Source organism: Alcaligenes sp. PF14 (assembly GCF_037150615.1).
GTDB lineage: Bacteria > Pseudomonadota > Gammaproteobacteria > Burkholderiales > Burkholderiaceae_B > Alcaligenes > Alcaligenes phenolicus.
On the sequence record NZ_JBAGRS010000001.1, the window covers coordinates 746,219 to 802,012 of the forward strand.

Annotated in this window: 57 protein-coding genes (1 of these 57 running past the window's edge); 46 read left to right on the plus strand and 11 right to left on the minus strand. The window is 56.8% G+C overall.

Annotation, left to right across the window (positions count from 1 at the left end; genetic code table 11):
• Positions 1 to 158 precede the first annotated feature (158 nt).
• Complete coding sequence (locus tag WFM49_RS03415) at positions 159 to 1,079, minus strand: LysR family transcriptional regulator (RefSeq protein WP_026483398.1); 921 nt, start codon at positions 1,077 to 1,079, stop codon at positions 159 to 161.
• Between the two features lie 117 nt (positions 1,080 to 1,196).
• Here WFM49_RS03415 and metE point away from each other — a divergent pair, with 117 nt between their 5' ends.
• The 22 genes from metE to WFM49_RS03525 all read left to right on the plus strand — a co-directional run bounded on the left by metE (position 1,197) and on the right by WFM49_RS03525 (position 22,518).
• Positions 1,197 to 3,491 carry a 5-methyltetrahydropteroyltriglutamate--homocysteine S-methyltransferase gene (gene metE / locus WFM49_RS03420; RefSeq protein ID WP_336971655.1) on the plus strand — a complete coding sequence of 765 codons (2,295 nt, stop codon included), beginning with the start codon at positions 1,197 to 1,199 and terminating at the stop codon, positions 3,489 to 3,491.
• A 272-nt stretch (positions 3,492 to 3,763) separates the two neighbouring features.
• The gene (locus tag WFM49_RS03425) at positions 3,764 to 4,342 is read left to right on the plus strand and encodes a DUF2889 domain-containing protein (protein ID WP_035272843.1); all 579 of its coding nucleotides are present in this window, start codon (positions 3,764 to 3,766) and stop codon (positions 4,340 to 4,342) included.
• Between the two features lie 84 nt (positions 4,343 to 4,426).
• Positions 4,427 to 5,587 (plus strand): ADP-forming succinate--CoA ligase subunit beta, encoded by a 1,161-nt coding sequence (gene sucC, locus WFM49_RS03430; protein ID WP_009461782.1) that lies wholly within the window; start codon positions 4,427 to 4,429, stop codon positions 5,585 to 5,587.
• Positions 5,588 to 5,608: 21 nt separating this feature from the next.
• Positions 5,609 to 6,490: a succinate--CoA ligase subunit alpha gene (sucD, locus tag WFM49_RS03435; RefSeq protein ID WP_009461784.1), complete on the plus strand. Its 882-nt coding sequence runs from the start codon at positions 5,609 to 5,611 to the stop codon at positions 6,488 to 6,490.
• 301 nt (positions 6,491 to 6,791) lie between these two features.
• A complete protein-coding gene (locus tag WFM49_RS03440; RefSeq protein WP_250755814.1) occupies positions 6,792 to 7,496 on the plus strand; it encodes a TerC family protein in 705 nt (234 codons plus the stop codon).
• 4 nt (positions 7,497 to 7,500) lie between these two features.
• Complete coding sequence (locus WFM49_RS03445; protein WP_003799533.1) at positions 7,501 to 7,626, plus strand: hypothetical protein; 126 nt, start codon at positions 7,501 to 7,503, stop codon at positions 7,624 to 7,626.
• Positions 7,623 to 8,585, plus strand: a complete 963-nt coding sequence (gene hemC, locus WFM49_RS03450; RefSeq protein WP_336971660.1) for a hydroxymethylbilane synthase — start codon at positions 7,623 to 7,625, stop codon at positions 8,583 to 8,585. The genes WFM49_RS03445 and hemC overlap by 4 nt, the downstream gene beginning before the upstream one ends.
• Positions 8,586 to 8,591: 6 nt before the next feature.
• Positions 8,592 to 9,392, plus strand: coding sequence for a uroporphyrinogen-III synthase (locus tag WFM49_RS03455; protein ID WP_009461792.1), 801 nt, complete (start codon positions 8,592 to 8,594; stop codon positions 9,390 to 9,392).
• A 24-nt stretch (positions 9,393 to 9,416) separates the two neighbouring features.
• On the plus strand, positions 9,417 to 10,775 hold the full coding sequence (locus tag WFM49_RS03460) for a uroporphyrinogen-III C-methyltransferase (protein ID WP_336971662.1): 1,359 nt from the start codon (positions 9,417 to 9,419) through the stop codon (positions 10,773 to 10,775).
• 3 nt (positions 10,776 to 10,778) lie between these two features.
• Entirely contained in the window at positions 10,779 to 12,284 is a 1,506-nt protein-coding gene (locus WFM49_RS03465; RefSeq protein ID WP_250755809.1) for a heme biosynthesis HemY N-terminal domain-containing protein, read from the plus strand.
• A 28-nt stretch (positions 12,285 to 12,312) separates the two neighbouring features.
• Entirely contained in the window at positions 12,313 to 12,849 is a 537-nt protein-coding gene (gene ppa, locus WFM49_RS03470; protein WP_009462201.1) for an inorganic diphosphatase, read from the plus strand.
• Positions 12,846 to 13,541, plus strand: coding sequence for a fumarylacetoacetate hydrolase family protein (locus WFM49_RS03475; protein WP_009462199.1), 696 nt, complete (start codon positions 12,846 to 12,848; stop codon positions 13,539 to 13,541). Before ppa ends, WFM49_RS03475 begins: the two co-directional genes overlap by 4 nt.
• 252 nt (positions 13,542 to 13,793) lie before the next feature.
• Complete coding sequence (locus tag WFM49_RS03480) at positions 13,794 to 14,051, plus strand: hypothetical protein (RefSeq protein ID WP_009462197.1); 258 nt, start codon at positions 13,794 to 13,796, stop codon at positions 14,049 to 14,051.
• Positions 14,048 to 15,310, plus strand: coding sequence for a hypothetical protein (locus WFM49_RS03485; protein WP_336971669.1), 1,263 nt, complete (start codon positions 14,048 to 14,050; stop codon positions 15,308 to 15,310). The genes WFM49_RS03480 and WFM49_RS03485 overlap by 4 nt, the downstream gene beginning before the upstream one ends.
• Positions 15,307 to 15,909: a pilus assembly protein TadE gene (locus WFM49_RS03490; RefSeq protein ID WP_254499141.1), complete on the plus strand. Its 603-nt coding sequence runs from the start codon at positions 15,307 to 15,309 to the stop codon at positions 15,907 to 15,909. Before WFM49_RS03485 ends, WFM49_RS03490 begins: the two co-directional genes overlap by 4 nt.
• A complete protein-coding gene (locus WFM49_RS03495) occupies positions 15,906 to 16,526 on the plus strand; it encodes a hypothetical protein (RefSeq protein WP_250755804.1) in 621 nt (206 codons plus the stop codon). The genes WFM49_RS03490 and WFM49_RS03495 overlap by 4 nt, the downstream gene beginning before the upstream one ends.
• Positions 16,523 to 17,404 (plus strand): Flp pilus assembly protein CpaB, encoded by an 882-nt coding sequence (cpaB, locus tag WFM49_RS03500; protein ID WP_009462189.1) that lies wholly within the window; start codon positions 16,523 to 16,525, stop codon positions 17,402 to 17,404. The genes WFM49_RS03495 and cpaB overlap by 4 nt, the downstream gene beginning before the upstream one ends.
• A complete protein-coding gene (locus WFM49_RS03505) occupies positions 17,401 to 18,771 on the plus strand; it encodes a type II and III secretion system protein family protein (protein WP_439108638.1) in 1,371 nt (456 codons plus the stop codon). The genes cpaB and WFM49_RS03505 overlap by 4 nt, the downstream gene beginning before the upstream one ends.
• Entirely contained in the window at positions 18,761 to 20,410 is a 1,650-nt protein-coding gene (locus WFM49_RS03510) for an ATPase, T2SS/T4P/T4SS family (protein ID WP_442893021.1), read from the plus strand. Before WFM49_RS03505 ends, WFM49_RS03510 begins: the two co-directional genes overlap by 11 nt.
• A complete protein-coding gene (locus WFM49_RS03515; RefSeq protein ID WP_254499145.1) occupies positions 20,407 to 21,252 on the plus strand; it encodes a type II secretion system F family protein in 846 nt (281 codons plus the stop codon). Before WFM49_RS03510 ends, WFM49_RS03515 begins: the two co-directional genes overlap by 4 nt.
• Before the next feature lie 2 nt (positions 21,253 to 21,254).
• Entirely contained in the window at positions 21,255 to 22,115 is an 861-nt protein-coding gene (locus WFM49_RS03520) for a type II secretion system F family protein (protein ID WP_336971678.1), read from the plus strand.
• Between the two features lie 4 nt (positions 22,116 to 22,119).
• Complete coding sequence (locus WFM49_RS03525) at positions 22,120 to 22,518, plus strand: hypothetical protein (RefSeq protein WP_250755793.1); 399 nt, start codon at positions 22,120 to 22,122, stop codon at positions 22,516 to 22,518.
• Here the strand turns inward: WFM49_RS03525 and WFM49_RS03530 are convergent.
• Complete coding sequence (locus tag WFM49_RS03530; protein ID WP_026483380.1) at positions 22,515 to 23,291, minus strand: BPSS1780 family membrane protein; 777 nt, start codon at positions 23,289 to 23,291, stop codon at positions 22,515 to 22,517. The genes WFM49_RS03525 and WFM49_RS03530 overlap by 4 nt on opposite strands.
• Before the next feature lie 14 nt (positions 23,292 to 23,305).
• Positions 23,306 to 24,277: a homoserine kinase gene (locus WFM49_RS03535; protein ID WP_021446523.1), complete on the minus strand. Its 972-nt coding sequence runs from the start codon at positions 24,275 to 24,277 to the stop codon at positions 23,306 to 23,308.
• Positions 24,278 to 24,480: 203 nt separating this feature from the next.
• Between WFM49_RS03535 and dusA the strand changes: the two genes are divergently transcribed.
• On the plus strand, positions 24,481 to 25,473 hold the full coding sequence (gene dusA, locus WFM49_RS03540) for a tRNA dihydrouridine(20/20a) synthase DusA (protein WP_250755789.1): 993 nt from the start codon (positions 24,481 to 24,483) through the stop codon (positions 25,471 to 25,473).
• Between the two features lie 20 nt (positions 25,474 to 25,493).
• Here the strand turns inward: dusA and WFM49_RS03545 are convergent, their stop codons facing one another.
• The gene (locus tag WFM49_RS03545; protein WP_009462173.1) at positions 25,494 to 25,955 is read right to left on the minus strand and encodes a CBS domain-containing protein; all 462 of its coding nucleotides are present in this window, start codon (positions 25,953 to 25,955) and stop codon (positions 25,494 to 25,496) included.
• Positions 25,939 to 27,264, minus strand: a complete 1,326-nt coding sequence (locus WFM49_RS03550; RefSeq protein ID WP_442893024.1) for a YihY family inner membrane protein — start codon at positions 27,262 to 27,264, stop codon at positions 25,939 to 25,941. Before WFM49_RS03550 ends, WFM49_RS03545 begins: the two co-directional genes overlap by 17 nt.
• A 110-nt stretch (positions 27,265 to 27,374) precedes the next feature.
• Here WFM49_RS03550 and WFM49_RS03555 point away from each other — a divergent pair, with 110 nt between their 5' ends.
• From WFM49_RS03555 to WFM49_RS03585, 7 genes are all read left to right on the plus strand, one after another.
• The gene (locus tag WFM49_RS03555; protein WP_009462169.1) at positions 27,375 to 27,785 is read left to right on the plus strand and encodes a DUF2069 domain-containing protein; all 411 of its coding nucleotides are present in this window, start codon (positions 27,375 to 27,377) and stop codon (positions 27,783 to 27,785) included.
• A gap of 10 nt (positions 27,786 to 27,795) precedes the next feature.
• Positions 27,796 to 29,262 (plus strand): protein adenylyltransferase SelO, encoded by a 1,467-nt coding sequence (locus WFM49_RS03560; RefSeq protein ID WP_336971686.1) that lies wholly within the window; start codon positions 27,796 to 27,798, stop codon positions 29,260 to 29,262.
• A 93-nt stretch (positions 29,263 to 29,355) separates the two neighbouring features.
• Complete coding sequence (aroC, locus tag WFM49_RS03565) at positions 29,356 to 30,417, plus strand: chorismate synthase (protein ID WP_021446527.1); 1,062 nt, start codon at positions 29,356 to 29,358, stop codon at positions 30,415 to 30,417.
• A 66-nt stretch (positions 30,418 to 30,483) separates the two neighbouring features.
• Positions 30,484 to 31,311, plus strand: coding sequence for a M48 family metallopeptidase (locus tag WFM49_RS03570; protein WP_009462160.1), 828 nt, complete (start codon positions 30,484 to 30,486; stop codon positions 31,309 to 31,311).
• Between the two features lie 220 nt (positions 31,312 to 31,531).
• On the plus strand, positions 31,532 to 32,998 hold the full coding sequence (locus WFM49_RS03575) for a sensor histidine kinase (RefSeq protein ID WP_254499149.1): 1,467 nt from the start codon (positions 31,532 to 31,534) through the stop codon (positions 32,996 to 32,998).
• Positions 32,995 to 33,633 carry a response regulator transcription factor gene (locus WFM49_RS03580; RefSeq protein ID WP_009462156.1) on the plus strand — a complete coding sequence of 213 codons (639 nt, stop codon included), beginning with the start codon at positions 32,995 to 32,997 and terminating at the stop codon, positions 33,631 to 33,633. The genes WFM49_RS03575 and WFM49_RS03580 overlap by 4 nt, the downstream gene beginning before the upstream one ends.
• A 94-nt stretch (positions 33,634 to 33,727) precedes the next feature.
• Positions 33,728 to 34,228: a GlcG/HbpS family heme-binding protein gene (locus WFM49_RS03585; RefSeq protein WP_031231990.1), complete on the plus strand. Its 501-nt coding sequence runs from the start codon at positions 33,728 to 33,730 to the stop codon at positions 34,226 to 34,228.
• 261 nt (positions 34,229 to 34,489) lie between these two features.
• Here the strand turns inward: WFM49_RS03585 and WFM49_RS03590 are convergent, their stop codons facing one another.
• The gene (locus WFM49_RS03590; protein ID WP_088450159.1) at positions 34,490 to 34,921 is read right to left on the minus strand and encodes a carboxymuconolactone decarboxylase family protein; all 432 of its coding nucleotides are present in this window, start codon (positions 34,919 to 34,921) and stop codon (positions 34,490 to 34,492) included.
• 181 nt (positions 34,922 to 35,102) lie between these two features.
• Between WFM49_RS03590 and pdxR the strand changes: the two genes are divergently transcribed.
• The 12 genes from pdxR to WFM49_RS03650 all read left to right on the plus strand — a co-directional run bounded on the left by pdxR (position 35,103) and on the right by WFM49_RS03650 (position 48,252).
• The gene (pdxR, locus tag WFM49_RS03595; RefSeq protein ID WP_336971689.1) at positions 35,103 to 36,530 is read left to right on the plus strand and encodes a MocR-like pyridoxine biosynthesis transcription factor PdxR; all 1,428 of its coding nucleotides are present in this window, start codon (positions 35,103 to 35,105) and stop codon (positions 36,528 to 36,530) included.
• Positions 36,531 to 36,764: 234 nt separating this feature from the next.
• Positions 36,765 to 38,168 (plus strand): 3-isopropylmalate dehydratase large subunit, encoded by a 1,404-nt coding sequence (leuC, locus tag WFM49_RS03600; RefSeq protein ID WP_009462151.1) that lies wholly within the window; start codon positions 36,765 to 36,767, stop codon positions 38,166 to 38,168.
• A gap of 13 nt (positions 38,169 to 38,181) precedes the next feature.
• Positions 38,182 to 38,826, plus strand: coding sequence for a 3-isopropylmalate dehydratase small subunit (leuD, locus tag WFM49_RS03605; RefSeq protein WP_336971691.1), 645 nt, complete (start codon positions 38,182 to 38,184; stop codon positions 38,824 to 38,826).
• A gap of 119 nt (positions 38,827 to 38,945) precedes the next feature.
• A complete protein-coding gene (gene leuB / locus WFM49_RS03610) occupies positions 38,946 to 40,022 on the plus strand; it encodes a 3-isopropylmalate dehydrogenase (RefSeq protein WP_009462147.1) in 1,077 nt (358 codons plus the stop codon).
• Between the two features lie 45 nt (positions 40,023 to 40,067).
• Positions 40,068 to 41,192, plus strand: coding sequence for an aspartate-semialdehyde dehydrogenase (gene asd / locus WFM49_RS03615; protein WP_009462145.1), 1,125 nt, complete (start codon positions 40,068 to 40,070; stop codon positions 41,190 to 41,192).
• A gap of 2 nt (positions 41,193 to 41,194) precedes the next feature.
• Complete coding sequence (locus WFM49_RS03620) at positions 41,195 to 42,601, plus strand: type IV pilus assembly protein FimV (RefSeq protein WP_254499152.1); 1,407 nt, start codon at positions 41,195 to 41,197, stop codon at positions 42,599 to 42,601.
• Between the two features lie 12 nt (positions 42,602 to 42,613).
• On the plus strand, positions 42,614 to 43,429 hold the full coding sequence (gene truA / locus WFM49_RS03625; protein WP_137430292.1) for a tRNA pseudouridine(38-40) synthase TruA: 816 nt from the start codon (positions 42,614 to 42,616) through the stop codon (positions 43,427 to 43,429).
• A gap of 184 nt (positions 43,430 to 43,613) precedes the next feature.
• Positions 43,614 to 44,231 carry a TRAP transporter small permease subunit gene (locus tag WFM49_RS03630; protein WP_009462141.1) on the plus strand — a complete coding sequence of 206 codons (618 nt, stop codon included), beginning with the start codon at positions 43,614 to 43,616 and terminating at the stop codon, positions 44,229 to 44,231.
• A 2-nt stretch (positions 44,232 to 44,233) separates the two neighbouring features.
• The gene (locus tag WFM49_RS03635) at positions 44,234 to 45,907 is read left to right on the plus strand and encodes a TRAP transporter large permease (protein ID WP_021446531.1); all 1,674 of its coding nucleotides are present in this window, start codon (positions 44,234 to 44,236) and stop codon (positions 45,905 to 45,907) included.
• A gap of 59 nt (positions 45,908 to 45,966) precedes the next feature.
• On the plus strand, positions 45,967 to 46,629 hold the full coding sequence (locus tag WFM49_RS03640) for a phosphoribosylanthranilate isomerase (RefSeq protein ID WP_009462139.1): 663 nt from the start codon (positions 45,967 to 45,969) through the stop codon (positions 46,627 to 46,629).
• A 97-nt stretch (positions 46,630 to 46,726) separates the two neighbouring features.
• On the plus strand, positions 46,727 to 47,542 hold the full coding sequence (locus WFM49_RS03645; protein WP_336971698.1) for a TlpA disulfide reductase family protein: 816 nt from the start codon (positions 46,727 to 46,729) through the stop codon (positions 47,540 to 47,542).
• Positions 47,543 to 47,769: 227 nt separating this feature from the next.
• The gene (locus WFM49_RS03650; protein WP_336971699.1) at positions 47,770 to 48,252 is read left to right on the plus strand and encodes an urea amidohydrolase; all 483 of its coding nucleotides are present in this window, start codon (positions 47,770 to 47,772) and stop codon (positions 48,250 to 48,252) included.
• 91 nt (positions 48,253 to 48,343) lie between these two features.
• Here WFM49_RS03650 and WFM49_RS03655 read toward each other — a convergent pair whose 3' ends face one another.
• A complete protein-coding gene (locus WFM49_RS03655) occupies positions 48,344 to 49,348 on the minus strand; it encodes a bile acid:sodium symporter family protein (RefSeq protein WP_336971701.1) in 1,005 nt (334 codons plus the stop codon).
• An 85-nt stretch (positions 49,349 to 49,433) separates the two neighbouring features.
• Here WFM49_RS03655 and WFM49_RS03660 point away from each other — a divergent pair, with 85 nt between their 5' ends.
• On the plus strand, positions 49,434 to 50,261 hold the full coding sequence (locus WFM49_RS03660; protein WP_115633768.1) for an AraC family transcriptional regulator: 828 nt from the start codon (positions 49,434 to 49,436) through the stop codon (positions 50,259 to 50,261).
• Here the strand turns inward: WFM49_RS03660 and WFM49_RS03665 are convergent.
• On the minus strand, positions 50,210 to 50,962 hold the full coding sequence (locus WFM49_RS03665; RefSeq protein WP_336971704.1) for a glutamine amidotransferase: 753 nt from the start codon (positions 50,960 to 50,962) through the stop codon (positions 50,210 to 50,212). The two genes, WFM49_RS03660 and WFM49_RS03665, sit on opposite strands and share 52 nt — an antisense overlap.
• On the minus strand, positions 50,959 to 51,345 hold the full coding sequence (gene crcB, locus WFM49_RS03670; RefSeq protein ID WP_009462127.1) for a fluoride efflux transporter CrcB: 387 nt from the start codon (positions 51,343 to 51,345) through the stop codon (positions 50,959 to 50,961). Before crcB ends, WFM49_RS03665 begins: the two co-directional genes overlap by 4 nt.
• Positions 51,346 to 51,544: 199 nt before the next feature.
• Here crcB and WFM49_RS03675 point away from each other — a divergent pair, with 199 nt between their 5' ends.
• From WFM49_RS03675 to WFM49_RS03685, 3 genes are all read left to right on the plus strand, one after another.
• Positions 51,545 to 53,197: an acyl-CoA synthetase gene (locus WFM49_RS03675; RefSeq protein ID WP_115633767.1), complete on the plus strand. Its 1,653-nt coding sequence runs from the start codon at positions 51,545 to 51,547 to the stop codon at positions 53,195 to 53,197.
• A gap of 74 nt (positions 53,198 to 53,271) precedes the next feature.
• On the plus strand, positions 53,272 to 53,757 hold the full coding sequence (locus tag WFM49_RS03680; RefSeq protein ID WP_026483353.1) for a YajQ family cyclic di-GMP-binding protein: 486 nt from the start codon (positions 53,272 to 53,274) through the stop codon (positions 53,755 to 53,757).
• Positions 53,758 to 53,805: 48 nt separating this feature from the next.
• Positions 53,806 to 54,324, plus strand: coding sequence for a GNAT family N-acetyltransferase (locus tag WFM49_RS03685; protein ID WP_371476764.1), 519 nt, complete (start codon positions 53,806 to 53,808; stop codon positions 54,322 to 54,324).
• Between the two features lie 91 nt (positions 54,325 to 54,415).
• Here WFM49_RS03685 and WFM49_RS03690 read toward each other — a convergent pair whose 3' ends face one another.
• Together WFM49_RS03690 and WFM49_RS03695 are read right to left on the minus strand one after the other, a co-directional pair.
• On the minus strand, positions 54,416 to 55,177 hold the full coding sequence (locus tag WFM49_RS03690) for an ABC transporter permease (protein WP_009462119.1): 762 nt from the start codon (positions 55,175 to 55,177) through the stop codon (positions 54,416 to 54,418).
• Positions 55,174 to 55,794, minus strand: partial view of an ABC transporter ATP-binding protein gene (locus WFM49_RS03695; RefSeq protein WP_009462116.1) — the 3' portion only. Its footprint extends 324 nt past the window's final position; 621 of the gene's 945 nt are visible here — the last part of the coding sequence; the start codon falls outside the window, past its right edge; it ends in the stop codon at positions 55,174 to 55,176. The genes WFM49_RS03690 and WFM49_RS03695 overlap by 4 nt, the downstream gene beginning before the upstream one ends.

A 55,794-nucleotide genomic window follows, 5' to 3' on the forward strand; every position in this document is an offset into this window, starting at 1 on the left:
CCATCTGCAATGCTTCGTTTTGCTGTGTTTCTTGCTTGTCTGCTGCCGCCATCAAAAAACGTGGCCTCGTTCAAGTTGGCATGAGCCCGCCCGCCTGTACTTTTCCTCTATTTACATAGTGCTTGCAACAGAGTTTTGCCATGCCATTGCTAAATGGCTCAAGACTGCGCCGCCACGATTCCTTGCAGGCTTTTGAAGCAGGTCTCTCGTGCCTGTGCCAAAAAGGCCTGCACATAGTCCGCTTGTAAATCCTCACTACGTACCGTGGCGTATAGCGTGCGCCAGATACCGTGCTCTCCCAAACGGCAAGTGCGAATCGAGGCCGGGTTCAGGAACTCCGTCAAGGCCCAGTTTGGCAACGCCGTCACACCACGCTGGCTGGCAACCAGTTGCACGATCATGGGCGTTAGCTCGGCCTGCCGAATCGCAGCGGGCTCCACATCGGCTGGCGTCAGGAACTGCGTAAAAATATCCAGACGATTGCGTTCTACCGGGTAGGTAATCAGAACCTGATCGGTCAATTGGAAAGGTTCTACATAGCGGTACTGCGACAAGGGGTGCTGGTTGGAGACAGCCAGCACCAGCTCGTAGCGGAACAGGGGTTCGTAATGGACAGCCGGATTGTCCTGCGGGTCCGAGGTGATCACCACATCCAGATCCCCGCGCATCAAGGCGGGCAGGGGCGCAAAGGAAAAAGCCGCGCTCAAGTCCAGCGTGACGTCAGGCCATTGCTGCCTGAATGCGTCCAGTGCTGGCATCAACCATTGAAAGCAGGAGTGGCAATCAATGGCCACATGCAGGCGTCCTGTGCGTCCGGCGGCCAGTCTTTGCAGATCGCGCTCGGTGGCGCGCACGCGCGGCAGGATGTCATCGGCCAGCGTCAGGATACGCAGAGCGGCGGTGGTCAGGCGGGCAGGGCGGGTGCGGCGGTTCAGCAATTGCACTTGAAGCCGCACTTCCAGGTCGCGAAGCTGGTGCGAGAGGGCGGACTGCGTAACATGCAGGCGCTCGGCGGCTTCTTGCAAGCTGCCGCTGTCGCGGATGGCGCTCAGGGTTTCGAGATGGCGGATTTCAAGCATGTTGAGGAAAATTCATAATTAGCATGGTGTATTTGATTTTTTTTCAAGTAATTATACAGGCACAATAGATTTCAGGCGCCTGATACGGGCCTTTTATTCCTAATTTATGGGCTTACTATGACTATTATTCATAATCTGGGTTTTCCTCGCATGGGCGCGCAGCGCGAATTGAAGCGCTCTTTGGAAGCCTATTGGGCCGGTCAGGTAAGCCAGCAAGAGCTTTTGGAAACAGGCAAAGCCTTGCGCGCCCAGCATTGGGGTTTGCAAGGCAAGGCTGGGCTGGATACGGTGCCTGTGGGCGATTTTGCCTGGTATGACCAGATTCTGGAGTGGAGCACCTTGCTGGGAGCGGTTCCTGCCCGTTTCGGCCAGGCTGAAAATGCACCCGTGTCATTGGATACCTTGTTTCGCATGGCGCGTGGCCGTGCGCCCAGCGGCACCCCTGCCGCTGCTTGTGAAATGACCAAGTGGTTCGATACAAACTACCACTACATCGTGCCCGAATTCACACCAGGTCAAAGCTTCCGGATTGCCCGTGAATGCTTGTTTGAGCAGATTGAAGAGGCCAAGGCTCTGGGGCACAAGGTCAAGCCCGTGATTCCCGGACCCTTGACCTGGTTGTGGCTGGGCAAGGGCGATGCCTATGAGGGCTCGGCAGACGCGGGCAAGCTGGCCTTGCTGGATACTTTGCTGCCTGTGTATGAACAAGTGCTGGCCCGTTTCAAAGCTCAAGGTGTGGAATGGGTACAGATTGACGAACCTGTTCTGGTTCTGGATTTGCCTCAAGCGTGGCAAGACGCCTTCCGTCGCGTCTATCAAGGTCTGAATCAATCCGGCTTGAAGCTGCTGCTGGCGACTTATTTTGATGATCTGCATGAGAACGTCGCGGTATTGAAGGATTTGCCCGTGGCGGGTGTGCATGTGGATGCGGTGCGTGCTCCAGCTGCTTTGCAGGCCGTACAAGCGGTATTGGCGCAAGACCAGGTGCTGTCTGCCGGTGTGATTTCGGGTCGGGATATTTGGCGCACCGATCTGCAAAAAACGGTTCAAACCTTGAAGCCCTTGAAAGCGGTTTTGGGCGAGCGCCTGTGGATTGCGCCATCCTGCTCGCTGCTGCATGTACCTGTGGATGTGCAAAGTGAAGCCGGCCTGGACGCTGAATTGAAGAGCTGGCTGTCCTTTGCGGTGCAAAAACTGGATGAGCTGAAACTGTTGCAAGGATTGCTGGATGGCACTTTGGACGAAGCGGGTCAGCAAGCGGTTCAAGCTCAGCAAGCTGCTTTGCAAACGCGCCGTGAGTCCAAGCGCACGCATAATCCTGCCGTACAAGCCCAGATGGCCAAGATTGACCAGCTCAAGCGTCAACGTACGCCCTTCGCGCAGCGTATCCAGGCCCAGCGCAACAAGCTGAAGTTACCTGCCTATCCCACCACCACGATCGGTTCGTTTCCTCAGACCACGGAAATTCGTACTGCTCGCCGCGACTGGCGTGGGGGAGCCCTGAGTGATGCGGCTTATGAAAAAGCCATGCAGGCAGAAATCGAGCAAGTTATTCGTTTTCAGGAGCGGATAGGTCTGGACGTGCTGGTGCATGGCGAGGCCGAGCGCAACGATATGGTGGAGTACTTTGGTGAACTGCTGGGTGGTTTTGCCTTTACACAAAACGGTTGGGTACAAAGCTACGGGTCGCGTTGCGTAAAGCCGCCTATTATCTTTGGGGATGTGCTGCGCATCACGCCAATGAGTGTGGCCTGGTCCTCCTACGCCCAATCACTGACTGATCGGCCCGTCAAAGGCATGTTGACGGGGCCAGTGACGATGTTGCAGTGGTCGTTTGTTCGAGATGACCAGCCCCGTGCCGATACGTGCCGCCAGTTGGCTTTGGCCCTGCGCGATGAGGTCTCCGATCTGGAACAGGCGGGCATCCGTGTCATTCAGCTGGATGAACCCGCTTTCCGCGAAGGCTTGCCGCTCCGTCAGGGTGATTGGCAGGCCTACCTGGATTGGGCGGTGGATTGCTTTCGCCTGTCCACCAGCGCGGTGTCCGATGAAACCCAGATTCACACGCATATGTGCTATTCGGAGTTCAACGACATCATGCAGTCCATTGCCGATATGGACGCGGATGTGATCACGATTGAAACCTCGCGTTCCAATATGCTCTTGCTGAATGCCTTCGAGAATTTTGAGTATCCCAATCATATAGGCCCAGGCGTTTATGACATTCACTCGCCCAATGTGCCTGATAAGGACTGGATAGTGCGCTTGATGGGCGAGGCGGCCAAGCGCTTGCCCGCCGACCGTTTGTGGGTGAATCCCGACTGTGGTTTGAAAACGCGGGCGTGGTCTGAAACTGAGGCTGCCTTGCTGGCCATGGTGGATGCGGCCAAAGCATTGCGGGCGGCAGCCTGATTTGGTGCAGGCTTGAAATAAGCCGCTTGAATAGATTGACAGGGCAGGGCGCTTTTCGTCCTGCCACTCGATTTCCCAGGCTGGATGAAAACGACCGCCCGTCAGGTGGTCGTTTTTTTCATGCAAATTTGGTATACCGTAGGATCGACACCGCGTAGATCCTGTGTTTGGCCCGCTTGGGATGCGCTTACAGATTATGTAAGTGGCTGATACGGAACATACGAGGTGCGTTATACTTGATCAGTTTCAATCTTGCCGCCCCGTTCATATCAATGCCTTTGCCCCCGCCGTCCGTCGCCCGTGAACCATTGCATACGCGTACCATCACGGTAGAGTCGTTTGCACGGGAAGATGGCCTCTGGGACCTGGAGGCCTCGCTGCTGGATGTGAAGTCCTACGACTTTCCCATACGCAACGGCCAAACCCATAAGGCAGGTGATCCTGTCCACCTGATGCATCTGCGTATCACTATCGATAGCAGCTTTGCCATTGTGGATGCCGTGGCGGTCTACGATGCAGCCCCTTACCAGGACAACTGTTCGTCCATTGCGGACGCCTACCAGAAGTTGGTGGGCCTGAATTTGCTCAAGCAGTTTCGTCAGGGTGTCAAAGAGCGCTTTGGGCGTTCGGCTGGCTGTACGCACATGAGCGAGCTGGCACAAGTGCTGCCAACTGCCGCCGTACAAACCATGGCCGGGCGACGTCGCAGCAGCGGGGAATCAGAGATTTATCGCACCGACAAGCAGCCTTTCCATCTGGATGGCTGCCATGCCTTGCGTTTGAGCGGTCCCGTGGTTGAGGAGTTTTATCCCGTCTGGTATCGACCTAAAGTCACAGACGGGGTGGATTAGTTTTTTGTTTTAGTCAGGTCTCGGGCTCAGGCCTGGAGTTCCTGCCTTCTTTTTTTATTGTGTTTTTAGACTGACAGGTATCACATGAAAATTCACGAATATCAGGGCAAAGCACTGCTTAAGCAGTTTGGCGTTGCCGTGCCACGCGGAATTCCTGCCTTCTCCGTCGATGAAGCGGTTGCAGCTGCGCAGGAGCTGGGTGGCTCTGTGTGGGTTGTCAAAGCCCAGATTCACGCCGGTGGCCGTGGCAAGGGCGGTGGCGTCAAGCTGGCTCGCTCGATGGACGAAGTGCGTCAACTGGCCTCGGAAATCCTGGGCATGCAGCTGATCACTCACCAAACTGGCCCTGAAGGCCAGAAAGTGGGTCGCCTGCTGATCGAGGAAGGCGCGGACATCAAGAAGGAATACTACGTCGGTATCGTTACCGACCGTGCTACCCAGCGCGTGGCCGTGATGGCTTCCAGCGAAGGCGGCATGGAAATTGAAGAAGTGGCCGAGCGCGACCCCGACGCCATCCTGAAAGAATTTGTGGACCCTGCTGTTGGCCTGACCAACGAGCAAGCCACCAAGCTGGCTCGCGGTATCGGCGTTCCTGACGCTTCTATCGAAAAAGCCGTTGCTGAATTCCAGAAGCTGTACAAGTGCTACACCGAAACCGACGCTGAACTGGCCGAGATCAACCCTCTGATCCTGACCGGCTCGGGCGACATCATCGCTCTGGACGCCAAGTTCAACTTCGACGGCAACGCTTTGTTCCGTCACCCCGATATCGTGGCTTTCCGTGACCTGGCTGAAGAAGATCCTGCTGAAGTTGAAGCCAGCAAGTACGACCTGGCCTACATCCAGCTGGACGGCAACATTGGCTGCCTGGTGAACGGTGCAGGTCTGGCCATGGCGACCATGGACACCATCAAGCTGTTTGGCGGCGAGCCTGCCAACTTCCTGGACGTGGGCGGTGGCGCTACGGCCGAAAAAGTTACTGAAGCCTTCAAGATCATGTTGGCCAACAAGGGCGTCAAAGCCATTCTGGTTAACATCTTCGGCGGCATCATGCGCTGCGACGTGATCGCTGAAGGCGTGATCGCTGCGTGCAAGGCCGTCAACCTGAACGTGCCTCTGGTGGTACGCATGAAGGGTACCAACGAAGAGCTGGGCAAGAAAATGCTGGCCGATTCCGGTCTGCCCATCATCAGTGCTGACACCATGGCCGAAGCGGCGACTGCTGTTGTCGCTGCCGCCAAGTAAGAAAAGGTTGAGGATTAGCAAATGTCGATTCTGATCAATAAAGACACCAAAGTCATCACGCAAGGGATCACCGGCAAGACCGGCCAGTTCCACACCCGCATGTGCCGTGAATACGGTAACGGCATGGAAGCCTTTGTGGCTGGCGTGAACCCCAAGCGTGCTGGTGAGGATTTCGAAGGTGTACCTATTTACGCCTCCGTGTCCGACGCCAAGGCTGAAACTGGCGCAACCGTGTCGGTTATCTACGTTCCGCCCGCAGGTGCTGCGGCTGCCATCTGGGAAGCTGTTGAAGCTGACCTGGACCTGGTTATCTGCATTACCGAAGGCATCCCTGTTCGCGACATGCTGGAAGTGCGCAACCGCATGCGCGCAGAAAACCGCAAAACCCTGTTGTTGGGCCCGAACTGTCCCGGTCTGATCACTCCTGACGAGCTGAAGATCGGTATCATGCCCGGCCACATTCACCGCAAGGGCCGCATCGGTGTGGTCAGCCGCTCCGGCACGCTGACATACGAAGCCGTTGCTCAAGTAACCGAACTGGGCCTGGGTCAATCCTCGGCTGTCGGTATCGGTGGCGACCCAATCAACGGTCTGAAGCACATCGACGTGCTCAAGATGTTCAACGACGATCCTGATACCGATGCCGTTATCATGATTGGCGAGATCGGCGGTCCAGACGAAGTCAACGCGGCTTTGTGGGCTAAAGACAATATGACCAAGCCCGTTGTTGGCTTTATCGCTGGTGTGACAGCGCCTCCCGGAAAACGCATGGGTCACGCCGGTGCCCTGATCTCCGGTGGTGCCGACACGGCCGACGCCAAGCTGGAAGTGATGGAAGCTTGCGGTATTCGTACCACTCGCAACCCGTCCGAAATGGGCAAGCTGCTCAAAGAAGTGCTGTAAATAGTAGTACCGGGGCCCGCTTTGGCGGGCTCTTTGTCTGGCTGCCCTGTGCAGCCGGGCAAAATTGGCCAGCCGGTTTCGTCAAGAAAAACACCACAACCCGGCGCATTCCTTCCCGAATCTGGCCAGCCTGATCATGCTCAAACGAATCAAGTAAGAAAAAGAAGCCCCGATGTTGCACAGGCTAGGATTAGTTTGCTGCTTTAAGGGGCGTTGTTGTCTTGGGACAGCCTGGCGACAGAAAAAGAACGTTTGTCCCGCGGCTGGGAAGAGAACTCACGTTTAGCTATACGGGAACGAAATGATTGAATTCCTCCAAACCCTGCATTGGGGTTCACTGTTTCAAATTGTACTGATTGATATTTTGCTCGGTGGCGACAATGCCGTCGTGATCGCACTTGCCTGTCGCAACTTGCCCAGGCAGCAGCGCATGCAAGGCATTTTGTGGGGGACCGCAGGCGCAATTATCCTGCGTGTAGTCCTGATTTTCTTTGCTCTGACCTTATTGGATCTGCCGTTTTTGAAAGTGGTGGGCGGTCTTTTGCTCTTGTGGATCGGGATCAAGCTGCTGATGCCGGACGACGACGCACACGGCAATATTCAAGGGGGCGGAACCATCTGGGCTGCCGTCAAAACCATCATCATTGCGGATTTCGTGATGAGCCTGGATAACGTGATTGCCATTGCCGGTGCGGCCCAAAACGCGCACCTGGATCATCAACTGGGCTACGTGATCTTTGGATTATTGCTAAGTGTCCCCATTATTGTCTGGGGTAGCACCCTGGTTTTGAAACTGATCGACCGTTTCCCTATTGTCGTCACCCTGGGCGGTGCCTTGCTGGGCTGGATTGCAGGCGGCATGCTGGTCACGGACAAGATTGTGGAAAATCAATTTGGCGTGCAGCCCCAGCCTGTTAAACTCGGGGTCGAGATTGTTTGTGCCTTATTAGTGGTGGCGCTGGGCAAATGGCTGGCGCACCGTAAAGGTTCTACCAAGGAAGCTTAGTTCTATGGCAATTTTTAAATCCTCCGACGCCAAAGGTCAGGAAAGCGGTTTGTCCCTGCTGCAAGGCTTAGGGATCCTGGCCATTATCGGTATTGTTGCTGCCGCCATCGTGCGCTATTTTGCTGCATGACCGCTGTGGCTTCTACTCCTCAGGAATTGGTTATTGCCACTCGTGCCAGTCAACTGGCCTTGTGGCAAGCCAAGCATGTTCGCGACCTTTTGCAGCAGCTGTACCCGCAGTGCAAGGTGTCCTTGCTGGAAATGACAACCCGTGGTGACCAGATTCTGGATCGTACGCTGTCCAAAGTGGGTGGCAAGGGCCTGTTTGTCAAAGAGCTGGAAACCGCCTTGCTGGATGGCCGCGCCCATCTGGCGGTGCACTCCCTGAAAGACGTGCCGGTGGTGTTGCCCGAGTCCTTTGACCTGCCCATCATCATGGAGCGGGACGACCCACGCGATGCTTTTGTTTCCAATACTTATCCCAATCTTGAGGCTTTACCTGCTGGTGCCATCGTAGGCACTTCCAGTTTGCGCCGCGAGTCTCAGATTCGAGAGCGCTACCCGCACCTGGACATCCGTCCCCTGCGTGGCAATGTCCAGACCCGTTTGTCCAAGCTGGATCGTGGCGATTACGACGCCATTATTCTGGCTTCGGCTGGTTTGCGTCGTCTGGAATTGGCCGAGCGTATTCGGGATTACATCTCGATCGAAGACAGCTTGCCTGCCGCCGGGCAGGGGGCCTTGGGCATCGAGATTCTGAAAACTCGTACCGATGTGGCCCAATGGTTGGCGCCTTTGGCGCATTCCACCAGCCACGTATGTGCCTTGGCCGAGCGTGCCGTATCGCGTGCCTTGGGTGGTTCCTGTCAGGTGCCATTGGCGGCTTATGCCTCACTGAATGGCGAGGAGCTGAGCCTGAGCGGCCTGGTTGCCGAACCTGATGGCTCCACGGTGTACCGCGCTCAGATCACGGGTGCGGCCAAAGATGCGGAAGCCTTGGGTCTGTCGCTGGCGGAAGATCTGAAGCAGCAAGGTGCTCAAGCCATTCTGGATCGCTTGCTTACGGAACAGCCCGCAGAAGGCGAGTAAAGCGGCATGAACCTGCCCTGTGTATTACTGACCCGCCCCGCGGGACGGAACGAAACCCTGTCGGCTGCCTTGGCCGCGCAGGGTTTTTCTTCCTTGCTTATGCCCGCCTTGAGCCTGGAAGCGCAAAACCTGTCCGAAGAACAATGGCAAGATCCCAAGGATTTTGACCTGGTGCTCTTTGTAAGCAGCAGTGCGGTCAATTTTTACTTTGCGGCTTTGCAAGCGCGCGGTCAACGCTGGCCTGACAAGGTATTGCTGGCTGCAGTTGGTTTTGCTACCGCCGCCTGTTTGCGCGCCCAGCCGGGCGTTTCCCCAGATGCCGTACTTCACCCTGAAAATACGGATTCCTTGCAGGACTCAGAGGCTCTGTGGGCGGTGCTGGAGCCTCGACTGGCGCAATTTGAGCGGGTTCTGATTGTGCGCGGTCATAGCGGTCGTGAATGGTTGGGACAGCAGCTGGAAAATCACGGTATTCAGGTCCAGCGCCTGGCGATTTACCAGCGTAGCCCCGCCCAGTGGAGTACAGAGCAGGGCCGTCAAATTCGTGACAGTTTGCAGGCGGGCCGTCTGGCCGTGTTGCTCAGCAGTTCTCAAAGCGCCGATGCGGTTTTCGCCAATGTACAAAGCCTGGGTTTACTGGATGTTTGGGCGCAATGTGCCTATGTGGTCATACATCCGCGTATTGAAGAACATTTACAGTCCTTATTGTTGCAGGCTGGAATCGCAGCGCCACCAATGGTAAAAAGGTGTACGCCAGACGATGATGACATTGTCGCTGCCTTGATGGCGGTGCTCTCGCGCGATTAGCCTCACACGGATTACAATCTTGCCATGAACGATAAAACAGAGAACGCATCCGCAAGCGAACCGGAGACTTCCATTTCCAGCCCAGCCAATACAGCGGCTCCTCGTCCGTATTCCGAACCCAAAGACAGCACCACTGCGCCGCAGAAGCGTAAAAGTGGCGCGGGTCCGGCTTATGCTTTGACGGCTGTTGTGGTGGTGCTGGCCGCTGCCGGTCTTTGGTACCAGAATTCATTGCTGGAAAAGCATAAGGCCGAGCTGCAAGCCCAGCTGGCAACCAATATCAACACCACAGAGCAGGCGCGCCAAACCGCGCAGCAGGCCCTGGCCCTGGCGCAGCGTCAATCTGACAAGCTTGCCCAGCTGGAAAAATCCTTTAACGATTCCACCGAACAGTTTCATGATCTGAGTCAAGCCTTCCAGACCATGACAGACAGCGGTTCGGAACTGGTTTTGCTGAACGATATTGATCATCTCGCTACGATTGCGCAGCAACAGCTGATGCTGGGTGGCAATGTGGCCAATGCCATCGTTTCTCTGGAAGCTGCTCAGGCGCAATTGGCTCGTGCCAATCGCGTCGGTCTGGCGTCCTTGCAACAAACACTGAATGGCGATCTGGAACGTCTGCGCGCCGCTGCCACGGTGGATGTGGCCTCCTTGTCGCGTCAACTGGACACCTTGTCGCGCTACGTCTCGGAAGCGCCTTTGCTGGTGCCGGATGACGTTGCCGGTGGTGCGAATACTGAAGCGCTGGACTTGCAGTCCGACGTTCAGGAACCTACGGAACTGGCCGCTGATGCCCCTTGGTGGGAGCGCAGCTGGAATACGGTGGAACAGTGGGGTAGCAGCGCCTGGCGCTCGGTCAGCCACGATCTGGGGCAGTTTGTCTCCATCCGTCGTGTCGACGATGCCGCCGCCTTGCTGATGTCGCCGGATCAGGCTGCCCGTCTGCGAGAGAACCTGCGTCTGCGCATTATGGCCGCCCAACTGGCCATGATGATGAATCAGTCCGCCGTCTGGCAGACCGAGCTGAACGCAGTCGCGACGGCGCTGGAAAAACGCTTTGATACGCAATCCGGTCAGGTTCAGCAGGCCTTGCGTCTGACCCGCCAATTGCAGGACACCCGCATCGGTGCTCGTTTGCCTACCGTGAATAACACCTTGGCGGCCATTGAGAGCCTGCGTCAGGCTCAGGCCGGCCGCAGTCAGGACAATGCCGACGACACCACGACCGAGCAGGGCGATACGGACCCTATTTTGTCCGACCCTCCTCAATCCACAGAACCTGCCAGCCAGGAGGAGCCCGCTGCTCCTGCTGCCGAACAGACTGAGTCTGCGACTCCCGCTCAATCCGAGACGGAACAGCCGGCTCAGGCGCAGGGGTAAGGTATGCGTACTTGGTTTTGGACTCTCATCTTATTTATCGCTGCGGTCGCGCTGGCTCTGGTCTTGCGTGAACACGCCGGTAATGTCTATTTGGTCACGCCGCATTATCTGGCACGTGCTTCGCTAACTTACGTGGTTCTGTGCACGCTGGGGCTGTTCATCGTGCTGTACGTACTGCTGCGCCTGCTGGCCTGGTTCAGCGATGGTCCGGAGCGTTTCCGCCTGTGGCGTGGTCGTCGCGCTCAACGCCGTGACCAGGCTTTGCTGGAAACCGGCTGGATCAGCATTCTGGAAGGTCGTTACGAGCAAGCTGAAAAAGACTTGATGAAGCTGATGAGCAAAACCCGCTCGCAGTCCAGCAAGGTCGTGGCAGGCTTGGCAGCAGCGCGTGCTGCGCATTACCAAGGTCAGATTGCTCAACGTGACGAAGCCTTGGCCGCCGCTCGTGCTGCCGCTGGCGATGATGCCCGTTTGAAAGAGGCCAGTGCCGTGGCTTCGGCCGAGCTGTACCTGGATCAGAATCGTACCGAAGAAGCCATCGAGCTGCTGCAGGATTTGCAGGATGCCAGTTCGCGCCACTTGCACGCCACTCGTTTGTTGTTGCGCGCCTATCGCCAGCAAGGTAATGCCGAACGTGTTTACGAGTTGACCCGTTTGCTGGTGCGCCGCAGCGGCATCGAACGTCAAGAGGCACTGAACCACATCGAATTTGCCGCTGCTGCTCGTTTGCGTGTGGGTGGTGCTGAACAGTTCAAGGCCTTATGGTCGGATCTGAAGTCCGAAGAAAAGATCCTGCCCGGCGTCGCGCTGGAAGCTGCCCTGATTCAAGAACATGAAGGCAATTATGAAGAAGCCGGTCGTATCCTGGAGCCTGCGATTGCAGTCAGTTTCGACAGCCGCTTGCTGGAAGCCTACGCCCAGTGCCCACCTGAATATGTGGGCCGCCGCTTGGCCAAGGCCGAAGAGTGGCTGCGCAGTCAGCCCAACAATCCGGTCTTGCTGTCCACCCTGGGCCATCTGTGCCTGACCAGCCAATTGTGGGGGCAGGGCGAGCATTACCTGTTGCGTAGCCTGAAAATCCAGGGCGATCTGCGTAATCATGCTTTGCTGGGTAATCTGTACGACAGCCTGGGTCGCCACGACGAAGCCGTCTCTTACTGGCGCAAGGCCGCCTCCATGGCCGGCACCTTACCGATTCTGGCGGTCAGCACGGCTTTGCCAGCAGCGGATACTCGTCATGACCCTAGCCATACCGATGCGGACAGCCTGCCATCGCAGGATGACGACGATCTGCCGCATTACACCTATGCCGCCAGCGTCGTGGCCGAGGACCTGCCAGATCAGGGCCGTCCATTGCCTGTGGTGGCCGAGCCAGTGCCTCCTGCTGCCACGCCTTCGCAAGACAGCTTGAGCTCCTCTTCGGATCTGGATGATTACTTTGATACGGCTCCCATCCCTGGGGTCGATCTCTCTCAAACTTCGGATCGTCCTCGACGCTCCAACGATTAATTTCTTTTATTTTTAAAGGTTTGCACGAATGAGCCTCGCCCAAGTACCTGCTGGCAAGAAACTGCCCGACGAGATCAACGTAGTCATCGAAATCCCCATGAACTCGGACCCCGTCAAATACGAAGTTGACGAGAACGGCGTGGTTTTTGTGGACCGTTTCATGCTGACCGCCATGCACTACCCCTGCAACTACGGCTACGTTCCACAAACCATTTCGGACGATGGCGACCCGGTTGACGTGCTGGTGATTGCTCCTTTCCCAATCCAGATCGGTGCCGTGATTCCTTGCCGTCCTATCGGCGTGCTGCATATGGACGACGAAGGCGGTGGCGATGCCAAACTGCTGGCCGTGCCTACCGACAAGCTGTACCCCCTGTACCGCAACGTGAAGTCGCCTGAAGATCTGCAGCCTGAAGAGCTGGAGCGCATCAAGCACTTTTTCGAGCACTACAAAGACATCGAAAAAGGTAAATGGGTCAAGGTCAAGGGCTGGGACGGTATCGAAGCTGCCAAGAAAGAGCTGGTAGACGGTGCCAAGCGCTTTGCTGACGGCCAGGCAAAATGAGTACCGTCATCCCCGCACCCGCCGTTGCGGCCCTGAACGTACAGGGCAGTGAGCAGGTTTTTCCTGTACGCCGCATTTACTGCGTCGGCCGCAATTACGTCGAGCATGCACAGGAAATGGGCTTTACCGGTCGCGAAGATCCTTTTTTCTTCTGCAAACCGGCGGACTCCATCTTGAACGTGCTGCCCGGCCAGGTCTGCGACATGCCTTATCCCTCTCGCACCCAGGATCTGCATCACGAGATCGAACTCGTCGTGGCTTTGTCCAAGGGCGGGCGTGATCTGACTGTGGAGCAGGCTGCTGAATGTGTGTGGGGATACGCGGTGGGTCTGGACATGACCCGCCGGGATTTGCAGACGCAAGCCAAAAAAGCTGGTCGTCCCTGGGAAGTGGGCAAAGCCTTTGACCACTCCGCGCCGACCGGCCCTCTGGTCCCACGCAGCCGTATTGGCGAGCTGTCCCAAGGTGCCATCACCCTGGACGTCAACGGCGAGCGTCGCCAGACCGGCGATTTGAATCAGCTGATCTGGAATGTGGCTGAATCCATCGCTTACCTGTCGGGCCTGTTCGAGTTGTTCCCAGGCGACATCATTTTCACGGGAACCCCAGCCGGTGTCGGCTCGGTGGAACGTGGCGATGTGATGCACGGGGCGATCGACGGTCTGGGTAGCATAGAGGTGCGTCTGGTCTAAGCCATCGGCTTGAAGAAAAAATCGCCTCCAGGCGTAATGCCAGTCAGTTAACACTGACTGGCATTTTTATTGGCCGTGCAGTGAGCAAGTTGTTTTTTGGGGTACGCGGTCACTACTCATGAGTAACATGCTTTTCGGGGCGTAATGAGCCCATAGGTATTAAAGCCGGACAAACCCATCCCGCTCGGCTTTTGCGAATATTCCGGCCCGCTGCCAAGGGGCAGACTGTGAACTGACTTTTGGGAGATTTCAATGAGACAGTTCATCAGGCGGCAGCGCGGCCAGGGCATGGTCGAGTATTTAATTATTGTGGCTTTGGTCGCGGTGGCGGCCATTGCGGTGTACCAGTCCTTTGGTCAGGTGATTCGTAATCAGACCGCGGCCATGGCCAAGGAACTGGCGGGGGAGGATGGCTCCGAGCAGACTCAGCAAGCGCAATCTGCCGCTTCTGCTGCTGCGGCTCAAGGCAGTGCCAAGAGCCTGAAATCCTTTACGGGCAATGCGCAATGAGGCCGCCCAACCGACCACAAGAGGGGGCGGCGTTGGCCTGGGGGCTGATCGCGCTGGCACTTCTGTCTGTCGCCTGGGGCGGCTACTTTCATGTGAACCAGATTGCCGAGCAGCAAGGGCGTTTGTCCCTGGTGCTGGATGCGGCTGCCTATGGTGCGGCCACCGAGCAGGCACGTACCTTGAACTTGCTGGCTTATATCAATCGGGCGCAGTTGGGGCATCAACTGGCTTTGGGTCATTTATTGACCTTGGCAACATGGGACAGGGCAGCGCAAACCCAGTCCGGGCAAGCGCGTAGGGCGAATCCGCCTGTGCACTTGGTCGCCATGATGTTTGGTCCTGCACATGGACTGGCGTATACCCAGGCGCGATCTGCTGGAGACAATCAGCAGGCTTTGGAGCAGGCTTTCCAGGCCCATCAGCGTTTGATTCAGGACGTGCTGGCGCAGGCCCAAGAGCAATTGGTAGAGGGGTTACCGCAACGGAGACAAGCCATTATTCAGGCGACCTTGGATGGCAGTTTGCCGGATTGGCCGGCTCAAGCCATTCGCTGGCAGTTTGAGCAGGACGGCTGGCCGCAGTTTCTGTTGCTACAGTCCGGACAAGCCCAATGGCAGTCGGGCTTGGCGCATCTGGTGTCTTTATACGGGTTTCTGTCCCCACGGGATTACGAGGCTCGCTCTTATCCCGGTGTCGATCGGCGTTGCCCTTTGAGGCAGCATCGTTTGCGTCGTGCTGGTCGTACCGAGTTTGACCGTTCGGGCCGCTGGCATTCCAACGATACGCAGTCCATGCATATGGTTCGCTCCAACCGTTGGATAGGCTGTTATTTCCGTGAATATGCCATGGCGTGGGCCTTGCAAACGCCAACTCATGCGTCCGGAATTGATGCGCCAGACGACTTTTCAGGGCAGAGCTTCTGGAAGTGGGCGCTGGAGCAGGGCAATAGCTCTTTGCTATCGGCTCAAGGCAATACAGTGGCGCAATCCTGGGCGCGGCGAGATGCCAGACCCTGGAGTCAAAGGTCATGGGTAGACGGGTATGCCTTGGCTGATTCTGAAAAGAGAGCAGGCCCCGATCTGGTGCTGACATTACAGGCTCAAGGCCATTGGGGACAAACCGTTCATACACGGGCGGCGGCGCAATCATTTTTCTCCCTGCCACCGGATAGGGCAGATTCTGGTGTGGATGCCAAGCCCAGCCTGTTTTTGCCCTTTTGGCAGGCACGGCTGATGGATGCAGGAGGCCGCCAATTATGAACACGCGACAAAAAGGGATCGCACTGGTCGAGGCCTGTTTGCTGGGTGTGGTGTTGGGCCTGATGGTGATGGCGGGACGTTGGCTGATGCAGCAGCAGTATCGCTTGCAGCAAATGCAGCAGAGTACACACTTGAGCCTGTTCACGCACGATGCCCATGGCAAGCCAGTTCGAGCAGCGAGCAGCCCCGTTCAAGAAGCAGTACCGACCCGTTTTTCGGAGTCGCCGATAGCGACAACCCAGCCCTTGCAATGGGAGCTTTTGAGCTTGCGCAGTGGATTCTGGACGGCACAGTCGCGTGTTTCCATTCCGTGGCCGCGTTGGCTGGCAACTCTGTCCATCAAAACACAGTTGCAGCGCCAATCCCGGCTGTGGGCGGCTGCGGGGCAGGCTAGCAGTACACAACAAACACGTCAGCGTCTGGAAAACAGTACGACTGCTTGGGGTGAGGCCATGGCCTCAAGCCGGCCCGCTGCCAGAGAAACGATACGGCAGGCAGGGCCTATGGACGCGGCCTGGGGGCGGACACGAGCCGATTTGGATTGGCTGAGCCGGTGGCAGGATTACGTGCCGGATCATGGCCCCAAGGAGCGACCATGAGACAGCTGCTTGCCTTGATCTTGCTGTTTTTCTTGATGTTCAGCCCTTTGCCGGCCAAAACGCGGCCCTTGCTCCTACCTTTGCAGGACTCCCAAGTTCAGTGGGGTCAAGGGCAAATGGCACAGACCGATGTTGGACCTGTGTATAGCTGGGGACTGAGCACAGACCTGGATGCGCAGACTTTGGCTTCTCGTTTGGAGCCATTCTGTGGAGCTCATTACGGCGCAATCAGATTGGAAGGGCAATGGGTATTTCTGCGTGCCAAAGATGGCAGGAATTGCGTTTTGTGGTTGGAGGATATACAGGCCTCGACCTTGTCGGGTTTGTTAAGTGTTTCCGAACACAGTCAGCCTGTTTCCCCCTCATCGGTTTGGTCAGCGCCACCCGTTGCTGGTGCCGTCCTGTGGCAACACGAACAGCCAGGGCAAGTGCAAAGCTGGCTGTTGAAGGCCGAGCCTGGATGGCGAGCCGATTTGCGGCGCAAGGACTGGGGAGCCGAGGCGGGCGAGCGTTATTGGCGCAAAGGCCCGGCCGAACTGGATGTCATGGAGCTGGAGCATGAGCGGCAGCGCTACTTGCTCTTGATCTGCCGTGCCTGTGGAAAGGAGGCCTCATGATACGGGCGAAATTCTTGTGGCTATGCCGTCATCCCAGCGCAGGGTTTGGCCTGCTGGCCTTGGTGGCTGGTTTGATGGCCGCCGGGACCAGCAGCCGTTACTTGGACCGGCAGGAAGAGGCTCTGCGGCAAGCGGCGCATCGTGTGCAATTGGATAGGGTGGTAGCCGCCTCCAGTCTGACAGCGGGGACGGTGTTGCAGGCGGAGCATTTGGCCGCCCGCGCCTTTCCTGCTGAACTGGTGCCTAGTGACAGCTGGGATGTAGCGCAGTTTGAGAGTCTGCTAGGGCAAGTGCTCAGCCAGCCTTTGCGGGCAGGGGATTTGATCAGCAAGGCGCATGTGCAGGAGGTCAGCAGTCCATTTTCACAGCAATTGCTCTCTGGCAGGCGTGCCCTGACTGTGCCGGTGGATGCGATCAGTTCGGTGTCGGGGTTGATCCGGCCAGGAGATCTGATCGATATCTATGTCAGTTTTGATGATCGGCAGCGGCGGGTAACGGCCCCCTTGCTGCAGTCTGTTCTGGTTCTGGCGACCGGACAAAGGTCGGGTGAAGGCTCGACCACGGCCAGATTGGATCAGGACGTCTACAACACCTTGACCCTGGATGTAGGCCCGGACGATGCCTTGAAGTTGCTGGCAGCCAGGCAACATGGACGCATCAGTGCCTTGCTGCGCAATCCGGATGACCATACACCCCATCAGGCTGCCGTGCGGGGTGAGCTGGCTGACATTCTGGGTCTGGGGCCGGGTGCAAGGCCCAAACAGCCTGTACAAGTTTTGTACGGCAACAGACCGGCAGGGCAACTTGGCCAGACAGAAGTGGAGCGTCTGGGTTGGCTGGATATGCCGGACGGCTTTTCTGTGGGGCAGCAGCCATGAGCAAAAATCGCTATTGGTGTAGGCGGGCCGCTGTGAGTTTGCTGTCTGGTGCCCTGTGTAGTGCAACTTTGCAAAGCCAGGCCCAGGGCTTGGGGCTGCAAGTCGGTGAGTTGATGGTTCTGCCTGACACGCAGGTGGAGCGGGTGGCGGTCGGCGACGGTGATATTGTTCACGCTGTCACCACGGAATCGGGCGAATTGATTCTGTTTGCACGCAAGACGGGCAGCACGGTGGTGCAAGTCTGGTCCCATTCCGGGCAAAGCCAGTCCTACCAAATTGAGGTGTCGCCTGAAAATCATAGGCAAACCTTGGCGGAGCTACGAAGTTTGCTGGAACGCATTCCCGAGTTACGCATCAGCGAACTGGGTGGCAAGCTGGTGCTGGAAGGAGAAGGTTTAAGTGATCAGGACAAGCAACGCATTCAGGCATTAAGTCAGGAGCATCCTCAATTGCTGGATTTCACGCAGCAGGACGGTTGGGAACCGATGGTCTTGCTGGATGTGCAGGTAGTGGAGGTGCCGCGCAACAGTCTGCGAGAGCTGGGAGTGCGTTGGGATGGGAGCTCTCAGGGTGGTTTGAGTATGGGCGGTGCCTGGGATGCGGCTACTCATCAGTTTTTGGACAGGCCAGGTGAAGCTGTTTTGCCTTTGGCGTTTCCTGCCAAGCAGGGGGCAGCATTCTTTGGTGTTGGCGCCTTGATGTCTGCTCGCGTTCAGGCCATGGCACAGGAAGGACATGCGGTTGTACTGGCGCAACCGCAGCTATTGGCACGCAGTGGTTCTCAAGCCGAGTTTCTGGCCGGGGGCGAGCTGCCTTACACCACCACGGACGACAAGGGAAACAGCAAGACCAGCTTCAAGCCTTACGGTGTGTCGCTGCGCATTGTGCCGCGAGTTGAGCGTGGCGGGTTGGTGCGTTCGCAGATCGAGGTGGAGGTTAGCTCCGTTGACGCCAGCCTGTCCCAACCCGCCGGGCCGTCTTTGAAAACCCGACGAGCTTCGACCGAGTTCAATGTCCGTTCAGGACAAACGCTGGTGCTGGCAGGGTTTATCTCGCGTGAAGAATCTCGGCATGTGGATCGTCTACCGGGATTGGCCAGTTTGCCAGTGCTGGGCGCCTTGTTTCGTTCCGAACGCTTTGCCCGACAGGAAACGGAGTTGGCGGTATTTGTGACGCCGACTTTGGTGGCGGCAGAGCATCCTGATTTGCTGGCTCGGCAGGCGAATGCTGCCCAGTGGTTGGATCAAACCTTTCCTGATGCTCCGCGCTTGAATACACCTGTGCGTGCCATCCCGAAGGGAGCAGGGCGAGGCACCTGGTCGCAATGGGTAGAACCTGATAGTGAGGTATTTCGTGTTGAACCTTGAGCTTGAGTCGGAACTGGGGACGACGCGCCCCTGCACGGTCAGTTTGCCGGCCTTGATAGGGCGTGACCCGGCCTGTGATGTGGTTCTGCCGTCCTGGCGTATCGCGCGTCAGCATGCCAGTTTTCTGGAGCGGGCGGGGGCGGTGTACATCCAGGATCACGGCTCTTTGACGGGCGTACAGCTTAACGGCAAACGGGTTTATGACGATGGGCCTTTGCGCTTGGGCGATGTGCTGGTGCTGGGAGGGTTCAAGTTGCGGATTGCCGGTTTTGGGCAGAAGGTTCAGCCTAGAGTTGACATGGCCGCTTCGGACTTGGGAAACCCACCGGAAACCTCAACACCGCAGTCCTTTACGAGGGAAGAACCGCGTCAGACACCACAGGGTGAGCAAGGTTTTTCCCCTCCTGGGCAAGCTGATCTTCCGGTATCCGATAGTGCTCTGTTCAGACAGGAACAGCAACGCCTGCATCAAGCCTTGTTGAGTGCGTTGGAATTGGAGCGTCGAGACCTCTCCCGCGTCACAGACAAACAGTTGGAGCAGGAAGCCTTTGATTGCTTGGGTCGTTTGATCCAGGCCCAATGTGCTGTCCCCAAGCATGAGCAAGCCAGACTGCAAGCCAGTGTTTGTGCCGAAGCGGTGGGTTTGGGTCCTCTGGAGCTTTTACTGGCTGATGCCTCGGTCTCGGAAATTATGGTCAATCATTATGATCGGGTATTTGTTGAGCAGGCGGGGCGGCTTCAGGCCCATCCTCTGGTGTTCAGCAGCGAGTCGGCCTTGCGGGCGATTATTGACCGCATCCTGGCTCCCTTGGGTAGACGGCTGGATATCAGCTCGCCCGCAGTGGATGGGCGCTTGGCCGATGGCTCGCGTTTTCATGCCGTACTGTCGCCCATTGCGGTCAAGGGAACCTGCGTGACCATACGCAAGTTCCCCAAACGACGCCTGGGGCTGGAGGATCTGTTGCAGACGGGCAGTTTGTCGCCGGAGATGGCCGCTTTCCTGCAACAGGCGGTGCAGCGACGCTGCAATATTCTGGTTTCGGGTGGAACCGGGACAGGCAAAACGACGTTGCTGAACGTGCTTAGCACCTGCATTGATTCAGGTGAAAGAATCGTGACCCTGGAAGACGCGGCTGAGCTGCAGTTGCAGCACAGTAATTGGGTGGCTTTGGAGTCCCGACCCGCGAATGCAGAAGGTCAGGGGCAAGTGGATATACGGAGCCTGTTACGACAAGCCTTGCGAATGAGGCCAGACCGGATTGTGGTGGGGGAGTGCCGGGGCTCAGAAGCTTTCGATATGTTGTCGGCCATGAACACCGGCCACGAAGGCTCGATGGGGACCTTGCATGCGAATACGCCTCGCGATGCTTTGTCCCGCCTGGAAGGGATGGTGTTGATGGCAGGTCTGGATTTGCCTTTGCTGGTTGTGCGAGAGCATATCGCGCGGGCTTTGCACATTATCGTGCAACTGAGCCGCTTGCCTGATGGCAAGCGTTTGGTGCACGAGATTGTGGAGGTGACCGGCATCGAGGCGCAGCGTATTCAACTGCAAACCTTGTACCGCTATCGCCCGGAGTTCGGTTTTGCCGCCAGTGGCTTGCGTTCCGAACATGTTTCGTCTGCAGAGAGGCAATCATGAGATTTCTCAGTATTTTGCTGATTGTCTTGGGTACCACGGCGTTGGCCTATGTATTGCTACGTTCAGGACAGCGTCTTGCCAAGCGTTATAGGCAGCAACTGCTCAGGCAGTCCGAGCAGAGTTTGCAATCACATTTTGTATTTGTGCGCAGTCAGTATTTGGCTTTTGGGGCCTGGGCTTTATTGCCCCTGATCTTTTTGACGGCTTGGTGGCTGATGCAGTCGTTCTGGCTGGCAGCGATGGTAGCCCTGCTGGCTGCAGTCACGCCTTTACTGGTTCTGCGCTGGATGGGACAGCGGCGCTTGGCAAGCTTGCGACGACAGTTGCCTGACTTTGTTCTGTCTTTGGCCTTGAGCCTGCAAGCAGGTTTGGCCTTGCAAGCGGCTTTGCAGCAGCTGTCTCAATCTTTGCCTGCGCCCTTGGGGCAAGAGCTGCGTTTGCTATTGCGTCAGCAGCGCTTGGGGGTGAGTGCCAAGGACTCGTATCAAGACCTTCTGGATCGAGTGCCGGTGTCAGAACTGGCCATGTTGTTCAGTGCCTTGCAGATGGGCCAGAGCACGGGGGCTGGATTGGGGGAGCGTTTGAAAATATTGGCGCAAACCATTCGGGCGCGACTGACCATCGAGGACAAGATTGTTGCCTTGACCACGCAGGCCCGTTTGCAGGCGCGCATCATGTTCTGCTTGCCGGGTTTTGTGGCGGGCGCCTTGTACCTTCTGGATGCCACGGCATTTGAGCAGGCCTGGTTCAACACATTGGGTGTTTGGGTGGCGGGGGCGCTAGTGGCCATGCTGCTGATGGGGCTGTGGTGGATGCAAGTGATCCTGCGAGGGGAGGGGTGATCATGCTCACACTGATCTGGATGCTCTCTGCCTTGAGTGCAGCCTTGTTCCTGATGGCATTCCTGTGGGCTTGGCGCGGTCGTTATCTGCTTTTGCTGCAAGGAGGCAGCAGTTTGGGGCAGGCGGCCTGGCAGGCTTGGGAAGCCCCGTTTTCCAGAACTCTGAATCTCTGCCTGTCCTTGCCTTTTATGCATGAGTGGCCCGAGCGATTGTGGGGTTCGTATGCCAAGGAAGTACGGGGGTTTTTAAGCAAACGTTTGTCCTTGACTGGATTGCTCACGAGTCTTGTCAGTGCTTTCTTGTTAACTCAGGGAGCCTCATTGATGGAGCTTGCAGGGCTGGCTGTGACTGGCTTCTTCCTGAGCGTACTGCAAGCTATCTCACGAGGAAGAAAACTGCAGCGTCAGTATCATTTCCGTTGCCGCCGGGACTTGCCATTTTTTTTGGATCTGCTGGTGCTGGCTGTCGAATCCGGACTGGGCTTGCAGCAAGCCTGGGCGCGTGCAACGCAGGCCCTACCGCAAGGCAGTCTGCTGATCAGCTTGAACAAGGTACAGGGCGAGGTTCGGGCGGGACGACGTTTGCCGCAAGCCATGCGCAATGTCGCTTTGAGTTTCAGGCAGGCAGAGCTGGAAGAATTGGCTTTGTCTTTGGAACTGGCACAGGACACGGGTTTGTCTTTGGCTTTGTTGCTACGCGCTCAAGCTGAAAAATTGCGTAGTCATTTGCACTTGGAAGCTGAGCAAAGAGCCCTCAAGCTGCCTGTTTATTTGCTGGCCCCTTTGGTCGTGTGCATTTTCCCCTGCACGTTTCTGGTGATTGCGATGAGCCTGTTAGGCCCTTGGCTGGCAGGGGGAGGCTAGGGCGATGTCTATCTCAGTACTGATCAAACAGCCGCTGCAACAGGTGCCACAGCAGCCCTTGTATCTGTTCGACGCCAATATTTTCTGGGCCCGTTGGCGTGGCTGGAAGGCATTGCCACAGAACAAGAGTTTCGCAGTTGCGGTGTGGCTGCGGCCTTGTAGGGCGGTGCACCTATGGGGAATGCGGCAGGCTCTGGATATCTGCTTTCTGGATGAAGATGATCAGCCCTTGAGGTTTTGTCCGGCTGTACCTGCGGGAGCGATACGTTGGCACAGAAAAGCCAGATCGGTACTGGAGGCGCCGGTCACTTCTCTGTCGGGGCCGGAGCAGTTTTCGCCCTGGGCCGCCGCCCTGCAGGAAATACGTCAAACAGGGGGCGGGGTATGGCTGGACCGGGCTTAGCCTTGTGCGGCGTCGCGCATCGGATCACCAAACACGCTGCGGTAAGCCGGGTAGAAGCTGGCGTACAGGATGGCAGCCATCGCCAGATTGATAGGCGTCAGCACCATGGTGGCCGTGCCTGGGCTTAAACCTGCACCCAGCAGCAATTCGCCCAGGGTCTGGATGGCGAAGAAAGCAGCCGCCCAGCACAGGCCGTACAGCAGGAAGGCGGCCTTGTTGCGCCAGCAAGCCACCATGGAAAAGAACAGGGCTTGCTTGACCGGGATGGCATGCCAGCCTACCAGGGCCGGAGCGTGCCAGAACAGGGCGGACAGGCCCAGGTACAGCACGAAGAACAAAATGATGGGCTTGCGAAAGGCCGCCATGACTTCCTGTGGAGTGGCATTGCTGTTGTCCATCAACTGGGACAGCTCATTCACAAAAGGGAAAGTCGCCACAAAGCCGACGACCAGGCAGGCCAACAAGTAAATGATGCCCAGTTTGATCAGGCGGTTGCGTACCGGGGCGGGCTTCAAGGGCTCGGTCCACATGCCCAGGCGAATGACCTCTCCCTCATGAATGCGGCGACAGGCATTCTGAATGATAAAGGTCATGGTCGGGACCAGCACGATCAGCACCATCTGGCCGATGATGGGGAAAATATTGCTCAGGTTGATCAGGATGGAGGTGATCAAGCTCCAGAAGAACAGAGCAGCCGGTTGCAGCTTGAACAAGCGCAATCCTTCCTGAATCCAGTACCACCCGTAAAGAAAGGGGAGCTTGGCAGCTTGCATATCAGTATCCGTATTTATCGAGGGAGCGCCGGTACAGCATGGTCGCGACGCTGGCGCAGCACACGCTCAAAGTGCCGCGGGTCATGCGGCTTGAGGGTTTGAGCGGGGCGGGGCAGATAAAAGTCGTACAGGCGCGAGATCCAGAAGCGCAGCGCGGCGGCCTGGATCAGTATAGGCCAGGCGCTGTGTTCGGCTTCGGTAAAGGGGCGCACCTGGGCGTAGGACTCCAGCCAGGCCTGGGCTTTTTCCAGGTTCAGGGCACCGCTCAGGCGGTCGATACACCAGTCGTTCACGGCCACGGCCACGTCAAACAGCCAGGTGTCGCAACCGGCAAAGTAAAAGTCGATGATGCCGCCCATCTGGGGCGCTTCCGAGGTGCCGGCAAACAGCACGTTGTCGCGGAACAGGTCGCAGTGAGCCGGGCCTTGTGGCAAGGCGCGATAGGTGTCGCTGTCGGCAAAACGGCTTTGCTCTTGCAAGACGGTCTGGATCAGCTCGGACTGGCTCTCGTCCAGAAAGGGCAGAACCTGGGGAACGGTGGCTTGCCACCAGCTCAGGCCGCGCAGATTGGGTTGTTCCAGAGGGAAGTCCTGCGCAGCCAGGTGGGCCTGAGCTTGTGTACGGGCGATCTGGCGACAATGTTCAACCGTGGGCTCGGGCTCGTAACCACCACGCAGGCGCGTCACAATCGAGCACGGCTTGCCGTGCATGACACAGATGCGTTTGCCATCGCGGCGTGTCATGGGCTCGGGCACCGGCACGCCTTTGGCGGCCAGGTGGTGCATCAGCTCGATATAGAAAGGCAGTTGTTCCAGCGTCAGGACTTCAAACAAGGTCAGAACATACTCGCCCTGGGTGGTGCTCAGAAAGTAATTGGTGTTTTCAATGCCGGCGGTAATACCACGTAAGGAAACAAATTCGCCAATTGTGTATTGTTCCAGCAGTTCGCGGGCGTCAAGTTCGCTGACAGAAGTAAAAACAGCCATGCTTTCAGTGAGGGTCCGGTTGTTGGCGCACTATCAGGCGCGCAAGTATGTCAAACGGCCGATTTTAGACCAGTGCGCCCGCTTTTTGGAGCCTTGCGGCGATTTACCGCGCTTTATCTTCATCCTGTGGTCGGCTGAAACCATTAAAATGGGTGTTTACCCTTTTTCACCAAGCCTGCGATCAGGCTATTTGCTCCCTGTTTATGACTAATTTTGTGATGCCGGACAGCCAGATGTGGCGTTTGAGTGTGGCGCCCATGATTGACGTGACTGACCGCCACAGCCGCTTTTTTCATCGTCTGCTGGCGCCGCGCGCTTTGCTGTTTACTGAAATGATCACCACGGGTGCACTGACGCACGGCGATCAGGCACGTCATCTGGATTTTGATCAGGCGGAGCATCCGGTGGCCTTGCAACTGGGTGGCAGCGACCGGGACGCCTTGGTGACCAGCGCTCTGGCAGGTGAAAAGTGGGGCTACGACGAAATTAATCTGAACTGTGGCTGCCCCTCGGAGCGGGTTCAAAAAGGCGCTTTCGGTGCCTGTTTGATGAACGAGCCGCAATTGGTGGCAGACTGCGTCAAAGCCATGCAGGACGCGGTCTCTGTGCCCGTGACGGTCAAGCACAGGCTGGGGCTGGATTACAACGAGTCCTACGACTTTGTGCGGGACTTTGTGGGGATTTTGTTCGAGTCCGGGTGTCGAGTCTTTACGGTTCATGCCCGCAATGCGGTCTTGAAAGGCTTGTCGCCCAAGGACAATCGGGAGATTCCGCCTTTGCGCTATGACATGGCCATGCAGTTGAAAAAGGACTTTTCTGAAGCACTGTTCATCTTGAATGGTGGCATTCAGGAGCCGGATCAGGCGGTAGAGCTGGAAGAACAGTTCGATGGCGTGATGCTGGGCCGGGCAGCCTGGCATACGCCAGCGGTATTAAGCGAGATTCATCGTCGGCTGTGGCCTGAGCATCCCTTGATGGACGAGGATGCCGTGGTGGAGCAGATGATTGCTTATGCCCGGCACCATGTTCAGGCGGGTGTGCCGTTGCGCATTGTGATCAAGAGCATGTTGGGCTGGCCGCACGGCAAGAAGGGCGCACGTCAGTGGCGTCGTACCTTGTCAGATCACCATTGGTTGGCCAAAAACGATCCAGGCCTGCTTGCGCAGGCCTGGGAAGAATTGCAACGCCGTCAGTAAAGGCGGCCAGATCCAGGGGATCAAGATGCGCTGGCTTGCTCGGAATCGGTAGGCCAGTCGCGGATATAGGCTTTGAGCATATTGTTCTCGAACTGCTGGGCGTGAACAATGGCGCGGGCCATATCAAAGAAGGAAATAACTCCCATCAGCACCGGACCGTCCATCACGGGCATATAGCGTGCGTGGTTGTTCAGCATCAGGCGCTGTACCTCGTCGGCGCTGGTGTTGGGGGTGACGCTGACAGGGGCGTCATCCATGATGCTGCGCACCGTAAAGCCCTGGGCCTTGTCGCCCTGAGCGTGCCAGTGGCGAATGATCTCGCGAAAGGTCAACATACCCACCAACTGACCATGCTCCATGATCACCAGCGAACCAATATCCAGCTCGCTCATGCTCTGTACCGCTTTTTCAACGGTCATTTCGGGGGTGCCTGTATAAAGCGTGTCTCCCTTGACACGCAGGATTTCACTGACTTTTAGCATACTGGGTCTCCTGACCGGGATCGGCGTTTAGTATGGCTGGTTGTCCTGTCAGAATGCCTTGCGGCGACTCAAACAGTTCTTCCAGATTGGATAGTCGCTGATCGAAAAACTGAGAAAGATAATTGAATACATATTCTAGCGGACCCTCGTGGGTATGGGAGCGGTCCAGCAGAAATGCCTTGGTAAGTTGTTTCAGGCTGACCTGACGCAGATCGCAACTCAGTACCCACTGTTCGTCATTGTCTTGCTGGGTGTCAGCAATCAGTCCCATGGACTTGAGCTTGCATAAAATGCTGTAGAGCTCGTCCGGGTCGCGTTCCAGCTTGTGGCTGAGTTCACGTACGCTAAGTCCCTGCTGGCTCTGACGGTTCAGCCACAGCTGGTAGAGCAGGTTCACGGCATCGGTAAAGGCGATGCCGGGCACATTGGTCTTGACCCAGTTGCGGCCACGCCAGTCGGGCAGAATCGCCACCATGGAGGCACCCAGCAGGACGATCAGCCAGGAAATGTAGATCCACAGCAGGAAGATCGGCAGGATGGCAAAGGCACCGTAGATAATCGTGTAGGTGGGAAAGCGGGTCAGGTAAAAGGCGAAACCGGCCTTCATCAGCTCCAGTAAGGCAGCGGTAACCACCCCGCCAATCAGCGCATCGCGCCACCATACGCGGCGGTTGGGCACATACATGAACAGCGCCGTCAGCCCCAGGGCGGTAAACAGGAAGGGGACGTAAGACAGGGCAAAGGTCACTATGCCGGACAAGTCGCCGATATAACCCAAGGACTCCCGAGCCAGAATGGTCGTGGCCCACAGGCTGGCACCGGTCAGAATCGGGCCCAGCGAAATAATGGCCCAGTACACCAGCAGGCGTTGCCCCAGTGGGCGTTGCACGTGGACCTGGAAAATATTGTTGAAGGTCTCGTCAATGGTCATGATCAGCATGATGGACGTGACAATCAGGAACAAGCTGCCTACCGCCGTCAGGCCTGACGCTTTGGAGGCAAACTGGTTCAGATACAACATGATGTTTTCTGACACCACTTCGGGCATCAGGTTACGGGTCAAAAACCCTTCCAGGGCACTTTCAAATTCCTGGAACAGTGGAAAGGCCGTGAACAGCGCCAGTACCACCGTCAGCATGGGGACAATGGCCAGGATCGTGGTGTAGGTCAGGCTGGAGGCCACCTTCATCAGATCTTTTTCAGCCACCCGCTTGATGGCAAAGCGCGCCACACTTAAAAAGTGATGCTTGGCGGTGGGGGCGGGCGGGGGCTCCTGCGCGGAGACAGGATCGGTGTTATCTGGGTTCAAGTCTGTTTGTTCAGCTTGCTCAGAGGGCATAGGGAAGTTCTCGTCGTTTTTCATAGCGGTTTGATGCGGCGGACGCTGCTTTTCGACAGGGTTCAGGTGATAATAACAGCATGCATGAACCTTTAAACCCCATACTTCATCGAGTGGCGGCCCTGGCTTTGGTCGCCTTGATTGCTTTGTGCCTGGCCTGGGAGCTTCATTTTGCGCCCTTGAAACCTGGTGGCTCCTGGCTGGTGCTGAAAGTGATTCCTTTGGTGCTGCCGCTGCGCAGCGTGCTCAAGGGCAATTTATATACCCTGCAATGGACGTCCATGATGATTCTGCTGTACTTCGCAGAAGGGGTCATGCGTGCCTGGTCGGACCCGGTGGCTGAAGTTATGCCCTGGGCGATTGCAGAAATTGTCTTGTCCCTGATTTATTATTTCTGCGCCATTTTTTATCTTTGGCCAGCCAAGAAAGCGGCCAAGCAGCGCAGCAAGGCCGAAAAAGCCGAGGCTGCCAAAGCCGCCAAATCGGCCTAAGGGGGTCTGTATGTCCAGTTTGTTCGATGGCCTGGCCATCAGTCATCATTTTGCGGATTTGCCCTCGGCTTTCCATACGGCGGTTCCGCCGCAACCCCTGGCCAATTCCCGCCTGCTGCACGTCAATAAGGAATTGGCGGCGCAACTGGGTCTGGATGTCTCCCGTTTGGGGGAACAGGAATTTCTGGATGTAGTCAGCGGCCAAGCCCCCTTGCCGGGTGGCCTGACGGTGTCGGCTGTCTATAGCGGTCACCAGTTTGGTGTCTGGGCAGGACAGTTGGGCGATGGCCGCGCGCATTTGCTGGGGCAAATCGACACCCCCACGGGCCCGCAGGAATTGCAGTTGAAGGGCGCCGGTAAAACCCCGTATTCCCGTATGGGCGATGGCCGTGCCGTGCTGAGATCCAGTGTGCGCGAATATCTGGCCAGTGAGGCCATGGCCGGTTTGGGCATTGCCACCAGCCGGGCCCTGGCCCTTGTCACTTCGGATACGCCTGTGTACCGGGAAACCGTGGAAACGGGCGCGATTGTGACACGTGTTGCCCCCAGTTTTGTGCGTTTTGGCTCGTTTGAACATTGGGCCAACGACGCAAGCCGTGTGCGTGAATTGCTGGACTATGTGCTGCGCGAGTTCTATCCGGAACTGCTGGTCGAAGGCGATTCGGAGCAGGAGCGCGTCTGCCGCTTCTTGCAGGAAGTGACGCATCGCAGCGCAGAAATGGTGGCCGACTGGCAGACTGTCGGCTTTTGCCACGGCGTCATGAATACCGACAATATGTCCATTCTGGGCCTGACCATTGACTACGGACCGTACGGCTTCATGGACCGATTCCGCGTGAATCACGTCTGCAATCACAGCGACAGTCAAGGTCGTTACGCCTGGAATGCACAGCCTGCGATTGTGCATTGGAACCTGTACCGCCTGGCCAGCGCCTTGATGGTGCTGGATCCAGATGTGGATGCGGTGAAAGAGCGTTTGCAGACGTTTGAAGCCAGTTTTCTGAAGCGCTATCACGCCAATTTGCAGGCCAAGCTGGGCTTGCGCACCTGGCAGGCGGATGACGCGCAACTGGTCGATGACTGGTGGCGCTTGCTGCACAACAGCGGGGCGGATTTCACCTTGTCCTTCCGTGCTCTGGCACAGGCCAGCAAGGCACCCGAGGCTTTCCTGAGCCTGTTTGAGGGTTCCGAAGATCAGGCCCGGGCCTGGTGGCAAGCCTATAGCCAGCGTCTGAAGCTGGACGGTTCCGACACGCCAGAGCAGCGCGAGTCCATGAATCGCGTCAATCCTTTGTATGTGCTGCGTAACCATTTGGCCGAGCAGGCCATCCAGGCTGCTGCCAAGGACGATGCCAGTGAAATCGACACCTTGCTGAAGCTGCTGCGCGACCCATACACCGAGCGGGCCGGTTTTGAGGCCTATGCGATGCCGCCGCCAGAAGGCAGTGCGGAGCTGGCCGTCAGTTGCTCTTCCTGAAAGACCGGGCGCGGCGCATGTCCGGATTCGGGAACAATGCCATAATCGTGCCTGTCTTTCATTTTTCCTCATTTCTTTGCGTTCACTTTCTCTATGTCCGGCAATACTCTAGGTAAAAGCTTCCGCGTCACGAATTACGGCGAATCTCATGGTCCAGCGATCGGCGCAGTGATCGACGGCTGCCCTCCGGGCCTGGAGCTGTCTGAACAGGATATTCAGTTTGAACTGGATCGCCGCCGTCCTGGCACCTCGCGCCACGTGACTCAGCGCCGTGAGCCGGATCAGGTGGAAATTCTGTCCGGTATTTACGAAGGTCGTACAACTGGCACGCCCATTAGCCTGCTGATTCGCAACTCCGATGCGCGCAGCAAGGATTATGGCAATCTGCTGGATACCTTCCGTCCCGGCCATGCGGATTACACCTACTGGAAGAAGTTCGAGAACCGCGACCCGCGTGGTGGTGGTCGCTCTTCAGCTCGCCTGACTGCGCCTACCGTGGCGGCCGGTGCAATTGCCAAGAAATGGCTGGCCGAGCACTTCGGCGTGAAGATTCGCGGCTATATGAGCCAACTGGGCCCCATCGCCATTCCTTTCAAAAGCTGGGATGTGGTCGAGCAGAATCCCTTTTACGCGCCAGACATGGACGTGGTGCCGCAGCTGGAAGCCTATATGGACGAGCTGCGCAAAGAAGGCGAATCGATTGGCGCACGCATTGAAGTTGTGGCCGAAGGCGTGCCCGCTGGCTGGGGTGAACCTATTTACGACCGTCTGGATGCCGATATCGCCCATGCCATGATGGGTTTGAACGCCGTTAAAGGCGTGTCGATTGGCGCTGGCTTTGATTGCATTACGCAAAAAGGCTCGGAGCACGGTGATGCGCTGTACCCTGATGGTTTCAAGACCAACCAGGCCGGTGGCGTATTGGGTGGTATTTCCTCCGGGCAGGCCGTGACGGTTTCCCTGGCGATCAAGCCTACTGCCAGCATCCGTACCATGCGTCCTTCCGTGAATCGAGCCGGTGAAGCGGTTGAAGTGCAGACACTGGGCCGTCACGATCCTTGTGTGGGTATTCGTGCCACGCCGATTGCCGAAGCCTTGCTGGCCATTGTGTTGATGGATCATTGTCTGCGTCATCGCTCGCAGTGCGGCGTCTGAAACAGAGGGTTTGCGCAGGACCCTAGCACTTCATTTTCTTGTCAGGTTTGTTTTTTGGAGCTGAGCATGAAAGGTATTGCGAAAGGAAAACGCTTTTTGGCGGCGGGGTTGATACTGGCCATGACGGGCTGTGCCACGGTGCAGACGACGGAAAGCGGGACGGTAGGTGTCGAACGCAAACAATTTATCTCCAATCTGGTGTCCGAGGCCGAGCTCAATCAGGCGGCGGCCCAGAATTATGCTCAGGTCTTGTCCCAGGCTCGGCAGCAAAAGGCGCTGGATACCGATGCGGCCCAGACTCGTCGGGTCAAGTCCATTGCCCAACGCCTGATCGATCAAGTCGGTGTTTTCCGGGCGGACGCCCGTTCCTGGAATTGGGAAGTTCACGTCATCAATGAGGACGAAGTTAATGCCTGGTGCATGCCGGGCGGCAAGATGGCGGTTTACAGCGGCTTGATCAAACGGATTCAGCCAACGGACGCGGAACTGGCTGCTGTCATTGGGCATGAGATTGCTCACGCCTTGCGCGAGCATTCGCGTGAGCAGGTTTCCCAGAAAATGGCGACTTCTTTCGGTTTGACGGTGCTCTCCGCCCTGACTGGTGTGCAGGCTGTGAACGATTTGGGCGGTACGCTCAGCGAAGTCATGTTTGAACTGCCTAACAGCCGCACTCACGAATCCGAGGCCGATCTGATCGGGGTTGAGCTGGCTGCGCGTGCAGGCTACGACCCGCGTGCTGCGGTCAGCTTGTGGCAGAAGATGGGGGCCCTGGAGCAGGGCAGAAGTCAGCCGGAGTTCCTGTCTACTCACCCGGCTTCCTCAACCCGTATTGCGGATTTGCAGGCGATCTCGGAACGCGTCATGCCCTTGTATCAGCAGGCGGCCAAGCCGTGAAAGGCTGGCTTCAGAGGTTCATGATCTGAAATGAACAACACCCTTGATGAGGCTTTGTTGGAGATTGCCAAGCTCAGCTCTCATCATGGAGTGGGAACTGAGATCCAGACCTTGCCGCTCGCAACGGCGCGGGACAGGGACATTGTTTAGTATAGGAAAGCCTGGTTTCTCGACCCGTCGACCTATTTATCTGATTGTTTCCCATACTCACAATGCACTCATGAAATCGCGCCATCGCACTTTTCTGTATGGTTTGTTGATTTGGCTCGGCCTGTCTTTGGCCGGCGCCATCGTGTTGACGCGCGCTGAACTGGCGCGGCAGCAGGAGGCATTCACGGTGCAAAGCAATATAGCCTACCGGCTGCTGGGCCAGCGTCTGGCCCAGCATGACGCCATTTTACAAATGCTGGCCCTGCTGCAGCCGCCCGTGCAGCGCATTGAACGTCTGGGAACGCTGAAAGCCATGTTTCCCCAGATCATGGCGATCTATCGCGAAGAGAGCGACGTCGCGTGGGCCAATCCTCAATGGCAGCAGGCGCAGTTGCAGTCTCTAAAGGCCGAGCGCGCCGTGTTGACGGATGTGCAACTGGCACAAGGGCGCTATGTTCTGCTGGTAGCGGCGCATCCGGCCAGCTTTGCCGTGCTGCTGGATTTGAATGCCGCCATCGCCTGGGACGAATGGCCTTTTCGGCGTGATGGCAGTCCCGTGCGCGTGGTGCTGGAGTGGCAGGACCAACAATGGGTGATCAGTCCTGGGTTGGACCATGCCGGGCCTGTGGTATTCCAGTCAGGCAAGACAATGACTTCCACCAGCCAACCCTTTCAATTGCACACGCGTCGCGTCGTGGGCTATGCCGACCTGCCTTGGGGACAGGCGGCACTGTTCGCCCTGGCCAGTGCCTTGCTGGTGGCGCTGGTCATCTATGTGCGCAAACAGCGTGAACAGACCTTGCGCGCTCAGGAGTTGCTGCGTATCGGTCAGGTGGGCCGTTTGAATGCGCTCGGTGAAATGGCCGCGGGCCTGGCGCATGAATTGAACCAACCTTTGACCTCCGTATTGGCCAATACACAAGCCAGCCTGCGGCTCTTGCAGGATGATCCCCCCGACCTGGAGCCGGCACGTGAAGCCATGGCGCATTCGGTGGAGCAGATCAAGCGTGCGGCCAGCGTGTTGACACGCCTGCGGCACAGCTTGCGTGAAAGCGGTCTGGCTGAGCAGTGCTGCCCGGTGTCCTTGACGCGGGTGTTGGGCGAGGCTGTGCATTTGCTGATGCCGGAGTTGGAGCGGCATGGTATTACCCTGGAAAAACGCCTTCCTTCACACGATGTCGTTGTTGTTGGTGAACCCGTGGCGCTCGGACAAATCATCCACAATCTGCTCAATAATGCCGTATCCGCTTTGGGCGTAGCCCAGATCAGCAATCCGCGCATCTGGCTCGAGGTGTTGCAGCGACAAGGGCGCGTGGAATTGACCGTGCGTGACAATGGTCCGGGAATAGTCCCGCAGCATCTGGATCGTGTGTTCGAGCCTTTTTTTACGACGCGCTCCGACGGCCTGGGGCTGGGCCTGAGCCTGAGCGAGTCGCTGGCTCAGGCCATGGGCGGCGGCTTGAAGGCGTTCAACGATCCCATGGGGGGAGCCGTGTTTGCGCTGGAACTGCAACTCGTGGATGAGGAAGCATCATGAACCCTACTGAAAATGGCTCTAGCCTGTCGCCCTTGATCCACCTGCTGGACGATGATGCCGCCGTGCGTCAAAGCTTGTCCTTGCTGATCAGCACAGTCGGGTTACGGGTGCAGACTTGGGCGGATCCGCAGCAGTTTCTGGAGTCTTTTGATCGGCAGTCTATCGGGGCATTGATTCTGGATGTGCGCATGCCCGGCATCAGTGGACTGACCTTGCTCGATACCCTGATTGAACAAGGCGTGGATCAGCCTATCATTCTGTTGACCGGGCACGGCACGGTGGATATGTGCCGGCGCGCCTTCAAGGCGGGTGCTGTCGAGTTCCTGGAAAAGCCGGTCAGTGACGATGTGTTGCTGGACACGGTTCAGCAGGCCGTGCGTCAGCACGTGCGCCGTCGTGAGCGGCTTGCGGCCGACCAGTGGGTGCGTGAACGCTACACAAGTTTGTCCGAGCGCGAGCGCGAGGTGCTGGCGCTGATTGTCGAGGGCTTGACCAACAAGGAGATAGGTCGTGTGCTGTCGCTGTCGCCCCGTACAGTTGAAACGCATCGTGCCAACCTGTTTGCCAAACTGCAGGTCGATAACCTGGCCCACCTGATTCGGCATTACGCCAGCTTGGTGAGTGTCTCTCCGTAAAACTACGTAGATGCCAGGGTAAGCGTCCGAATAGTCACGTTCGGGCGGCGCAAGTATAGTTTTTCCATGCCGACAGTGTTGTCGGAACTGATAAATGGAGATTACTGCTATGTTGCGCTCTTCCCTTTTGATGGCGTTGTTGTTTGCCGCTGGTGCCGCCCAGGCCCAGGGTGTGCTGACCGAAAAAAACATCTCCCTGGATCTGGCTAACCGTTTGGCTGCTGAAACCGTCAAGCAATGCTCGGCCAAAGGTTACAACGTGTCTGCGGCTGTGGTTGACCGCGCCGGCGTATTGCGTGCGTTTCAACGTGCCGACCAGGCCGGTCCGCATACGGTCAATGCCAGCATCGACAAGGCCTATACGTCCGCTTCGGCCCGCAGCCTGACCAGCGCCATGCTGGAGGGTTCGCAGAAAAATGCCGGTGCCGCCAATCTGGGCGATATCCAGGGCTTTCTGCTGCTGGGCGGCGGCGTGCCGGTCAAGGTCGGCAATGACACGATAGGCGCCATCGGCGTGGGCGGTGCCCCTGGCGGCCACCTGGACGAAGCGTGCGCCGTAGCGGCTCTGGAAACCCTGAAGGCCGATCTGAAGTAGTCGCATTCCTGCAGATTGGGGAGCCGCCCCTGAACTGCCCCCCCCCCCGGAACTTGGACATTACTCCAAGCTTCGGGGGTTTGCTGCATGGCTAGTTCAGGGATCGCTTGATGTGTTTGCGGTAAGGCCTGCGGTAAAGGCGGGATTGTTGGCAAATAAGCTGACCGTTCAGTGTTGCCGCTGAACGGTCGTATTCCGTCTGACGATTGACTTCTGGCGTAGGGTTTTTGATTCTTGCCGCTGCAGAATCATCCTTCGCGTTCACTTGCGCATGCTGATGGCCAAGCGATTGAAGGCGCTCATCAAGGCAATCGCAAAACTCAGATCCGAAATTTCTGTATCGCTGAAATGGGCTTTCAAGGGCTCGAAGTGCTCGTCGGGTGCATGAGTGTGAGCAACATCCACCACGGATTCTGTCCATTCCAGGGCCGCGCGTTCGCGTTCGTTAAAGTGCGCACTGACACGCCAGCCTGCCAGGCTGTCTATCTTGGCATTGGCCACGCCCGAGCTGCGCAAGGAGGCTGCGTGCATCTCCAGGCAGAAGGAGCAGCCGTTGATTTGCGAAATGCGCAAATTAACCAGCTCAATCAACTCTTTGCCCAGAGTGCTTTTGTCCAAAGCAAGCTTCGTTTGCAGCAGGCCTTGATAGGCTTTGGGAGACAGGGTGTCGTAGGGAAGGCGAAGTGTACTCATGGCGTATCCAATCGAAAGTAAGACAGAGGGCAGGGCAGACTTTGGTTCTGTGGCTGTGTTTGATGCACTGTTTGTAGCAGTCTAGTCATCAAGCCGGGCTATCTGCTTTACTTGTTGATTATCCCTGAGTAATGTCCCAGTCATCAGTGACAAGAAATCAGTAATTGACTAGGACATGGGTATGGATCTACGCCACTGGAAACCCAGCCGGGAACCAGGCATTCCTGTTTATCAGCAGTTGTACGAGCGCTTTCGGGATGCGATTGCTGCAGGCCAATTGCGCCCCGGCGACCGGGTGCCATCCATACGCAGTCTGGCCAGTGAGCTGAATGTGGCCAAGGGTACGGTGGAGCAGGCCTATCAAATCTTGCTGGGTGAAGGCTACTTTCTGGCACGAGGGCCGGCAGGAACGGTGGTGTCACCGCAGTTGGCCAGTCTGGCTGCGAAAAGATATGCCAGTGTCCCTGCCTCATCCCTGCGTGCCTCGCCATATGTGCCAGCAGAAGACTCACCCCCTTTGCCATTTCAGCTGGGCCTGCCGGCTTTGGATGCCTTTCCGCGCAAGACCTGGGCACGACTGGCCAACCAGAATCAGCGCTCTTTGGGGGGCGTGGCAATGCGTTACCCCGATCCGGTGGGCTATGCGCCGTTGCGGCGGGCTATTGCGGCTTATTTGGGCGTATCGCGCGGCATAGCTTGTCTGCCGGAGCAGATCTTTGTGACGGCCGGGTATTGGGGGGCGCTGGAGCTCGTGTGTCGTAGCGTTCTGAATCCGGGTGACGCGGGCTGGTACGAAAATCCTGGCTATATTTTTGCCCGCCAGTTCTTGAAGCAGGCCGGCATGCACGTGCATGCGGTGCCGCTGGATGAAGACGGCCTGAACCTTATAGCCGGGCAGCAGCATTGCCCACAGGCACGCTTTGCCATCGTGACCCCCACTCATCAGAGCCCTATGGGCATGGCCATGTCCCTACCCAGGCGTTTGCAATTGCTGGAGTGGGCCAGACAGCAGCAGGCCTGGATTGTGGAGGACGATTACGACAGCGAGTTTCGCTATCATGGGCGTCCTTTGCCTGCCCTGAAAAGTCTGGATAGGGACGACAGGGTGATCTATACCGGCACCTTCAGCAAGGTTCTGAATCCCGGTTTGCGGCTGGCGTACTTGGTCGCACCCTTGTCCCAGGTGGAGCGTTTCCAGCAGGCGGCTCACTATTCAGGCGGGCCGGGTTCCATCCTGACGCAGGCTACCGTGGCGGACTTCATGGAGCAGGGCTACTTTGCGCGGCACTTGCGCAAGATGCGGGCTTTGTATGCACAACGTCGGGCTTATTTGGTACAGGCGCTGCAACAGATATTGGGGGAGCGCTTGCAGGTGCAAAGCCAGGCAGGCGGGATTCATGTGCTTGCCAATTTGAGGAGGGCAGAAGATGACCGGCCTTTGGCCAAGGCTGCCCAGGAACAGGGCCTGGCCGTTCAGGCTTTGAGCGACTGGCAAATATCGCCTGCGGTGCATAAGGGGCTGTTGATGGGCTTTGCCAATATTAGCGATCAGGGCATGGCCGATGAATGGGTAGAGCGTTTGAGCTTGGCCATTGCTGAACCTTCTTGAACAAGAGTCCGGCCTGAAGCAATCGCCAAGGCTGACGATGTTGGTCTTTCAGAGCTTTCTTTGACAAGGCTCCGGGAGTCCTTGTCGAGCGGCATGTTTCTATTTAGGGTGGTAGTCCCAATACTAGTATGGAAACTGGTCTTGTCCCAGTTACTACGCCTGTCATAATAAGAAAAAATTTATGTGCAGCCCGCTCTGTGCGGACTGTAATTTCAACTGAATCGCGAGAGCGCAATGGCAAAAACCTTATACGATAAGTTGTTCGACGAACACGTCGTGCATCAGGACACGGATGGCACCTGTTTGATCTACATTGATCGCCACTTGCTGCATGAAGTGACCAGCCCCCAGGCCTTTGAAGGCTTGACTCTGGCCGGCCGCAAGCCTTGGCGCATCAGTGCCAACCTGGCTGTGGCGGACCACAACGTCCCCACCACCTCCCGTCAGAACGGTATTGAAGACCCGATCTCGCGCCTGCAGGTCGATACCCTGGACGCCAACTGCGAAGAATTCGGCATTACCGAATTCCGCATGAACGACGTGCGTCAGGGCATTGTGCACATTGTCGGCCCCGAGCAGGGCGCGACCTTGCCCGGCATGACCGTGGTTTGTGGTGACTCCCACACCAGCACGCACGGTGCCGTGGGCGCTTTGGCCTTTGGTATTGGTACCTCGGAGGTCGAGCACACGCTGGCCACTCAGACCTTGCTGATGAAGAAAAGCAAAAGCATGCTGATCCAGGTGGACGGCAAGCTGCCTTTTGGCTGTACTGCCAAGGACCTGATCCTGTACGTGATCGGTCAGATCGGTACTGCTGGTGGTACGGGCTACGCCATTGAGTTCGGCGGCTCGGCAATTCGCGCCTTGTCTATGGAAGGCCGCATGACCGTGTGCAATATGGCGATTGAAGCCGGTGCACGTTCAGGCATGGTGGCTGTGGACGAGCAAACCATTCAGTATCTGCGTGGCCGTCCTTACTCGCCCAAAGGCGTGTTGTGGGATCAGGCTGTGGCTTACTGGAACACCTTGCACACTGACGAAGGTGCCGAGTTTGATCGCGTGATTCGCATCGATGCCAGTCAGATCACCCCTCAGTTGACTTGGGGCACCTCGCCTGAAATGGTCTTGCCTATCGACAGCCGCGTACCCGATCCAGAGAAAGAAAAAGACGAAGTCACCCGCAATGGCATGGAGCGTGCATTGGAGTACATGGGCCTGACGCCCAATATGCCGTTGACCGACATCCGTATCGACCGCGTGTTCATTGGCTCCTGTACCAATGCCCGTATCGAGGACTTGCGTGCGGCTGCCAGCGTGGCCAAGGGTCGCAAAGTCGCTTCCAACGTCAAGCAGGCCATGATTGTTCCCGGCTCCGGTCTGGTGAAACGTCAGGCCGAGCAAGAAGGTCTGGACAAGATTTTCCTGAACGCCGGTTTTGAATGGCGTGAGCCTGGTTGCTCCATGTGTCTGGCCATGAACGCTGACCGTCTGGAGCCGGGCGAGCGTTGCGCTTCGACCTCCAACCGTAACTTTGAAGGACGTCAGGGGCAGGGTGGTCGTACCCACCTGGTCAGCCCAGCCATGGCAGCGGCTGCCGCCATTGCCGGCCATTTTGTCGACGTGCGTTCGTTCAACTGAGGAAATCCACACCATGCAAGCATTTACTACTCATGAAGGTCTGGTCGCTCCCTTGGATCGGGAGAACGTGGATACGGACTTGATCATCCCCAAGCAGTTCCTCAAATCCATCAAGCGCACCGGCTTTGGCCCCAACTTGTTTGATGAGTTGCGTTATCTGGATCACGGCGAGCCCGGCATGGACAATTCCCGCCGCCCGCTGAACCCGGACTTTGTGCTGAACCAGGACCGCTACCAGGGCGCTTCCGTACTGCTGGCGCGCAAGAACTTTGGTTGTGGCTCCAGCCGTGAGCACGCTCCCTGGGCCTTGATGCAATATGGTTTTCGCGCCATTATCGCGCCGTCTTTTGCCGATATTTTCTTCAACAACAGCTTCAAGAACGGCTTGCTGCCTATCATTCTGAACGAGCTGGATATTGCGCGTCTGTTTGACGAAGTCAAAGCCTTCCCGGGTTACAAACTGCGCATTGATCTGGCCGAGCAGCGCGTGATTACGGCTGAAGGCCGTGAATTGCCGTTCACTATCGATGCGTCGCGCAAGCACAGCCTCTTGAATGGTCTGGATGAAATTGGCCTGACCTTGCAGAAAGCGGACATGATCCGTCAGTACGAAGCCGAGCGCCTGGCTCGTCATCCCTGGCTGGTGGGCCAGCCTTGAGCCTGCTTGAGGTCCGATAGAAGCTTTGCGGTGGCTGCCTTGGTCTGGCAGCCAAGATGCTCCGGCCATCAGGCCGGAGTTCTTCACACTTATTCCCTAATTTTTACGTCCTACTCATCATGACTCATAAAATTGCAGTATTGCCCGGTGATGGCATCGGTCCCGAGATTACCGAACAGGCGCAGCGCGTACTGGGTGCTCTGGGCATGGATCTGGAAATGACCGTGGCTCCCGTGGGCGGCGCCGCTTACGATTTGCACGGCCACCCCCTGCCACCTGAAACGCTGAGCCTGGCTCAAAACTCCGACGCTGTGCTGTTCGGCGCCGTGGGTGACTGGAAATACGACTCGCTGGAGCGTCACCTGCGTCCCGAACAAGCCATTTTGGGTTTGCGTCGTGCCATGGGCCTGTTCGCCAACCTGCGTCCCGCCATCCTGTACCCGCAACTGGCTAACGCCTCTACCTTGAAACCAGAAGTTGTGTCCGGTCTGGATATCCTGATCGTGCGCGAACTGACAGGTGATATTTACTTCGGTCAGCCTCGTGGCGTGCGTACGGTGGAAGAGGGCAACTTCGCGGGCGAGCGTCAGGGCTTTGACACCATGCACTATGCTGAAAGCGAAGTGCGCCGTATCGCTCACGTGGGTTTCCAGGCCGCACAAAAACGTCAGAAGCGCTTGTGCAGCGTGGATAAATCCAATGTGCTGGAAACATCCCAGTTCTGGCGTGACATCATGATTGATGTGGCCCGTGAGTATCCGGACGTGGAATTGAGCCACATGTACGTGGACAATGCCGCCATGCAGTTGGTGCGCGCACCAAAAGAATTTGACGTGATTGTCACAGGCAACCTGTTTGGCGATATCCTATCGGATGAAGCAGCCATGTTGACAGGCTCCATTGGCATGTTGCCTTCGGCATCTCTGAACGCATCCCAGCAAGGTTTGTACGAACCCAGCCACGGCTCGGCACCCGATATCGCCGGTCAGGACAAGGCCAATCCTTTGGCCACCATTTTGTCCGCTGCCATGTTGCTGCGCTACTCGCTCAATGCAGAAGACCAGGCCAAGCGTATCGAAGCGGCGGTTGCCAGCGTGCTCGAACAAGGTTTGCGTACCGGCGACATCTACGAAGACGGTTGCCAATTGCTGAGCACCAGTGCTATGGGGGATGCAGTGCTCAAGGCTTTGCGATAGTATCTTTTATCGTTTTATTTTTTTATATATCCAGGTGGTATTACCATGACTCAAGCGGTAGGTTTGGTCGGCTGGCGTGGGATGGTGGGCTCCGTGCTCATGCAGCGCATGCGCGACGAAGGCGATTTTTCCCTTTTTCAGCCGGTGTTTTTCTCGACTAGCAATGCTGGCGGCGCAGCTCCTTCGTGGGCTGACGGTGCTGGCCCATTGCAGGACGCCCACGATATTGACGCCTTGAAAAAGTTGCCAATTATTGTGACCGCCCAGGGTGGAGATTACACAAGCCAGATCTACCCCAAGCTGCGTGCCGCTGGCTGGAATGGTTTGTGGATTGACGCGGCCAGCACGCTGCGCATGGACGAAAACTCCGTGATCGTGCTGGACCCGATCAACCGTCCTGTTATCGATGCTGCACTGGCCAAAGGTGGCAAGCAGTTCATCGGTGGCAACTGTACGGTTAGCTGCATGCTGATGGGTCTGGGCGGTCTGTTCAACCAGAATCTGGTTGAGTGGATGACCAGCATGACTTACCAGGCTGCTTCCGGTGGTGGCGCACAGCATATGCGCGAACTGCTGACTCAGTTCGGTCTGATCAACCAGTCCGTCTCCAGCCTGCTGGACGATCCCGCATCGGCCATTCTGGATATTGACCGCGGTGTCTTGCAGACGCAACGCGACCCCAATCTGCCTCAGAAAAACTTTGGCGTACCCCTGGGCGGTAGCTTGATCCCCTGGATCGACTCCGATCTGGGCAATGGCATGACGCGTGAAGAGTGGAAAGGCGGTGTGGAAACCAACAAAATCCTGGGCCGTGGTGCACAGGACAAGCACATTCCTATCGACGGTCTGTGCGTGCGTATCGGTGCCATGCGCTGCCACAGCCAGGCACTGACCATCAAGCTGACCCGCGATGTTCCGCTGGACGAGATCACCGACATCCTGGCTGAAGGTTCCAAGTGGGCCAAGGTTGTGCCTAACGAGCGTCAAGCCACGGTCCAAGCGCTGACTCCAGTTGCCGTCACCGGCACGCTGGATATCCCTGTGGGCCGTCTGCGCAAGCTGAACATGGGCCCCGAGTACCTGAGCGCCTTCACGGTTGGCGACCAGTTGCTGTGGGGTGCGGCTGAACCGCTGCGCCGCATGTTGCGCATCGCTTTGGGCGAGCTCTAATCATGGCTGGCCGCCTGCATCCTGTACGTACGCTGGGTTCGGCCCTGCTATTGGCCGGGATGCTGGCGGCTGCGCCGGTTTCCGCCCTGGAAATCGGTCATAGTCGTTTTGTGTCGGCTCCTAATCAGGTTTTCAAGCTGGATGTGGGCATTCGACAGATCAGCCCTGAAGAAAGCCTGTCCTTGAAGGTGACACCTGCCCCCTTGTCCGCCTGGCAACAGGCGGGCTTGACCCCTCCGGTTGACTTGGACTCCTTGAAGGCCGTGATCGAGCGGGATGGGCAGGGGCAAGTACGACGCATTCGGTTGTCCTCCGAGCAGATGTTCTCGGGCTCGGTGGCCGATGTGCTCTTGCAGATTCAAAGTGATAGCGGGCAGTTCCTGCATCAGGTCAGCGTACTGGCTCCGGCCCCGGTGGCCGTGAAGGCAGTGGCTCAGCCACAGGCAGCGTATCGGGCACCGGTATCCGTGCAGGCTTCTGCTTCGAGCTCTGCATCCAGTGTGCAGACCCAAAGTGCGGTACGCGTGAAATCGGGTGATACCTTGCATGCCTTGGCGCGCCGCCATGCGGTGGATGGTGTCAGCTCTTATCAGTGGATGATGGCGGTTCAAAAGCAGAACCCGAATGCCTTCATCGACCAGAATATGCATCGCCTGAAGGCGGGCCAAACGCTACAGATTCCTGATGCGGCGGCCATGTTGTCCATTGACGATGCCCAAGCTCGCCGCTTCTATGTTGACCAGGCTCAGGCCTTGCGCTCCGCTGCGCAAGCAGGGCAGGATCAGGCGGATGCGTCTCAAGGTGTAGCACAAACAGGCTCCGGCGAGCCAGGTGCTCAGGTGCAAGGCCAGGATCGTTTGCTATTGTCGGCAGGGGCAGATGCCCGTGACGCCAAACAGCAAATGCAGCACGAGCTGCGCGAGACCGGCGATCGTGTCTCGCAGCTGGAAGAGAATGTCTCCACCCTGGGCCGTGCCTTGCAGTCTCAAGGCGAGGCCGCTAAAGATCTGATCCTGGATTCAGCGCAGGAGCTGGGTCTGGGTGACTCCGGCAGCGATGCTGCTACTGGTAGTACTTCTTCTGGCGCCTCAGGCGCCGCTTCTTCTGCCGCCGTGGCAGGAGCGATTTCCGTGCCGTCCGAGCCCGAACAGGGCAAGATGGCCGGTGCAGTTAACAAGGCAAAAAAGACCGTGTCCTGGATTCAAGAACATATGTTGGCCGTGATGGCCGTAGTACTGGCCCTCATCGTTATTTTGGTGACCTGGGTGTTGCGACGCGCGAATAGCGAGAACCGCAACGGTGACGATTCGCCCGCCCCTGTCAGCGAAGCGATGGTTCGGGAAAAGCTGGAAAAAATCAATCTGGATCTGGACCAGCCGCCTTCGGACGAGCCTCCTGTACGTCAGTAAGGCAAAGCCACCATGAGACGTATCGCACTGGGTGTCTGCTATGAAGGGACATCCTGGCTGGGTTGGCAAAGTCAGGCCGGTGGCAACACCGTTCAAGATGTTCTGGAGCAGGCACTGGGCCGTTTTACGGCCCAGCCTGTTTCTACGATCTGCGCCGGTCGCACCGACACTGGCGTTCACGCCCTCAATCAAGTCGTTCATCTGGACACGGCTGCCGAGCGCAGCCTGGAGTCGTGGGTACGCGGTTTGAATGCCTTGCTGCCGGACTCTGTATCCGTGCAATGGGCACGCGAAGTGCCGGATGATTTTCATGCCCGCTTCTCGGCCCAAGGCCGTCATTACGTTTATCTGCTGCGCCAGCACCGGGTGCGTTCCCCCTTGTTGCATGGTCGAGTGGCCTGGGTGTTTCGTCCTTTGGACCTGGCTCTGATGCAAGAGGCCGCCCAGCACCTGGTGGGCGAACATGATTTCAGCGCGTTTCGTTCCTCGCAATGCCAGGCGGCCAGTCCGGTGCGCACCATGTCGCAGATTCGGATTGAACAGCAGGGCGACTTTTTCCTGTTCCGTTTCAGCGCCAATGCCTTTTTACATCACATGATCCGCAATCTGATGGGCATGCTGATTTATATCGGCCAAGGCCGTCAGCCGCCTGATTGGGTGCTGCATTTATTGGCACAGCGCGATCGCCGCTTGTCAGCCCCGACTTTCGATGCCAGTGGCCTGTATCTGGCCGGGGTGGATTACCCCAAGCAGTTCGATATTCCCGCCAGCAATCCCTACGATTTGCTCTATGAGTTAAGTGGATTGCGTTTTGGTGAAACGGCCTGAAAAAATCATGATTTAGTCCGTTTCTAAAGGGTTTATCCCCGGTATTCGAACCGGCTTCACATGCTTCAATCGTATAAAATGTGAAGCCATTTTCTTCTCTTACATTCTTATCTGTATAAGGCCGACCACCTTCGAGCATTAGCCACAAGCGAATCCTGAAGGCGACCATATCCTGAGCAAGGCCATGAAATTCTTCTTACGATTGTCTAGTTTGATCGACCGTCTGAATACGGTCGTTGGTAAGTCCGTGACTTGGCTGACCCTGATCGTGGTGTTGGTCAGTGCGATTAACGCTGTAGTACGCAAGGTCTACGGCGTCAGTTCCAATCAGTGGCTGGAATTGCAGTGGTATTTGTTCGGTGCAATTTTCTTGCTGGCCGCTGGTTATACCTTCTTTGTGAACGAGCATGTTCGGGTGGATGCCCTGGCGGAACGTTTTCCGCCGCGCGTTCAGATCTGGATCGATATTATCGGCGTGATCTTTTTTCTCCTGCCCGCGACCTTGCTGATTTTCTGGCTCTCGATTCCATTTTTTGAGCAGTCCTACGTGCTTAACGAGCAGTCTTCCAATACGGGGGGGCTGGTACGTTGGCCGGTCAAGTTGCTGATTCCCGTCGGCTTTGCTCTGTTAGCGTTGGCAGGGGTATCCCACTTGATCAAATGCATAGGCTTTTTGCTTGGTGCCTGTCCTAATCCTTTATTAAGGAATGGCGGACTGAGTGCAGAAGAAGAACTTGCCCAGGAGATTCGCGAGATGGCCCAGGCAAATGAAGCGACAACCTCTGTTTCCAAGGGCCAGTAATAATGGAATTTCTCGTTGATAATCTGGCTCCGATCATGTTTTTTAACTTGATCGTATTTTTGCTATTGGGCTTTCCCGTTACCTTCACCTTGTCGGCAATCGGAATTTTGTACGGCCTGGTTGCCATTGAACTGGACATGATGCAGCCGGCCTTGTTCCAGGCCTTGCCTCAACGTGTATTTGGTATTGTCGAGAACGATACCTTGTTGGCGGTTCCCTTCTTTACCTTGATGGGCCTGATATTAGAGCGATCAGGCATGGCAGAGGATCTGCTCGATACCATTGGCCAGCTCTTTGGGCCTTTGCGTGGTGGTTTGGCAATTGCTGTGGTGCTGGTCGGTGCCATGCTGGCAGCTACAACGGGTGTGGTGTCGGCCTCCGTCATCTCCATGGGCCTGATCTCCTTGCCCATCATGCTGCGCTACGGCTATGACCGCAAGCTGGCAACCGGGGTGATTGCCGCCTCAGGCACCTTGTCGCAAATCATCCCGCCCTCCATCGTGCTGATCATTCTGGCTGACCAACTGGGCCGCTCCATCGGTGATATGTACCGTGGCGCCATGCTGCCGGGTCTGCTGCTGGTAGCGATCTACATTCTGTACATTGTGGTGATGTCTTACATCAAGCCCAAGTCGGCTCCCGCCTTGCCACCCGAGGCCCGTGTGTATGTAGAGCCTAACGGCAGTCGTGGTTTGACTTCGCTGATCGCCTTGACGATTGTGGCCTCGGCCGTGGCGTATTTCGGCTCGCAGCATTACTTTGCCACGCATCCCAATATCCCGATGGACGAGCACATTGTCGTGCTGCTGCTGTTGTGGGGCGTAACGGCCTGGGTGATCGCGCTGATCAACAAGCTGCTCAAGCTGAAAATGCTGTCCAAGATCGCCGAGCGTGTGGTCTTTGTGATGGTGCCCCCGCTGTTCCTGATCTTCCTGGTGCTGGGTACGATCTTTATTGGGGTGGCAACGCCCACAGAGGGTGGGGCGATGGGGGCGGTCGGTGCCATCATCATGGCGGTATCTCGCGGCCGCCTGTCCTGGAAGCTGCTGCGTCAGGCCATGGAATCGACGACCCGCCTGTCCTGCTTCGTGGTCTTCATTCTGGTGGGTTCGACCGTCTTTAGCCTGAGCTTCCGTGGCATTAATGGCGATCTGTGGGTGGAACACCTCTTGATCGACATGCCCGGTGGCGAGTGGGGCTTCCTGATTATCGTCAGTATCCTGACCTTTCTGCTGGCTTTCTTCCTGGACTTCTTTGAGCTGGCCTTCATTATTGTGCCGCTGCTCGGGCCGATTGCCGACAAGATGGGCATTGACCTGATCTGGTTCGGTGTCTTGCTGGCGGTCAATATGCAGACCTCCTTCATGCACCCGCCCTTTGGTTTTGCGCTGTTCTTCCTGCGTTCGGTGGCCCCCAAAGAGGACTACACCGACAAGGTGACGGGCGAGCGCATCAAGCGTGTGGCCACAACGGATATTTACTGGGGCTCGGTACCGTTTATTATCATTCAGTTGTTGATGGTGGCAACGGTACTGGTCTTCCCCGGACTGGTTACGCACTATAAGCACGGCGAAGTTCTGCTGGAGGATTCGCAAATCCAGTTTGGTACGGAATCGACTTACGGTTCTGACAGCTACGGATTTGGAACGGATGACGCGGCCAGCAGTTTCCAATAAGCTTATTTCATGATTCACACGGGGGCATCTGGCCCCCGTTTTTTATTCAAGGATGTGTGATGTTCAGCCGTACCCGAGTCAAGATTTGTGGCTTTACCCGAGCGCAGGATATTGATGCTGCCGTGCAGTTGGGCGCGGATGCGGTGGGTTTTGTCTTTTACCCGAAAAGTGCCCGTATGCTGAGTACGGAGCAGGCTGTTGCCCTGCGCGCCCGTGTGCCGGCGTTTGTGCAGGCAGTCAGCCTGTTTGTGAATGCGTCCGAGAGCTTTGTTCGGGAAATTCTGGAACAGGTGCAACCGGACTTGCTGCAATTTCACGGTGAAGAAAGCCCGGAAGAATGCCGTCGCTACGCGCATCCGTATATCAAGGCTTTCCGAGTCGGTGCGCCTGGTCTGGATACAGTGGATGGCCTGCTGGAACAATGCTTGAAGTATCAGGATGCCCGTGCCTGGTTGATGGATGGTTATCACGATGCCTATGGCGGCACCGGTACGGCTTTTGATCCGGAGCTGATTCAGGGGCTGCAGGCGTGTCTGGAAGGCCATGACGGGCTGCCGCCGCTGGTCCTTGCCGGAGGCATGCGTATCGACAATGTGGCCGAACGAGTCGCCTTGCATCGCCCCTATGCGATTGATGTCAGCAGTGGAGTCGAGCTGGAACCGGGCATCAAATGCAAAATGAAAATGGGCCAATTCATGCAGATTTTGAGTAGCGCCTCCTGATTGAGGGAATCTTTTAGCAGCGACGCTGTCTGTACTTATTGCCCCGACCCGCTTATGGCGGGTCGATCTTTATTTGGTCTTGTCAGGATTTATGTTTATGCAAAGCATACAGCTCGGTCCCTTTACCTTTGCCACGTCTCTATTTGCTTTTATGGTCGCGGCATTGCTGGGGCTGTTTCTGGCCGCCTGGCTGGATAGACGCAAGCAGACCCGAGCCGAATCGGTGCTGTGGCGCGCGATGATTCTGGGTGTGCTGGTCGGTCGTTTGGGTTTTCTGATCCAGCAATGGCCGTTTTATCAAAGCGAACCCTTGAGCTGGCTGGATTTGCGCGACGGCGGTCTGATGATTCCGGCAGCCGTGACGGCAGGCTGGTTCTATGTGCTGTGGCGCGTGCTGCGTGACAAGGCCGTTTTGCCTGCTGTATCGGGAGGGTTGGCCGTTGGTGTTGCGGCATTTTCGCTAATCATGGTCGCGACAGGGCGAGGGGGAGTGGAAACCGCCATGCCATTGCCCGAGATAGACTTGATCCCTATGCAGCTTGATGTCAGTGCGCCGGAAAATCTGGATTTGTATAAAGGCAAGGTCACGGTCGTTAACTTGTGGGCCAGCTGGTGTCCTCCGTGCCGCCGCGAAATGCCTGCCTTCAAGCAAGTGCAATCCACCCGGTCCGACGTGAATATCGTGTTTGCGAACCAGGGCGAGGAACTGGCCGAGATCCAGAAGTACCTGATAGACGAGAATCTGGAGCTGGATAATATGTGGCGCGACCCGCAAATGCAGCTGGGCCAGGCCGTGCGCAGCCGTGGCTTGCCTACCACCTTGTTTTTGGACGAGCAGGGACGTTTGGTGGATGTCCGAGCCGGGGAGTTGTCTGCTGCAACCTTGAACGACAAGATCAATAAGCTGAAATAGAAATATTTTGCTGCTATTGATTCCGGTTTTTTCTTTTTATTTTTGACTGATTTTTATTTTTTTGAATAAACAAGTTTTTATTCAAATAATATAAAGATGCTAATTAGGCTGTCGCCTTGTTTTCAATTAGTTAATTCAATCGATAATCAAGCTTGGTTTCAGGTTTTTAACAGAATTCGACTGCTACTATAGGCCCTTGTTTTTTATCTGTTTACAAGGGTTTAGCCATGAATTTGACAGAGAAAGGAACGAAGACGGCGAAGCTTTCGGCGCCCGATAGAATTATCTATGCAGATAATCACCTGATCCATGGGCCAGATGATATTACGGCTTATATGAAAGGGGTGTGTTATGACGCCGCTGCTTATATGCGTTATTTATATAATGCGAAAATCAGTTTTGATCAGCTGACTTCCATTTCGGCGCAGAACTGGCTGCCGGTATTCAAGTTTGCTGAAGGCAGAATGTGGGATGGTCGGAATTCCTTGCCTGGCGGCAAGGCCATTGGCTTTTGTCGAGTCAAGGGCATGGAGTTCTTCCATGCTGCCGTCGCGGTTGGAGGGACCGAAATTCGGGCGATCAATGGCGGTTTGCTGGGAGCAGGTTGGCTACATCCGGTCGATTTGCGCAAGGTGCTCACTCAAAAAAATCCCGATGGCTCGTTCAAGTACGACGGCACCGATATCTTTGTCTACATCTCGAATCTATAAATAAAGAAACCGGCATCAAGCCGGTTTCTTTTTGTGCCGCTGTCTCCAAAGCAAGCCCCACGTGTCGGGGGCTGCTGACGATGGAGTGCTATCAGGCCTTTTGCAAGCTGATCGCTTCCTCAGGAGTCTCAGGCCGTTGCGCATACTTATTCGCAATGAATGCACAAGCCATCAACTGGATCTGGTGGAAGATCATGATGGGCAGCAGGGCTGGGCCAATGGCAGCACCGGTAAACAGCACCTGGGCCATTGGCACGCCGGTTGCCAGACTTTTCTTGGAGCCACCGAAGACAATCGTGATTTCGTCTTCTTTATTGAAGCCCAGCTTGCGGGCCAGCCAGGTGGTCAGGAACAGGATGATGGCCAGCAAGACCAGGCAGACTACGGCCAGGATAGCCAGGGACTTGGGCGGTATGGTTTGCCACAGGCCACCAATCACCGAGGCGCTGAAAGCGGTGTAGACCACCAGCAAGATGGAGGACTGGTCCACGCTGCGCAGCCATTTACGGTTGCGATCCATCCATTTGCCAATCAGGGGGCGCATCAAGTGGCCGACCACAAAAGGCAACAACAATTGCAGGCTGATCTTCTTGATGGCGTCCAGGGTCGAAGTGGCCGAACCACCGTCTGCATCAAGCAGCAGTTTCAACAAGACGGGGGTGAGCACAATACCGATCAGGCTGGAGGCCGAGGCGCTGCAAATCGCGGCAGGCACGTTACCGCGAGCAATCGAGGTAAAGGCAATGGCCGATTGCACGGTGCCGGGCAGGGCGCACATGTACAGAATGCCCACAAATAAGGGCATGCCCAGCAATGGCAGCAAGATGGGCTTGGACAGCAGGCCCAGCAGGGGGAACATGACAAAGGTGCAGCCAAAGACCAGCAGGTGCAAACGCCAGTGGGTGGCCCCAGCAATGATGGCTTCGCGGGATAGCTTGGCCCCGTGCATGAAAAACAGCAGGGCAATCGCCAGGCCAGTGATCACGTCAAAGAACACCGCACCTTGGCCGTAGGCGGGAAAGAAACTTGCCAGTGCCACTACGCCGATCAGGATCAGGGTGAAGTTGTCAAAAAGCAGTCGCAGTTGAGAGAACATGGGTTTGTTAGAGGCTTGAAAGGCTTGCGTTATGAAAGGCCTCACTTTACCGTAGACCTTTTTGGGGGTTTATCGCTAAACGGATATGGATTATCGACAAACGGACATTCTGATGCCTGCGGAGCGAATTCCGGAGAGTTTGCAGCAGTTGCGCTATCTACCCAGGCCTTTATATGGTCAGGAGCGTACCTTGCCCAATCAGGCCATTGCCCGCCCACACCGGCATCCCTGGGTGCAGTTTTCCTATGCGCTGACGGGGGTGATCGAAGTGCGTACTGCCAGCGGGCGTTTCATGGCGCCGCCTCAGCAGGCGGTGTGGGTGCCTGCGGGTGTGGAACATGGGGTGCGTAGCTCGCCTGATGCGCAGATTCGCAGTCTTTACATCGATGTCAGCGCCTTGCCAGAGGCCCCTACGGTGTGTCGAGTGGTTGTGGTAGACCGCTTGCTGCGTGAACTGATACGCGAGTTCAGCCTTTTGCCTGTGCTGTACGAGCGCGAGGGGGCGCAGGGGCGTCTGGTGCAGGTCTTGCTGGATCGTTTGCTGGCGGCGCCTGAAAGTGGCCTGATTCTGCCTTGGCCTTCGGACCCGCGTCTTTTGCAGGTCTGCGAACAATTGCAGGCCCAGCCTTCGGGCGATTGGAGTTTGCAGGACTTGGCAGAGCAACAGGGTTTGTCAGAAAAAACCCTGAGCCGTCTGTTTCGTCAGCAGACCGGGCTGACGTTTCGGGTCTGGCGTCAGCGACTGCGCGTCATGAGTGCCTTGCCTTTGCTGGAGCGGCACGAGCGTGTCACTGATGTCGCGTTAGCTTGTGGCTATGAAAGCATGTCGGCCTTTGTGGCAGCTTTTCGGGATTTGATGGGTCAGACGCCCGGCGAGTTTTTCCGTCGGCCATTAGGGCCGCTGGACGAGTAAGCCTGTACAAAATTGCACAGCAGACGATGGGCGTCAGGCGTGTCCTGAATAGGGTCTGCCAGTGTTTGGGGATCTATGCCTTGGGCTCGCCAGGATGCGGCCTTGCGCAGCACGCAGTAACGTAGCAGGCCGGCAAAAAATTCAGGGTGAAACTGAATCGACCACTGCGCGGGGCCATAACGCAGAATTTGATGCGGATCATGCGCAGAGCTGCCCAGTATTTCCACATGCTCGGGCAAGCTTAATACGCTTTGTTGGTGCGTCAGCAGGGCAGGAAATTGCATGGGCAGATTGGCCAGCAGTTCATGCTCGTGGGCCTGCTCGGACAAGTGAATGGGCAGGTAGCCGACCTCGGCCCCTTTGGGGTGGTAATCCACGCACCCGCCCAAGGCGTGGGCCATTAATTGATGGCCATAGCAAATACCCAGCAAAGGCATGTGTGTCTGATAGCGTTCCCGAATCCAGGCGGCCAGGTTTTCGCTCCAGTCCAGCTTGTCGGTGACCATGCTCCAGGAACCGCTGATCACCACAGGGTCGGGGCAGTCCGGCGCAGGCAGGGCATCATCCTGATGGACTCGCCAGGTGTGGACATTGACATCCAGGGGCTGCAAAGCGCGTTTGAACCAGGCATTCTGGTTGCCAAAACGTTGCTCGATATCAGGAGGAGGGGAGCCGGCCTGAAGAAAATGGACGTCTATCATGCTTGCCCCCGAAACAGGCTCCACGTGGCCATGCCCAGACCCAGCATGAGCAGGGAACCGGCAACGTGGATGGCAATGCCGCCCATGGCCCACAGATAACGCTGCTGCATCATCAAGGTCATGATCTCGGCGGAAAAGGTGGAAAAAGTGGTCAGGCCACCCAGAAAGCCCGTCATGACGAACATGCGCCAGCCTTCGTGACCCAGGCCCAAGCCGCTGAAATAGGCCATTGCGATACCCATTAAATAGCCGCCAATCAAGTTAGCCAGCAAAGTACCGGGGGGCAGGGTGGGGAACAGGGCATTTAAAGCCTGACTCAAGAACCAACGCGCCAATGCGCCCAGGGCACCACCGGCGGCAATATACAGCATGGCTACGGGCATGAAGGGCCTTCAGGTAGGGGGCAAACTGTCAGCGAGCAGTCAGCCGGTCGCGATATATACCTAGGATAGCGTGTCATTATGCGCCTCTATGACTGAAAAGGCGACCTTGCCCAAAGGCGCGTAGCCAGCTAATGTAAGAGCGCAATTATCAGACGGACCGCCGTGAATTTCGGTTAGCCCGCCCTTTTTTGGAGACTTTGTGGTGAGTATTTACGATCAGGATTTGCCCCAGACAGACGCCAATTATCGTGTTTTGTCGCCGCTGGATTTCATCGAGCGCAGTGCTTTTGTCTACCCTGACTACCCGGCTCTGGTTTACGGGCCCGCCCAAAACGGCATCAAGATGAGCTGGTCTCAGCTGTATGCCCGTACTCGTCAGCTGGGCAGTGCGCTGACCAAGGCTGGGGTTGGCAAAGGCGATACAGTGGCCGTGATGTTGCCCAATACTCCGCCCATGGTTCAGGCACACTTTGGTGTGCCCATGTGCGGTGCCGTACTGAATACCTTGAATACCCGTCTGGATGCCAGCACTATCGCTTATATGCTGGATCACGGCGAAGCGCGTGCGGTGCTGGTGGACAGCGAATTTGCCGCCGTCATGAAAGAAGCCTTGAGCCTGCGCGAAAGCAAAGAGCCCATTCTGGTCATCGACGTCGTGGACAATTATTTTGACACTGGCGCAGAACGTATCGGCTCGCAAACCTACGAAGAGTTCGTGGACGGAGGCGACCCGGATTACGACTGGCAATTGCCCGCCAACGAGTGGGATGCGATTGCCCTGAACTACACCAGCGGTACCACCGGCAAGCCCAAAGGCGTGGTCTACCATCACCGTGGCGCGTATCTGGGGGCCTTGTCCAACGTCTTGGAATGGGACATGCCCAAGCATGCGGTCTATCTGTGGACCCTGCCCATGTTCCATTGCAATGGTTGGACTTTCCCCTGGGTGATTGCAGCCCGTGCTGGTGTGAACGTCTGTTTGCGCAAGGTGGAAGCCCAGGCCATGGTCGACAATATGGTCGATTACGGCGTCACCCACTACTGTGGTGCACCGATTGTGCACTCCCTGCTGGTCAACTCCGACGAAGCGCTGAAGTCCCGCCTGCCCAAGGGTGTGTCGGCCATGGTGGCAGGCGCTGCACCTCCGGCCACCATGATTGAAGGGATGGAGCGCATGGGCTTTGCGCTGACCCACGTTTACGGCCTGACCGAAACTTATGGCCCCGCCTCGGTCTGTGCGCAGCATGCACCCTGGAGTGAACTGGATATCCAGGAACGTGCGCAGCGCAATGCCCGTCAAGGTGTGCGTTATCACCTGCAAGGGGGCGTACAGGTTTTGAATCCGCAAACCATGGAGCCCGTTCCTGCCGATGGCGAGACTATGGGCGAGATCATGTTCCGCGGCAATATCACCATGAAGGGGTATTTGAAGAACGCGCAGGCCACCCAGGAATCCCTGGGCGGTGGCTGGTTCCATACCGGCGACCTGGCCGTGTGCGAGCCGGACGGCTACGTACGTATCAAGGACCGCAGCAAGGACATCATCATTTCCGGGGGCGAGAACATTTCTTCCATTGAGATTGAAGACGTCATGTATCGCCATCCAGCCGTGCAGGCGGCGGCCGTTGTAGCCCAGCCGGACGAGCGTTGGGGTGAAGCGCCTCACGTTTATGTGGAACTGCGCCCCGGTGCGGAAGTGACGGTGGAAGAACTGCGCGCGCATTGCCGTCAGTACTTGGCTGGCTTTAAAATACCGCGACATTTCAGTTTTATGGAGTTGCCCAAAACGGCAACAGGTAAAATACAGAAATTCGCGCTGCGTCAGCAGGCCAAGCAAGCCGCTTCGGACTAAGACCAGCGTTTTCTAAAAAGCACACAGGTCGCTTCATGCGGCCTGTCTGCACTTAAGGAACAGGACGGTTAGGAATGCCATCTTTTGACGTTGTATCCGAGGTCAACACCCACGAACTGCGTAATGCAGTGGAACAAGCCAGCCGCGAACTGGCTACCCGTTTTGACTTCAAAGGTACGGATGCCAAATTTGAACTCGAAGACGAAAACACCATTTTGCAATCGGCTCCCAGCGTGTTTCAGCTCGAGCAAATGATGCAGATTCTGCGTGGCCGTATTGCTGCCCGCGGTATTGATGTGCGCTGCCTGGACACCGAGAAGGTTCTGGAAAACGTGGCCGGCGCGCGTCAGAAAGTGAAAGTGCGTCAGGGTCTGGACCAGCCTACGTCCAAGAAACTGATCGCCGCCATCAAGAACGCCAAGCTGAAAGTAGAGACGCAGATTCAAGGTGAAAAACTGCGTGTAACCGGCAAGAAACGGGACGACTTGCAGGCTGCCATCGCTCTGTTGAAACAGACCGATGTGGAATTGCCTTTGCAGTACGATAATTTCCGCGACTAAACCGAGTGAAACGGCACGGTGGTGACGTGACGCCGCCGTGTATCAGCTATGAATGTACGAATTGAATTAATGCGTGTGCACGATCTGAGCCAGGTGCTGGAAGTCCAGGCGGATGTGTACGACGCGGATATTCTGGAAGACCGCAGCTTCTATCAGAACCGTCTGGATCTGGCTCCGGATAGCTGCTGGGTGGCACGTGATACCGACAATCAACTGCAGGGTTATTTGGTGTCCTACCCTTGGGCGGGCCTTTTGCCGCCGTCCCTGGGCGACGCGTTGAATAGCCTGCCTTCGCCCGCAGACCAATGGTTTATTCACGACTGCGCCGTGATGCGTCGCGCGCAAGGCCGTGGGGTGGCCGGAGCTTTGTTGCAAGCCGGTCGCCGCTATGCCTGGCAGCGTGGCTTGCGTCGTTGCAGTCTGGTGTCTTTGGGACCTGCCGTGGGCTATTGGCAGCGTCTGGGCTACAAGCCGATTGAAGGGGTGCCTGCACCCGTGCTGGAAGCAAAGCTGCGTCAGTATGGAGAGCAAGCCAGTTTTATGGATTGCGCTGTGCATCCCGATTGAACTGTTCTGAGGAGACGTTCAGTATCTAGCGACTGCGTATCCTGTTCGAGTTGCCAAAAAAAGGCCGGGAAATATTCCCGGCCTTTTTTATTTACGGGCGCAATCGATAGCCCGTTTTGAAAATCCAGCCCGCCACGGCAAGAAACACACTTAAAAACAGCAGTGTCATGCCCAGGCTCAGCCACACATTCACATCGGCCAGATCAAAGAAACTCCAGCGAAAGCCGCTGATAAGGTACAGCACCGGGTTCAGCAAGGTCAGTTTTTGCCAGAACTCGGGCAGCATGTCGATGGAATAGAAGGTGCCGCCCAAAAAGGTCAGTGGCGTCAGAATCAGCATGGGCACGAATTGCAGCTTTTCAAAGTTGTCGGCCCAGATACCGATAATGAAACCCAATAGACTGAAGGTCAGGGCGGTTAAGGCCAGAAAGCACAGCATCCAGATAGGGTGGGCAATTTCGTAAGGCACAAATAGCCGCGCCGTGATCAGGATGATAGCCGCCAGAAACAGTGACTTGGTGGCTGCTGCGCCCACAAAGGCCAAGGTCACCTCGAAGTGTGAAATGGGCGCAGACAGAATCTCGTAGATATTGCGCGTAAAGCGCGGAAAGTAAATTCCGAAGGCGGCGTTGGAGACGCTATGGGTCAACACCGACAACATGGTCAGCCCAGGCACGATAAACGCGCCATAGGGCACGCCGCCGATTTCATTGATGCGATGGCCAATGGCAGCGCCAAACACCACAAAATACAAGGCGGTGGAAATCACGGGGGCTACGATGCTTTGCAGCAGGGTGCGTCGGGTGCGTGACATTTCGTAGCGATAAATGGCCAGGATGGCGTACCAGTTCATGACTGTGCCCCTACAAACTCAACGTAAATATCTTCCAGACTGCGCTCGCGGGTATGGATGTCGGTAATGGTCAGCCCCGCTTGCCCAACTGCCGCCAGCAAATTGCTCAAGTCATGACCTTGTTCGCGGTTGGTCAAGGGGTAGAGCAGGCTCATGCCGTCGGCAGTGCTTTGCAGTCCCAGCGTTTCCAGCGCAGCGGGCAGGGCGCTGATCGGCTCGGCCAGATTCAGGCTCAGGGTTTTACCGCCCAGGCGGCGCATCAGATTGTCTTTGGTTTCCACCAGTTGCAGTGAACCTTTATTGATGAAGCCGATGCGGTCGGCCATCTCCTGGGCTTCTTCGATGTAGTGGGTGGTCAGAATAATGGTGACCCCCTGGCTGCGCAGCCGTTTCACCAAGGCCCACATGCCTTGGCGCAAGGCCACGTCCACACCGGCGGTAGGTTCATCCAGAAACAGGATTTCCGGTTCATGGGAAAGCGCCTTGGCGATCAGGACGCGGCGTTTCATGCCGCCCGAGAGCGTAATCAAGGGGCTGTCTTTCTTGTCCCATAGCGACAAGTCCTTCAGAATCTGTTCGATCAGGGCCGGATTGGGGGCTTTGCCAAACAGGCCACG

Bases quoted from the DNA above. Each gene is read 5' to 3' on its own strand.
- WFM49_RS03415 (WP_026483398.1), bottom strand. From the start codon at position 1,079: ATGCTTGAAATCCGCCATCTCGAAACCCTGAGCGCCATCCGCGACAGC.
- metE (WP_336971655.1), top strand. From the start codon at position 1,197: ATGACTATTATTCATAATCTGGGTTTTCCTCGCATGGGCGCGCAGCGC.
- WFM49_RS03425 (WP_035272843.1), top strand. From the start codon at position 3,764: ATGCCTTTGCCCCCGCCGTCCGTCGCCCGTGAACCATTGCATACGCGT.
- sucC (WP_009461782.1), top strand. From the start codon at position 4,427: ATGAAAATTCACGAATATCAGGGCAAAGCACTGCTTAAGCAGTTTGGC.
- sucD (WP_009461784.1), top strand. From the start codon at position 5,609: ATGTCGATTCTGATCAATAAAGACACCAAAGTCATCACGCAAGGGATC.
- WFM49_RS03440 (WP_250755814.1), top strand. From the start codon at position 6,792: ATGATTGAATTCCTCCAAACCCTGCATTGGGGTTCACTGTTTCAAATT.
- WFM49_RS03445 (WP_003799533.1), top strand. From the start codon at position 7,501: ATGGCAATTTTTAAATCCTCCGACGCCAAAGGTCAGGAAAGCGGTTTG.
- hemC (WP_336971660.1), top strand. From the start codon at position 7,623: ATGACCGCTGTGGCTTCTACTCCTCAGGAATTGGTTATTGCCACTCGT.
- WFM49_RS03455 (WP_009461792.1), top strand. From the start codon at position 8,592: ATGAACCTGCCCTGTGTATTACTGACCCGCCCCGCGGGACGGAACGAA.
- WFM49_RS03460 (WP_336971662.1), top strand. From the start codon at position 9,417: ATGAACGATAAAACAGAGAACGCATCCGCAAGCGAACCGGAGACTTCC.
- WFM49_RS03465 (WP_250755809.1), top strand. From the start codon at position 10,779: ATGCGTACTTGGTTTTGGACTCTCATCTTATTTATCGCTGCGGTCGCG.
- ppa (WP_009462201.1), top strand. From the start codon at position 12,313: ATGAGCCTCGCCCAAGTACCTGCTGGCAAGAAACTGCCCGACGAGATC.
- WFM49_RS03475 (WP_009462199.1), top strand. From the start codon at position 12,846: ATGAGTACCGTCATCCCCGCACCCGCCGTTGCGGCCCTGAACGTACAG.
- WFM49_RS03480 (WP_009462197.1), top strand. From the start codon at position 13,794: ATGAGACAGTTCATCAGGCGGCAGCGCGGCCAGGGCATGGTCGAGTAT.
- WFM49_RS03485 (WP_336971669.1), top strand. From the start codon at position 14,048: ATGAGGCCGCCCAACCGACCACAAGAGGGGGCGGCGTTGGCCTGGGGG.
- WFM49_RS03490 (WP_254499141.1), top strand. From the start codon at position 15,307: ATGAACACGCGACAAAAAGGGATCGCACTGGTCGAGGCCTGTTTGCTG.
- WFM49_RS03495 (WP_250755804.1), top strand. From the start codon at position 15,906: ATGAGACAGCTGCTTGCCTTGATCTTGCTGTTTTTCTTGATGTTCAGC.
- cpaB (WP_009462189.1), top strand. From the start codon at position 16,523: ATGATACGGGCGAAATTCTTGTGGCTATGCCGTCATCCCAGCGCAGGG.
- WFM49_RS03505 (WP_439108638.1), top strand. From the start codon at position 17,401: ATGAGCAAAAATCGCTATTGGTGTAGGCGGGCCGCTGTGAGTTTGCTG.
- WFM49_RS03515 (WP_254499145.1), top strand. From the start codon at position 20,407: ATGAGATTTCTCAGTATTTTGCTGATTGTCTTGGGTACCACGGCGTTG.
- WFM49_RS03520 (WP_336971678.1), top strand. From the start codon at position 21,255: ATGCTCACACTGATCTGGATGCTCTCTGCCTTGAGTGCAGCCTTGTTC.
- WFM49_RS03525 (WP_250755793.1), top strand. From the start codon at position 22,120: ATGTCTATCTCAGTACTGATCAAACAGCCGCTGCAACAGGTGCCACAG.
- WFM49_RS03530 (WP_026483380.1), bottom strand. From the start codon at position 23,291: ATGCAAGCTGCCAAGCTCCCCTTTCTTTACGGGTGGTACTGGATTCAG.
- WFM49_RS03535 (WP_021446523.1), bottom strand. From the start codon at position 24,277: ATGGCTGTTTTTACTTCTGTCAGCGAACTTGACGCCCGCGAACTGCTG.
- dusA (WP_250755789.1), top strand. From the start codon at position 24,481: ATGACTAATTTTGTGATGCCGGACAGCCAGATGTGGCGTTTGAGTGTG.
- WFM49_RS03545 (WP_009462173.1), bottom strand. From the start codon at position 25,955: ATGCTAAAAGTCAGTGAAATCCTGCGTGTCAAGGGAGACACGCTTTAT.
- WFM49_RS03555 (WP_009462169.1), top strand. From the start codon at position 27,375: ATGCATGAACCTTTAAACCCCATACTTCATCGAGTGGCGGCCCTGGCT.
- WFM49_RS03560 (WP_336971686.1), top strand. From the start codon at position 27,796: ATGTCCAGTTTGTTCGATGGCCTGGCCATCAGTCATCATTTTGCGGAT.
- aroC (WP_021446527.1), top strand. From the start codon at position 29,356: ATGTCCGGCAATACTCTAGGTAAAAGCTTCCGCGTCACGAATTACGGC.
- WFM49_RS03570 (WP_009462160.1), top strand. From the start codon at position 30,484: ATGAAAGGTATTGCGAAAGGAAAACGCTTTTTGGCGGCGGGGTTGATA.
- WFM49_RS03575 (WP_254499149.1), top strand. From the start codon at position 31,532: ATGAAATCGCGCCATCGCACTTTTCTGTATGGTTTGTTGATTTGGCTC.
- WFM49_RS03580 (WP_009462156.1), top strand. From the start codon at position 32,995: ATGAACCCTACTGAAAATGGCTCTAGCCTGTCGCCCTTGATCCACCTG.
- WFM49_RS03585 (WP_031231990.1), top strand. From the start codon at position 33,728: ATGGAGATTACTGCTATGTTGCGCTCTTCCCTTTTGATGGCGTTGTTG.
- WFM49_RS03590 (WP_088450159.1), bottom strand. From the start codon at position 34,921: ATGAGTACACTTCGCCTTCCCTACGACACCCTGTCTCCCAAAGCCTAT.
- pdxR (WP_336971689.1), top strand. From the start codon at position 35,103: ATGGATCTACGCCACTGGAAACCCAGCCGGGAACCAGGCATTCCTGTT.
- leuC (WP_009462151.1), top strand. From the start codon at position 36,765: ATGGCAAAAACCTTATACGATAAGTTGTTCGACGAACACGTCGTGCAT.
- leuD (WP_336971691.1), top strand. From the start codon at position 38,182: ATGCAAGCATTTACTACTCATGAAGGTCTGGTCGCTCCCTTGGATCGG.
- leuB (WP_009462147.1), top strand. From the start codon at position 38,946: ATGACTCATAAAATTGCAGTATTGCCCGGTGATGGCATCGGTCCCGAG.
- asd (WP_009462145.1), top strand. From the start codon at position 40,068: ATGACTCAAGCGGTAGGTTTGGTCGGCTGGCGTGGGATGGTGGGCTCC.
- WFM49_RS03620 (WP_254499152.1), top strand. From the start codon at position 41,195: ATGGCTGGCCGCCTGCATCCTGTACGTACGCTGGGTTCGGCCCTGCTA.
- truA (WP_137430292.1), top strand. From the start codon at position 42,614: ATGAGACGTATCGCACTGGGTGTCTGCTATGAAGGGACATCCTGGCTG.
- WFM49_RS03630 (WP_009462141.1), top strand. From the start codon at position 43,614: ATGAAATTCTTCTTACGATTGTCTAGTTTGATCGACCGTCTGAATACG.
- WFM49_RS03635 (WP_021446531.1), top strand. From the start codon at position 44,234: ATGGAATTTCTCGTTGATAATCTGGCTCCGATCATGTTTTTTAACTTG.
- WFM49_RS03640 (WP_009462139.1), top strand. From the start codon at position 45,967: ATGTTCAGCCGTACCCGAGTCAAGATTTGTGGCTTTACCCGAGCGCAG.
- WFM49_RS03645 (WP_336971698.1), top strand. From the start codon at position 46,727: ATGCAAAGCATACAGCTCGGTCCCTTTACCTTTGCCACGTCTCTATTT.
- WFM49_RS03650 (WP_336971699.1), top strand. From the start codon at position 47,770: ATGAATTTGACAGAGAAAGGAACGAAGACGGCGAAGCTTTCGGCGCCC.
- WFM49_RS03655 (WP_336971701.1), bottom strand. From the start codon at position 49,348: ATGTTCTCTCAACTGCGACTGCTTTTTGACAACTTCACCCTGATCCTG.
- WFM49_RS03660 (WP_115633768.1), top strand. From the start codon at position 49,434: ATGGATTATCGACAAACGGACATTCTGATGCCTGCGGAGCGAATTCCG.
- WFM49_RS03665 (WP_336971704.1), bottom strand. From the start codon at position 50,962: ATGATAGACGTCCATTTTCTTCAGGCCGGCTCCCCTCCTCCTGATATC.
- crcB (WP_009462127.1), bottom strand. From the start codon at position 51,345: ATGCCCGTAGCCATGCTGTATATTGCCGCCGGTGGTGCCCTGGGCGCA.
- WFM49_RS03680 (WP_026483353.1), top strand. From the start codon at position 53,272: ATGCCATCTTTTGACGTTGTATCCGAGGTCAACACCCACGAACTGCGT.
- WFM49_RS03685 (WP_371476764.1), top strand. From the start codon at position 53,806: ATGAATGTACGAATTGAATTAATGCGTGTGCACGATCTGAGCCAGGTG.
- WFM49_RS03690 (WP_009462119.1), bottom strand. From the start codon at position 55,177: ATGAACTGGTACGCCATCCTGGCCATTTATCGCTACGAAATGTCACGC.